Source organism: Marinobacterium ramblicola (genome assembly GCF_019084545.1).
Taxonomy (GTDB): Bacteria; Pseudomonadota; Gammaproteobacteria; order Pseudomonadales; family Balneatricaceae; genus Marinobacterium_D; species Marinobacterium_D ramblicola.
In genome coordinates this window covers 1-57,671 of sequence record NZ_JAHREP010000021.1, presented here as the reverse complement: position 1 = coordinate 57,671, position 57,671 = coordinate 1, and the positions used below count along the sequence as shown (strand labels likewise).

At 57.5% G+C, this 57,671-nt stretch carries 48 protein-coding genes (1 of these 48 running past the window's edge); 27 read left to right on the top strand and 21 right to left on the bottom strand.

Annotated elements, in window-relative coordinates; genetic code table 11:
• A protein-coding gene (locus KQ940_RS16025; protein ID WP_217414771.1) for a BatD family protein crosses the window boundary here: on the bottom strand, window positions 1-867 show its 5' portion. The gene continues 801 nt to the left of window position 1, outside the view; only the first 867 of its 1,668 coding nucleotides appear in the window; its start codon is at window positions 865-867; the stop codon falls past the left edge of the window.
• 142 nt (window positions 868-1,009) lie between these two features.
• On the opposite strand from KQ940_RS16025, the gene KQ940_RS16020 reads away from it, so the two are divergent.
• Both KQ940_RS16020 and KQ940_RS16015 read left to right on the top strand, forming a co-directional pair.
• The gene (locus KQ940_RS16020; protein ID WP_217414770.1) at window positions 1,010-1,228 is read left to right on the top strand and encodes a DUF2835 domain-containing protein; all 219 of its coding nucleotides are present in this window, start codon (window positions 1,010-1,012) and stop codon (window positions 1,226-1,228) included.
• An 80-nt stretch (window positions 1,229-1,308) separates the two neighbouring features.
• On the top strand, window positions 1,309-2,343 hold the full coding sequence (locus KQ940_RS16015) for a quinone-dependent dihydroorotate dehydrogenase (RefSeq protein ID WP_217414769.1): 1,035 nt from the start codon (window positions 1,309-1,311) through the stop codon (window positions 2,341-2,343).
• A 73-nt stretch (window positions 2,344-2,416) separates the two neighbouring features.
• Here the strand turns inward: KQ940_RS16015 and rmf are convergent, their stop codons facing one another.
• Window positions 2,417-2,623, bottom strand: coding sequence for a ribosome modulation factor (gene rmf / locus KQ940_RS16010; RefSeq protein ID WP_081849848.1), 207 nt, complete (start codon window positions 2,621-2,623; stop codon window positions 2,417-2,419).
• Between the two features lie 310 nt (window positions 2,624-2,933).
• On the opposite strand from rmf, the gene rlmKL reads away from it, so the two are divergent.
• Complete coding sequence (gene rlmKL, locus KQ940_RS16005; RefSeq protein ID WP_217414768.1) at window positions 2,934-5,072, top strand: bifunctional 23S rRNA (guanine(2069)-N(7))-methyltransferase RlmK/23S rRNA (guanine(2445)-N(2))-methyltransferase RlmL; 2,139 nt, start codon at window positions 2,934-2,936, stop codon at window positions 5,070-5,072.
• 243 nt (window positions 5,073-5,315) lie between these two features.
• Window positions 5,316-6,533 (top strand): ammonium transporter, encoded by a 1,218-nt coding sequence (locus KQ940_RS16000; protein WP_217414767.1) that lies wholly within the window; start codon window positions 5,316-5,318, stop codon window positions 6,531-6,533.
• A gap of 154 nt (window positions 6,534-6,687) precedes the next feature.
• Here the strand turns inward: KQ940_RS16000 and KQ940_RS15995 are convergent, their stop codons facing one another.
• The gene (locus KQ940_RS15995) at window positions 6,688-7,170 is read right to left on the bottom strand and encodes an FKBP-type peptidyl-prolyl cis-trans isomerase (RefSeq protein ID WP_217414766.1); all 483 of its coding nucleotides are present in this window, start codon (window positions 7,168-7,170) and stop codon (window positions 6,688-6,690) included.
• Between the two features lie 351 nt (window positions 7,171-7,521).
• Between KQ940_RS15995 and KQ940_RS15990 the strand changes: the two genes are divergently transcribed.
• The 7 genes from KQ940_RS15990 (at window position 7,522) to KQ940_RS15960 (ending at window position 15,645) form a co-directional block, all read left to right on the top strand.
• Window positions 7,522-8,064 (top strand): glutathione peroxidase, encoded by a 543-nt coding sequence (locus KQ940_RS15990; protein ID WP_217414764.1) that lies wholly within the window; start codon window positions 7,522-7,524, stop codon window positions 8,062-8,064.
• Window positions 8,061-9,035 (top strand): NAD(P)/FAD-dependent oxidoreductase, encoded by a 975-nt coding sequence (locus KQ940_RS15985; RefSeq protein ID WP_217414762.1) that lies wholly within the window; start codon window positions 8,061-8,063, stop codon window positions 9,033-9,035. Before KQ940_RS15990 ends, KQ940_RS15985 begins: the two co-directional genes overlap by 4 nt.
• 54 nt (window positions 9,036-9,089) lie before the next feature.
• A complete protein-coding gene (locus KQ940_RS15980) occupies window positions 9,090-10,022 on the top strand; it encodes an AAA family ATPase (RefSeq protein WP_246590128.1) in 933 nt (310 codons plus the stop codon).
• On the top strand, window positions 10,009-11,016 hold the full coding sequence (locus KQ940_RS15975; protein WP_217414761.1) for a DUF58 domain-containing protein: 1,008 nt from the start codon (window positions 10,009-10,011) through the stop codon (window positions 11,014-11,016). The genes KQ940_RS15980 and KQ940_RS15975 overlap by 14 nt, the downstream gene beginning before the upstream one ends.
• Window positions 10,989-12,992, top strand: a complete 2,004-nt coding sequence (locus tag KQ940_RS15970) for a transglutaminase TgpA family protein (RefSeq protein ID WP_217414760.1) — start codon at window positions 10,989-10,991, stop codon at window positions 12,990-12,992. The genes KQ940_RS15975 and KQ940_RS15970 overlap by 28 nt, the downstream gene beginning before the upstream one ends.
• Window positions 12,993-13,691: a M48 family metallopeptidase gene (locus KQ940_RS15965; protein ID WP_217414759.1), complete on the top strand. Its 699-nt coding sequence runs from the start codon at window positions 12,993-12,995 to the stop codon at window positions 13,689-13,691.
• Between the two features lie 118 nt (window positions 13,692-13,809).
• Complete coding sequence (locus KQ940_RS15960; protein ID WP_246590127.1) at window positions 13,810-15,645, top strand: methyl-accepting chemotaxis protein; 1,836 nt, start codon at window positions 13,810-13,812, stop codon at window positions 15,643-15,645.
• Between the two features lie 55 nt (window positions 15,646-15,700).
• On the opposite strand, the gene KQ940_RS15955 is transcribed toward KQ940_RS15960, so the two are convergent.
• From KQ940_RS15955 to ptsP, 4 genes are all read right to left on the bottom strand, one after another.
• Window positions 15,701-16,501: a response regulator gene (locus tag KQ940_RS15955; protein ID WP_217414758.1), complete on the bottom strand. Its 801-nt coding sequence runs from the start codon at window positions 16,499-16,501 to the stop codon at window positions 15,701-15,703.
• Window positions 16,502-16,904: 403 nt separating this feature from the next.
• Entirely contained in the window at window positions 16,905-18,887 is a 1,983-nt protein-coding gene (locus KQ940_RS15950; protein WP_217414757.1) for a flavohemoglobin expression-modulating QEGLA motif protein, read from the bottom strand.
• Window positions 18,871-19,908, bottom strand: a complete 1,038-nt coding sequence (gene gshB, locus KQ940_RS15945; protein ID WP_217414756.1) for a glutathione synthase — start codon at window positions 19,906-19,908, stop codon at window positions 18,871-18,873. Before gshB ends, KQ940_RS15950 begins: the two co-directional genes overlap by 17 nt.
• A gap of 271 nt (window positions 19,909-20,179) precedes the next feature.
• Window positions 20,180-22,474 (bottom strand): phosphoenolpyruvate--protein phosphotransferase, encoded by a 2,295-nt coding sequence (ptsP, locus tag KQ940_RS15940; RefSeq protein ID WP_217414754.1) that lies wholly within the window; start codon window positions 22,472-22,474, stop codon window positions 20,180-20,182.
• A 198-nt stretch (window positions 22,475-22,672) separates the two neighbouring features.
• Between ptsP and KQ940_RS15935 the strand changes: the two genes are divergently transcribed.
• Together KQ940_RS15935 and KQ940_RS15930 are read left to right on the top strand one after the other, a co-directional pair.
• Window positions 22,673-25,210 (top strand): EAL domain-containing protein, encoded by a 2,538-nt coding sequence (locus tag KQ940_RS15935; RefSeq protein WP_217414752.1) that lies wholly within the window; start codon window positions 22,673-22,675, stop codon window positions 25,208-25,210.
• A complete protein-coding gene (locus KQ940_RS15930; protein WP_217414751.1) occupies window positions 25,207-25,437 on the top strand; it encodes a hypothetical protein in 231 nt (76 codons plus the stop codon). Before KQ940_RS15935 ends, KQ940_RS15930 begins: the two co-directional genes overlap by 4 nt.
• 274 nt (window positions 25,438-25,711) lie before the next feature.
• Here KQ940_RS15930 and KQ940_RS15925 read toward each other — a convergent pair whose 3' ends face one another.
• The 3 genes from KQ940_RS15925 to KQ940_RS15915 form a co-directional block, all read right to left on the bottom strand.
• The gene (locus tag KQ940_RS15925; protein ID WP_217414750.1) at window positions 25,712-25,855 is read right to left on the bottom strand and encodes a hypothetical protein; all 144 of its coding nucleotides are present in this window, start codon (window positions 25,853-25,855) and stop codon (window positions 25,712-25,714) included.
• A 117-nt stretch (window positions 25,856-25,972) separates the two neighbouring features.
• Entirely contained in the window at window positions 25,973-26,233 is a 261-nt protein-coding gene (locus KQ940_RS15920; protein ID WP_217414749.1) for a GrxA family glutaredoxin, read from the bottom strand.
• A gap of 100 nt (window positions 26,234-26,333) precedes the next feature.
• Entirely contained in the window at window positions 26,334-26,900 is a 567-nt protein-coding gene (locus KQ940_RS15915) for a TIGR04211 family SH3 domain-containing protein (RefSeq protein ID WP_217414748.1), read from the bottom strand.
• A 326-nt stretch (window positions 26,901-27,226) separates the two neighbouring features.
• Between KQ940_RS15915 and KQ940_RS15910 the strand changes: the two genes are divergently transcribed.
• Entirely contained in the window at window positions 27,227-28,033 is an 807-nt protein-coding gene (locus KQ940_RS15910; RefSeq protein ID WP_217414747.1) for a mechanosensitive ion channel family protein, read from the top strand.
• Between the two features lie 139 nt (window positions 28,034-28,172).
• On the opposite strand, the gene yidD is transcribed toward KQ940_RS15910, so the two are convergent.
• The 3 genes from yidD to KQ940_RS15895 form a co-directional block, all read right to left on the bottom strand.
• Window positions 28,173-28,463 carry a membrane protein insertion efficiency factor YidD gene (yidD, locus tag KQ940_RS15905; RefSeq protein ID WP_217414745.1) on the bottom strand — a complete coding sequence of 97 codons (291 nt, stop codon included), beginning with the start codon at window positions 28,461-28,463 and terminating at the stop codon, window positions 28,173-28,175.
• Window positions 28,464-28,553: 90 nt separating this feature from the next.
• On the bottom strand, window positions 28,554-30,107 hold the full coding sequence (mqo, locus tag KQ940_RS15900) for a malate dehydrogenase (quinone) (RefSeq protein ID WP_343222670.1): 1,554 nt from the start codon (window positions 30,105-30,107) through the stop codon (window positions 28,554-28,556).
• Window positions 30,108-30,573: 466 nt separating this feature from the next.
• Window positions 30,574-31,962, bottom strand: coding sequence for a PhoH family protein (locus tag KQ940_RS15895; RefSeq protein ID WP_217414743.1), 1,389 nt, complete (start codon window positions 31,960-31,962; stop codon window positions 30,574-30,576).
• A gap of 210 nt (window positions 31,963-32,172) precedes the next feature.
• Between KQ940_RS15895 and ppnN the strand changes: the two genes are divergently transcribed.
• The 8 genes from ppnN to KQ940_RS15855 all read left to right on the top strand — a co-directional run bounded on the left by ppnN (window position 32,173) and on the right by KQ940_RS15855 (window position 44,769).
• Complete coding sequence (gene ppnN / locus KQ940_RS15890; RefSeq protein ID WP_217414742.1) at window positions 32,173-33,567, top strand: nucleotide 5'-monophosphate nucleosidase PpnN; 1,395 nt, start codon at window positions 32,173-32,175, stop codon at window positions 33,565-33,567.
• A gap of 383 nt (window positions 33,568-33,950) precedes the next feature.
• Entirely contained in the window at window positions 33,951-34,802 is an 852-nt protein-coding gene (locus tag KQ940_RS15885) for a M23 family metallopeptidase (RefSeq protein WP_343222668.1), read from the top strand.
• On the top strand, window positions 34,751-35,242 hold the full coding sequence (locus tag KQ940_RS15880) for a bactofilin family protein (RefSeq protein WP_217414740.1): 492 nt from the start codon (window positions 34,751-34,753) through the stop codon (window positions 35,240-35,242). Before KQ940_RS15885 ends, KQ940_RS15880 begins: the two co-directional genes overlap by 52 nt.
• A gap of 30 nt (window positions 35,243-35,272) precedes the next feature.
• A complete protein-coding gene (locus KQ940_RS15875; RefSeq protein ID WP_217414738.1) occupies window positions 35,273-36,076 on the top strand; it encodes a class II glutamine amidotransferase in 804 nt (267 codons plus the stop codon).
• A complete protein-coding gene (locus KQ940_RS15870) occupies window positions 36,076-37,713 on the top strand; it encodes an AMP-binding protein (protein WP_217414737.1) in 1,638 nt (545 codons plus the stop codon). Before KQ940_RS15875 ends, KQ940_RS15870 begins: the two co-directional genes overlap by 1 nt.
• A gap of 70 nt (window positions 37,714-37,783) precedes the next feature.
• The gene (gene hrpA / locus KQ940_RS15865; protein WP_246590126.1) at window positions 37,784-41,710 is read left to right on the top strand and encodes an ATP-dependent RNA helicase HrpA; all 3,927 of its coding nucleotides are present in this window, start codon (window positions 37,784-37,786) and stop codon (window positions 41,708-41,710) included.
• A gap of 413 nt (window positions 41,711-42,123) precedes the next feature.
• The gene (locus tag KQ940_RS15860) at window positions 42,124-43,050 is read left to right on the top strand and encodes a porin (protein WP_217414736.1); all 927 of its coding nucleotides are present in this window, start codon (window positions 42,124-42,126) and stop codon (window positions 43,048-43,050) included.
• 240 nt (window positions 43,051-43,290) lie between these two features.
• Window positions 43,291-44,769, top strand: a complete 1,479-nt coding sequence (locus KQ940_RS15855) for a protein adenylyltransferase SelO (RefSeq protein ID WP_217414735.1) — start codon at window positions 43,291-43,293, stop codon at window positions 44,767-44,769.
• Between the two features lie 34 nt (window positions 44,770-44,803).
• On the opposite strand, the gene aroQ is transcribed toward KQ940_RS15855, so the two are convergent.
• From aroQ to KQ940_RS15835, 4 genes are all read right to left on the bottom strand, one after another.
• On the bottom strand, window positions 44,804-45,229 hold the full coding sequence (gene aroQ, locus KQ940_RS15850) for a type II 3-dehydroquinate dehydratase (RefSeq protein WP_217414734.1): 426 nt from the start codon (window positions 45,227-45,229) through the stop codon (window positions 44,804-44,806).
• 21 nt (window positions 45,230-45,250) lie between these two features.
• Complete coding sequence (locus tag KQ940_RS15845) at window positions 45,251-46,519, bottom strand: TRAP transporter large permease (protein ID WP_217414733.1); 1,269 nt, start codon at window positions 46,517-46,519, stop codon at window positions 45,251-45,253.
• A gap of 1 nt (window position 46,520) precedes the next feature.
• Entirely contained in the window at window positions 46,521-46,994 is a 474-nt protein-coding gene (locus KQ940_RS15840; RefSeq protein WP_217414731.1) for a TRAP transporter small permease, read from the bottom strand.
• A gap of 69 nt (window positions 46,995-47,063) precedes the next feature.
• A complete protein-coding gene (locus tag KQ940_RS15835; protein ID WP_217414729.1) occupies window positions 47,064-48,089 on the bottom strand; it encodes a DctP family TRAP transporter solute-binding subunit in 1,026 nt (341 codons plus the stop codon).
• Between the two features lie 385 nt (window positions 48,090-48,474).
• Here KQ940_RS15835 and KQ940_RS15830 point away from each other — a divergent pair, with 385 nt between their 5' ends.
• Together KQ940_RS15830 and KQ940_RS15825 are read left to right on the top strand one after the other, a co-directional pair.
• Window positions 48,475-49,326 (top strand): shikimate dehydrogenase family protein, encoded by an 852-nt coding sequence (locus KQ940_RS15830; protein WP_217414727.1) that lies wholly within the window; start codon window positions 48,475-48,477, stop codon window positions 49,324-49,326.
• Window positions 49,327-49,549: 223 nt separating this feature from the next.
• Window positions 49,550-50,218, top strand: a complete 669-nt coding sequence (locus KQ940_RS15825) for a GntR family transcriptional regulator (protein ID WP_217414726.1) — start codon at window positions 49,550-49,552, stop codon at window positions 50,216-50,218.
• A gap of 69 nt (window positions 50,219-50,287) precedes the next feature.
• Here the strand turns inward: KQ940_RS15825 and KQ940_RS15820 are convergent, their stop codons facing one another.
• On the bottom strand, window positions 50,288-51,220 hold the full coding sequence (locus KQ940_RS15820; protein ID WP_217414725.1) for an AEC family transporter: 933 nt from the start codon (window positions 51,218-51,220) through the stop codon (window positions 50,288-50,290).
• A 345-nt stretch (window positions 51,221-51,565) separates the two neighbouring features.
• Between KQ940_RS15820 and KQ940_RS15815 the strand changes: the two genes are divergently transcribed.
• Together KQ940_RS15815 and KQ940_RS15810 are read left to right on the top strand one after the other, a co-directional pair.
• Window positions 51,566-53,416 carry a bifunctional sugar phosphate isomerase/epimerase/4-hydroxyphenylpyruvate dioxygenase family protein gene (locus KQ940_RS15815; protein ID WP_217414724.1) on the top strand — a complete coding sequence of 617 codons (1,851 nt, stop codon included), beginning with the start codon at window positions 51,566-51,568 and terminating at the stop codon, window positions 53,414-53,416.
• 176 nt (window positions 53,417-53,592) lie between these two features.
• A complete protein-coding gene (locus KQ940_RS15810) occupies window positions 53,593-53,955 on the top strand; it encodes a RidA family protein (protein WP_217414723.1) in 363 nt (120 codons plus the stop codon).
• Between the two features lie 19 nt (window positions 53,956-53,974).
• Here the strand turns inward: KQ940_RS15810 and KQ940_RS15805 are convergent, their stop codons facing one another.
• Together KQ940_RS15805 and KQ940_RS15800 are read right to left on the bottom strand one after the other, a co-directional pair.
• Window positions 53,975-54,814 (bottom strand): sugar phosphate isomerase/epimerase family protein, encoded by an 840-nt coding sequence (locus KQ940_RS15805; protein ID WP_217414722.1) that lies wholly within the window; start codon window positions 54,812-54,814, stop codon window positions 53,975-53,977.
• A gap of 21 nt (window positions 54,815-54,835) precedes the next feature.
• The gene (locus KQ940_RS15800) at window positions 54,836-55,651 is read right to left on the bottom strand and encodes a hypothetical protein (protein ID WP_217414721.1); all 816 of its coding nucleotides are present in this window, start codon (window positions 55,649-55,651) and stop codon (window positions 54,836-54,838) included.
• Between the two features lie 238 nt (window positions 55,652-55,889).
• Here KQ940_RS15800 and KQ940_RS15795 point away from each other — a divergent pair, with 238 nt between their 5' ends.
• Complete coding sequence (locus tag KQ940_RS15795) at window positions 55,890-56,570, top strand: GntR family transcriptional regulator (RefSeq protein ID WP_217414719.1); 681 nt, start codon at window positions 55,890-55,892, stop codon at window positions 56,568-56,570.
• Between the two features lie 26 nt (window positions 56,571-56,596).
• Here the strand turns inward: KQ940_RS15795 and KQ940_RS15790 are convergent, their stop codons facing one another.
• Entirely contained in the window at window positions 56,597-57,400 is an 804-nt protein-coding gene (locus KQ940_RS15790) for an IclR family transcriptional regulator (RefSeq protein WP_217414717.1), read from the bottom strand.
• Window positions 57,401-57,671: the final 271 nt, after the last annotated feature.

The window sequence follows — 57,671 nt, the reverse complement described above, 5'->3', positions numbered from 1 at the left end:
CTTCTCGGCGGGGATTCCGGTGACGGTCAGCGTCAGCTCCCGGGTAAACCTGTCACCGGGCTTTAGATCCTGCGGCGGGTTCCAGCTCTCCTCCAGTGATAACCGTTCGGCAGGCAGCCAGATACCCAGTGTGCTCTTGTATGACGGCTCCAGCACCTCGACCTCCAGCGTCTCGCCCTGCAGCTCAACCAGGTCTTGTTCCGGCGTGCCGGCGAGCTCCAGCCGGGGGCCATCGATGATCAGCGGTCCGGCCTGATCGGGAAAGATCGCATACTGTTGCTCGGTGACCAGGTAGGGTTCGCCCCTGTATTCGCCTTCATAACGACGTCGCTCGCCCAGTTCCCGAACATCGCTGCCGCCGGCGTGGGGGGGGTAAAAGCGGATATTGTCGGGTAGCGGGTTGCGGTGATAAAGCCGGGAGGTGTAGAGCAGTTGGCCATCGACATAAACCTCTCGGCTGTCGACCCGGCTGTCGAAGAACGCCACTGCGCCGGGCTGCCCGCCCAGAACCGGACTCACATCACTGACCTCCACCCGAAGGGCATTGGTGGGCTGGCCGGCCAGCGTCAGGCTGGGTATGTCGATGCTGCCGGCGGTGCGAGGACGCAGTGTGATCTGCCAGCGCGTACGGACCGCACGGCCGCTGCTGCTATGGGTTGAGATCAGTGTGCGTTTGCTGCCCAGGATGCGGAAACTCTGATGTAGCGGAGCGAAATCGGGCCGATCTTCAGTGCGTGAGTCAACCTCGAGTGTCAGTGTGAGGTTGTCGAGGGCGGTGATGCTTGTCCGGTCCAGAGTCGCCTGCGCCTCCGCTTGAGCGGTTGTTGCAGTTACCAGCAGTAACAACGCAGCTAGAGTTTGTCGCATTCAGTAATCCGGACCGTATAGACTTCATCATAGACGATGATCCAACTCATTATCAGCTAAGGTAAAATTCATCGCAACCGCGTAGCGAAAAGGAATTGTCGCAGCAGGCTTGGGGGAAGGGGGAACGGGATGGCAGTAGAAAATGAATGAGCTGATTGTCGATCTGAATATCAGTGCGGAGCAATATCTGCGGCTTTACCGGGGGGAGGTGGAAAGTGTTGTCGCACGTACGCTCGATGGCAGGACCGTGCGTTTTCCCGCCAATGCTCTGCGCGGCTACATCACCCGAAACGGCATAACGGGGCGTTTCCGCATCCGGTACGGCAGCGACGGCAAGCTGGTCGATATCCAGCGGCTGTGAGGTCTTTCTGCATCAAGGTGCTATTGCCGCTAGGGATCGTTATAATGCGCCATCACATTTTCAGCGCCTGAAGAGGAAACATGCTGTACGACCTTGCTCGCACGCTAATGTTCAGACTCGACCCGGAGGTCGCGCACAATGTCGCACTGTCCGGCCTGTCGATGGGGGCTTCGCTGGGACTGGATCGCATGATCAAGTCTCACGACCTGTCGATGCCCGTTGAAGTGATGGGGATCCGCTTCCCCAATCCGGTTGGGTTGGCGGCTGGCCTGGACAAGAACGGTTCTGCGGTCGATGGTCTAGCCGCGCTGGGTTTCGGCTTTATCGAGGTGGGCACCGTGACGCCACGGCCTCAGCCCGGTAATCCGAAACCGCGTCTGTTCCGCATTCCAGAGCACCGTGCCATCATCAACCGCATGGGGTTCAACAACGACGGCGTCGACCAGTTGCTGGTCAATCTCGAGCGCAGCCGTTTTAAGGGCGTGCTCGGCATTAATATCGGCAAGAATAAGGACACGCCGAACAACAAGGCCAACGACGATTACCTGCTCTGTCTGCGCAAAGTCTATGACCGCGCCAGCTACATCACGGTGAATGTCTCCTCGCCCAATACTCCGGGGCTGCGTACGCTGCAGTTTGGCGAGTCTTTGAACAGCCTGCTCGACGCGCTGAAAACGGAGCAGGCACGGCTGGCCCGCATCTATGGCCGTTATGTCCCGATCGCGGTCAAAATCGCCCCGGATATGGATGCGCAGGAGCTGGCGCTGGTAGCCGGATCGCTGAAAACCTACGAGATGGATGGGGTAATTGCCACCAATACGACACTGTCTCGGGAGGGGATCGAAGATTCTCCGCTATCCCAGGAGGCCGGCGGTCTTAGCGGTGAGCCGGTACGCAGTCGAGCCAATGAGGCGATTCGCACCCTTGCTGCTGAGCTTGGCGGCGCGCTGCCTATCATCGGTGTCGGCGGTATCTGCGAGGGGTTCGACGCGGCTGAAAAGCTGGAAGCAGGTGCCAGCCTGGTGCAGATCTACACCGGTTTTATCTACCGCGGACCGCGGTTGATCAGGGAAGCGCTTGAGGAGATTTCGATGCTGCACAGCGCTAAGCGCTGAGCAGCATCGGGGCTGAACTTGCCGGGTAATGCTGGCGGATGAATAGCCCCGTAGGAAGATATAGATCAATAGGTTAATGTAATGATGGATTAGCCTGAATTGCAGAAACGCCGGACATTCCACTCCAGTGTGCCTCACGTCCTTCACGCCAACCGCTCATCCAGTGACTTCTCAGTTCCGTTGCCTGGACAGGGCATTCACTCTGGGACTTGCCACAGAGACCGGCCTGGAATCCACGGTTGAACAGAGTTGAGGTACGATCTCGTTTCTGTTTTTTCATAGTGCGCCTCGCATTGTTCTATTCTTCGAAAAAACGCCGTGACTCTTTTCGCGGCGCCTGACGCCTTGAAAGGATCATCTCGATCGATTCAGATTCCATTCATATCGAATTTTGGTTTCGGGGCGTAATTTAAAAAAACTATATCGCTCATATGAGTAATAGGGATTTGTACGACGCATATGCAAAAAACTAATCTTTTCATGAGCTTGTAATTCTATTGCAACGAAAAAAAGGGCCGTGAAAATTTTTCACCTCTGCCCTGGGAACATCTTGAGCTGAATCAATGTCGAGCCGGAGCCAAACAACTGCCATGAAATTTTTCGTTACCTGTCCCAAGGGAATTGAACAGCTGCTGGAGCAGGAGCTGCAGGTGCTGGGAGCGGACAGTACCAAGCAGACCGTGGCTGGCGTCTACTTTGAAGGCGATCTGGCGCTTGCCTACAGGGTTTGCCTTTGGTCACGTCTGGCCAACCGGGTGCTGCTGCAACTGGCGGAGGGCGAAGCGGCATCGGCCGATCAGCTCTATCAGTTGGTGCAGAGCGTCGACTGGCTGGAGCATCTGCGCTCTAGCGGCACCTTTTGCGTTGATTTCAGCGGCAAGAGCGAAGCGATCAACAACACCCATTTTGGTGCTTTGAAGGTCAAGGATGCGGTTGTCGATCAGATTCGCAATGCCACAGGAAAGCGTCCGACTGTGGAACGGGTCCAGCCCGACCTGCGGATCAATGCGCATCTGGCCAAGGGGCGGGTGAGTCTGGCGGTGGATCTCTCCGGTGAAAGTCTGCACCGTCGCGGCTATCGACGTCAGGCCGGGGCGGCGCCGATGAAGGAGAATCTGGCGGCAGCGGTATTGGTGCGAGCCGGCTGGCCCGAGTTGCAGGGGGAGCTGACCCAGGTACTCGATCCGATGTGCGGCTCGGGTACGCTGCTGATCGAAGCGGCATTGATGGCGGCGGATATTGCGCCGGGGTTGTTTCGGCGTCAGTTTGGTTTCTCCTTCTGGTTGGGGCATCAGGCGTCATTGTGGCAGGCGCTGGTTGATGAGGCGGAGCAGCGCCGCGCACAGGGGCTGGAGCGATGCCGCGTACGTTTTATCGGTTTTGATGCGGATGCTCAGGTTCTGGCTCGGGCTACCCAAAACGCGCGCCAGGCCGGGGTCGAACATCTGCTGAGTCTGCAGCAGGGGGAGCTCGCAAGACTGAAACGGCCGGATGGGGCAGATGCGGGGCTGGTGGTGACCAACCCCCCCTATGGTGAACGTCTGGGCGAAGAGTCCGAACTGATGTTTCTCTACCAGCTGTTTGGACAGCTGCTGCGCAAGCACTTTGCCGGTTGGCGGGTTGCTGTGTTCACCGGTAATCCCGAGTTGTGCAAGGTGATGAAGCTGCGGGCGGATAAGCAGTACCGCATGTTCAACGGCAGCATCCCCAGCCAGTTACTGCTGTTCCAGGTGCACGAGAAAGAACCTCATGAGGGTGGCGCTGCGGAGCAACCGCTCTCCTCTCAGGCACAGATGTTCGAGAACCGCCTGCGCAAGAATCTCAAGCAGCTGATGCGCTGGCGTAAACGTGACGGGATCAGCTGCTTCCGCGTCTACGATGCCGATATTCCCGAGTACGCGGTGGCGGTCGATTACTACGATCCGATGGTGATGGTGCAGGAGTATGCACCGCCAGCCAGCGTCGATCGGGTCAAGGCGTTCGACCGGGTGCAGGAGGTGGTGAGGGTCGTGCAGCAGGTGTTCGAGCTGACGCCGGAGCAGGTGGTGCTGAAACAGCGCAAACGTCAGCAGGGGAGTGATCAGTACACCCGGCATAACGAAACCGGTCACTTCTATACGGTGGTCGAGCATGGCGTGCGGCTGAGGGTCAACCTGCACGACTACCTGGATTCTGGGCTGTTTCTCGATCATCGCCCGGTTCGACGCATGATCCAGCAGCTCGCTGCCGACAAGGATGTGCTCAACCTGTTTTGTTACACCGCGTCGGCTACTTGCCATGCCGTCGTCGGTGGTGCGCGAAGCTCCACCAGTGTGGATATGTCGGCTACCTATCTGGAGTGGGCGCGGCGTAATCTTGATCTCAACGGCGCCGATCCATCGAAACACCTGCTGGTGCAGGAGGACTGTTTCAAGTGGCTGGCCAAGCCGCACCGGCAGCGCTACGACCTGATCTTCATGGATCCACCGACCTTCTCCAACTCCAAGCGGATGCATGATGTACTGGATGTGCAGCGCGACCACGTGCGCTTGATCAGCGATGCAATGCAGCTGCTGCGTCCCGATGGCCTGCTGATCTTCTCCAACAACTACCGCCGATTCAGTCTCGATTATGAGGCGTTGTCGAGGTTTGATATTCGCGATATATCGGCTAAAACCCTGGATCCCGACTTCAAGCGTAACGCCCGCATCCACACGGTATTCGAGGTTCGTCACCGCACATTCGACTGATTGCATTCGCGAGGTGCACCAGATTGTGGCATAAATATTGCCTTATTTGGTGCGCCGATCTTTTGGAGTGTCCCTCAATGGTGCGATTTGCAGTTTATTGGACGATATTGGGCCAATAAATTGGGAATCTGGACTGTTTCACCCGCTTCGGCAATATAAAGCAGAAAAATAACGCACATTAATGGTGCATTTAACTTTCTATTGCGCACAAGTTTTGTGCAATTTGTTGAGGCAGGAGAGACTGTGGAAACAATAAACAGTGCAGTGGAAACCCTGATGCAGAGCGCCAATACCCTGTTCGTACTGATGGGGGCGATTATGGTGTTCGCCATGCATGCAGGCTTTGCGTTTCTTGAAGTGGGAACGGTCAGGCACAAGAACCAGGTGAACGCGCTGGTCAAGATCATGACCGATTTCGGCTTCTCGGCGCTGGCGTATTTCTTTGTCGGTTACTGGGTCGCCTACGGTGTCACCTTCTTTGATGATGCTGCCACGCTTGCACAGCAGAATGGCTATGACCTGGTCAAGTTCTTCTTCTTGATGACCTTTGCCGCAGCGATTCCGGCGATCGTCTCCGGTGGCATCGCGGAACGCGCCCGTTTCTGGCCGCTGCTGTGCTGTTCGGCGTTGTCGGTGGCACTGATCTACCCGTTCTTCGAGGGGATGATCTGGAATGGCAACTATGGTTTCCAGGCCTGGCTTGAGGCCGAGTTCGGTGCGCCGTTCCACGACTTCGCCGGTTCGGTCGTCGTGCATGCCGTCGGCGGCTGGATCGCGCTGGTGGCGGTCGTGCTGCTCGGCATACGTCGCGGACGTTACCGCGGTGGCAAGCTGGTTGCCTTTCCGCCATCCAATATCCCGTTTCTGGCGTTGGGGGCGTGGATCCTCTGTATCGGCTGGTTCGGTTTTAATGTGATGTCGGCGCAGACGCTGGACGGCATCTCCGGTCTGGTGGCGGTCAACAGCCTGATGGCGATGGTGGGCGGCATCGTGACTGCCACCGTTTTGGGCCGCAACGACCCGGGCTTTATCCATAACGGTCCGTTGGCAGGTCTGGTGGCGATCTGTGCCGGCTCCGACCTGGTGCACCCGATCGGTGCGTTGGTGATTGGCGGTATCGCGGGCGCGCTGTTCGTTTGGGTGTTCACCCAGGTGCAGAACCGCTGGAAGATTGATGACGTGCTGGGTGTCTGGCCGCTGCACGGTTTGTGTGGTGCATGGGGTGGCGTTGCGGCCGGGATCTTCGGCGGTGAGGGGTTTGGCGGCCTGGGTGGTGTCAGCCTGGTCTCCCAGTCGGTCGGCACCCTCGTCGGCATTCTGGTCGCCGTGGTCGGCGCACTGCTGGTCTATGGCGGCGTGAAACTGTTTGCCGGACTTCGCCTGAGTGAAGAGGAGGAGTTTAACGGTGCCGACCTCAGTATCCACCGTATCGAGGCGACCTCGGACGATCGTCAGAGCTGATCTCATCACCGGGTAAATGGCCGCTGCTGCACATCCATGTGCCTGCGGCCTAGCGTACTTCCTGTACATCAAAAAGCCCGCTCAGGTGAACCTGGGCGGGCTTTTTTAACTGCTGTCGCTGGACTTTCTGTCGTTGGACTTTTTGTTTCTGGACTTAGTGGTGATGACCGTCAGGGCCGTGAACGTGGCCGTGGGACAGCTCCTCTTCAGTCGCGGCGCGGACTTCGACGACTTCCACGTCGAAGCTCAGGGTCTGGCCCGCGAGCGGGTGGTTGCCATCCAGGGTGACGACATCCTCTTCCACGCTGACCACGGTGACCGGCTGCTGGCCCCAGGGGGTCTGCGCCATGAACTGCATCCCGGGCTCGATTACATCGATCCCTTCGAAGTTTGAGCGATCCACATCCTGAACCAGCTCCTCTTTTACCGGTCCGTATGCCTCTTCCGGCTCTACAGTCACGCTCAGCTTGTCGCCGACGACCTTGCCTGCGAGTGCATTTTCCAGGCCGGGAATGATGTTGCTGGCGCCATGCAGGTAAGCCAGCGGCTCCTGGCCCTCGGAGCTGTCCAGCTGTTCGCCGGCAGCGTTGGTCAAGCGGTAGTGGATAGATACAACGGCGTTCGCTGCAATCTGCATCGTGTTTCTCCTGCTGTTTAGGAGGTGCGTGACCGCACAGACAACCTGCTGGAGCGATGCCGTGGAACCGGCGTTAACCGGCAGGAGACATTTCACGCGGGGGATGACTGAGTGGTTGTGCAGTGCTCCCATAAAGGGTTCAGGCGCCATGCTAACCACCTCGGATGCGCTGTGCAACCTGCTCGACCTGAAACTCAGCCGGGGTGTCGCAAATGGCGCTGCGAGAGCATGAAAATGAAACCCCAGGGGGCGCACAATGTCATCTATAGATATAGATGGGACAGGGGCAGCGTCATGCGTTGGGGAAAGGGGGCGAAAAAGGCTGGTGGGTTGGTAACAGGAGTGGTGCTGATGTTGGGTTCTTTACCGGCAGGGGCCGCATGTCCCCCTGCATTGGATTTCACCGTACGCACCCTGGCCGATCAATCGGAGATCAAGCTCTGTGAGCAGTACGCGGGGCAGGTACTCCTGGTTGTGAATACGGCCAGCCGCTGCGCATTTACCAAACAGTACGACGGGCTGGAGGCGCTCTACGCTCGCTACCGCGAGCGCGGCTTTTCGGTATTGGGTTTTCCCTCTAACGATTTCGGTGGGCAGGAGCCGGGCAGCGAGGAGCAGATACAGGATTTCTGTAGAACCACCTATGGAGTCGAGTTCCCTATGTTCGGCAAGACGCATGTGCGCGGGGATCAGATAGACCCGCTCTGGCGCCACCTGGTCGAGGTCAGTGGTACGCGGCCGAAATGGAACTTCTACAAATATCTGATTGGGCGTGACGGGCGTATTATCAATACCTATTCGAGCATGACGTCACCGGATAGTAAGCGTTTGGTCAAGGATATCGAGAATGCCTTGGCTGAACCCATCGATGGGGATAAAGGGAGTTTGCAATGAGGATAAACAGCGTTGCGATTATCGGTAGCGGTATTGCAGGCATGCGTGCTGCTCAGTTGCTGAAAGCCGAGGGTTATGCAGTCAGTGTATTCGAGAAAAGCAGGGGTACCGGAGGGCGGATGGCCTCGGCAGTGCTGGGGGATGTCAGTGTGGACCTGGGCTGCGCCATGATCGATGCGGCTACGCCTGAGTTTGAGCATTGGCTGATTGAACAGGGGGCGCAGCTGTGGCATCCGCGCTGCGCCACACTGGCGTTTGGCGATCGGTCGGTTCGATCAGGCTGGGTGCCCGTGCCGAGGTCCAGCAGCCTGACGCGGCGGTTGGCGGATGGGGTTGAGTTGCGAACCGAGACCAGGGTCGCGGTGGTCTGGCCCGACCGAGAGGGGGTGCTGCTGCGCGATGATAAAGGTGAATCGCTCGGCCATTTCGATGCCGCGGTGGTTGCGACGCCCGCCCCCCAGGCGGCGATACTGCTGGATGCTATCCATCGATTTCGCCAGAAGGCGGAGCAGGTATCGACGGTTCCTGTTTGGACCCTGCTGATCTCGCTTGCCTCCCGCCCGGCGCGGCTCTCTGATATCGACTGGTTAGAGGGTGGCGATCCGCTCATTGGAAAGCTGGTGCGTGATAGCAGCAAGCCCGGGCGTGAGGGGGAGAATTGGGTGCTTCAGGCCACGGAGGAGTGGAGCCTGGCGAATCAGGATCAGGAGCCGTCTCGGGTAGCCCTCGAGTTGCAGGGGGCTTTTGACGCGGTTGTCGGCGAGGCGCAAGAGCCTATGCAGCAGAGGGTGCACCGTTGGCTTTATGCCCGGGCGGTGCCAGGCTCGGGCCGGGAGTTCGCGTTATGGGATGCGCAAAGCGGTATCGGCGCTTGTGGTGACTGGCTTTGCGGCGGCAGTGTCGAAGGGGCTTGGCGCAGTGCTAACGAGCTGGTGGCGAGGATTCTGGCATCGCGATCAAAGGTTGCCTGAAAACCAAATTTACGCCAATGTGGCGCAGGGATTTGGCCGGAACAAGGAGTTAGATTGTCTGACCCACTATTGAATGCGGTAGAGGATGCGCTGAACGCGCTGGAGCGCGTATTGCTGGGCAAGCGTCAGCAGCTGCGCCTGGCGCTGACCTGCCTGCTGTCGCAGGGCCATCTGTTGATCGAGGATCTGCCGGGGATGGGGAAAACCACCCTGGCCCACGGCCTTGCCCGTGTGCTCGGGCTCGAGGATCATCGAGTTCAGTTCACCTCGGACATGTTGCCGGCCGATATCATCGGGGTGTCGGTATTCGAACCGACGAGCGGAGAGTTCCGCTTCCACGCCGGTCCCGTCTTCTGCCAGCTACTGCTTGCCGATGAGATAAACCGCACCACGCCCAAGACCCAGAGTGCGTTGCTGGAGGCGATGGAGGAGGGGCAGGTGACGGTGGATGGGCACACCTACCGGCTGCCGAAACCGTTTTTTGTCATCGCCACGCAAAACCCGGCCACTCAGTATGGTACCTTTCCGTTACCCGAATCCCAGCTCGACCGCTTTCTGATGCGGATTTCGCTGGGATACCCGGCGCCGGAGGTGGAGCGTGAGCTCCTGCTTGGCGGGGACACCCGTTCCGGATTGAGTAAATTACCGCGTTGCCTGACGCCGAACGAGTTGGTCGAGGTGCAGCAGCGATGTGCCACTATTCATGCGTCGAGCAGTGTGATCGACTACCTGCAGCGGCTGGTGCAGTTTACCCGTGACTCGGAACTGTTCAGCTACGGCGTCTCACCGCGCGGAGCGTTGGCGCTGCTGCGCTGCGCGCGTACCTGGGCCTGGCTGGAGGGGCGCGCCCACCTGGTCCCCGAGGATATTCAGCAGGTACTCGAACCGGTGATCGGACACCGTATCCGAACAGCGGAAGATATCGGCAGTCATGCCGGTACCCGGCTGGTTAACGAGTTGCTGGCGCAGGTCGATGTCCTGGGTTGAGGTGGCAGGGATCGTTCGACTCTCGCGCGTCTTGCGTAACTGGAGCTTGAAGCGTTTCCCGCGCCGCAGAACGGTACGATTGACGCAGAATCGCATCTATATTCTGCCCAGCGCCGCCGGCGTCGGGTTTATTTTCCTGCTGCTGATGCTGCTGCTTCTGGCAATCAACTACGAGAGTAACCTGGCCTATGGGCTGACGTTTATGCTGGTCAGTCTGTTCATCCTGTCGATTATCCAGACCTACGCTAATCTGGCAGGGCTGGAGGTGACCGCCCTGCGTGGACACACCTGTTATGCCGGAGAGCCCGCCGGGTTTACCCTGGAACTCAGGGCCGCCAAGGGGCGCGATCACGAGCAGCTGGTGCTGAGCTGGGATCGGGGCACCCCGCTGACGCTGGATCTGACCGATCAGCGGGTGGCGCAGGTCGAACTCGCCTGTCCGGCGCTTCGGCGAGGTTGGCTCGATCCGGGGCCGCTCAAGCTGGAGACCCATTTCCCGCTGGGGCTTTTCCGCGCCTGGACCTGGCTTGATACCGGACTGAGGGCGCTGGTCTATCCCAAACCCATCGCCTGCCGCGTGCCGGATAGTGGCGGCGGGGAGGGCGCTATGGATGCACGTCGGACCAGGGCGCTGGGGTTTGAGGACTTTAATGGTTTTTCACGCTACGAAAACGGCGTCTCCCTACATCAGGTCGCTTGGAAGGTCTATGCCCGCGGCCAGGGGCTGCATGTCAAACAGTACGCGGGGACAGCAAGCGATGAGGTTTGGCTGGACTGGGATCACTGGCTGGCGCTGAATGAGGAGGAGCGCCTGTCCGGGATCTGTTATTGGGCGCTGGAGTTCACCCAGCGTGAGCAGCCTTTCGGCGTGCGCCTGCCGGGAGTGAGCCTGATGCCGGCGTCGGGGGAGGCGCACCGGCTGCGTGTACTGCGTGCGCTGGCGTTGTTCGGGCAGGAGGCGTCGGCATGCGACAGATCAGCCGTGCGGCGGTGATATGGCAGTTGATCGCCTTTGCGGGAGTCGTCATCCCCCACGTCAGCTGGTTACCATTTTGGCTGGGCGGGCTCTGTCTCGTCACCCCTGCGGTCCGGTTGATGATTCATACCGGGCGTTGGCCGTTGCCGCACTGGTCGGTGAAACTGCTGCTGATCCTGGCGGTTGCCGCTGGGTTGCTGCTCAGCTTCAGCCGCGAAACCGGCATGAACGCCACCGTGGCGCTGCTGGTGGCGGGGTTGGCGTTGAAGATGATCGAGATCTACCACCGTCGTGATGCCCTGGTTCTGCTCTACGTCGCGCTTTTTGTCTGCGCGACGTCGTTTCTGTATCACCAGAGTATCGCCATGGCGCTGTACGCGCTGTTCAGCGTTGTGTTGGTTATTGCGGCGCTGAACAGTATTTATCAGGACCCTCAACGAACCGATCTGATCCGGCCGCTCAGGCGTTCGTTGCGCCTGGTTTCGCTGTCGATCCCCCTTATGCTGGTGCTGTTCGTCCTGTTCCCAAGGATTGGGCCTTTGTGGTCGGTCTCCATGAACCAGCAGCGCGCACTGTCCGGGCTGTCCGATACGATGGCGCCGGGTGATATCTCGCAGCTGACTAAATCGGCCGCACTGGCGTTCAGGGTCAGCTTCGACCGCGAGATACCGGAACCCGCCCAGCGTTACTGGCGCTCGCTGATCTATACCGAATTCGACGGTCGCAGCTGGCGGGTACCGGCCGAGTATGACAGGCGCAGCCCGGGAGGAGAATCCTTGCTTGAGGTGGAGCGTCTGCTCAGCTACGAAGTGATCTATGAGCCGACCAATCGGCACTGGTTGGTTGCACTGGATCAGCCCTTGTCTGCACCCCAGGGTATGCGTTTCAGCCCCGGGCATACGCTTTACTCCCTGCGCGCCGTGGACCGGCGCCAGAGCTACCGTCTGAGATCGGCGCTTGAGTATCGGCTGCAACCGATACTGAGCGGGCGCGATCATACGGCCTACACGCAACTGCCTGATGGAAGCAACAGGCGCGCGCGTGAACTTGCGCTGCAGCGGTGGCAGGAGGTTGATCAGGATCCGGAGCGATTCGTCGCACGCGTGCTTGCACAGTTCAACCGCGCTTTTACCTATACGCTGACACCGCCCCCATTGGGGCAGGATCCAATCGATGGTTTCCTGTTCGATAGCCGCCAGGGTTTCTGTGGCCATTATGCCGGAGCGCTGGCGTTTCTACTGCGCAGTGTCGGCATTCCTGCGAGGGTGGTCGGGGGATATCAGGGCGGGGAGTGGAACCCCTATGAGCGCTACATCACGGTGCGCCAATACGATGCGCACGCCTGGGTTGAATATTGGCTCGACGGCAGGGGCTGGGTGCGTGTCGACCCAACCGCGGCAGTATCGCCCGAGCGGGTAGTCGAGGCCGCCGATCAGGTGTTCGCCAGAGATCCTGCGTTTCTTGCCGATACACCACTGGCGCGCTGGCGTTTTGGCGGTAGTGGCTGGGTAGTCGATCTGCGTCGACAGATCGATGCGCTGAACTTCAATTGGCACCGCTGGGTGTTGAACTACCAGGGCCAGCAGATGGAGTTGCTGACGCGGTTGATGGGTCAGGTCAGCGTGCTGAAAATGGTGTTCGCATTGCTGCTGCCCTTCTCTCTGGTCATGCTGTTCATGGCCTGGACTCAACTCAAGGGGCGTCGCGCCAAACCCCGAGATCCGGTCGACCGAGCGTTGCAGCGATTGCTGTCGAGGCTCGCGCGGCTTGGCGTTCCGCGGTGTTCCGATGAGACTTTGCAAACGTATACGGCGCGGGTGGTTGCGGAGTATCCGGAGATGAGGTCTAGCATGGAGGTGTTGGCCAGGCTGGATGAGGCGGTACGTTATGCCGGCCAGAGTGCTCAAGCGCGGGATCTGCTGGCCGCTATAAATGATTGTTATCGCGCGCTACGAGCTGTTCGACCGGTTAGCGCTGAGAATGAGGTTAAATAGATGGCACCCGAGTTGCCTTTCAGCTATCAAGTCGTGCGTAGTCGTCGGCGTCGCACCGCATCGTTGGTGATCGATATGGGGTGCGTTGAGGTGAGAGTGCCGGCACTGGTTGACGCTCTCTGGGTCGACAATTGGGTGCGCAGTAAGGCTGACTGGATTGTGCCCAGGCTGGAGAGTCAGACACGAGCGCTTGAGCGCCATGCCATCGTCATCGAGCAGGGTGGGCGTTTTATTCTGGAGGGGGTGGACTTTACCCTGGGCTGGTGTCGAGGTGCCAAATCGGATGTGGCAGTCTCCGGTAGTCAAGTACAGCTGACACTGTCCAGTCGAATCCGCAAGGATGAGACCGATGCCGTCCGTGAGCTGCTCAAGCGGTGGATGGTTGGCGTGGCCGGACAGCGTTTGGTGGCACGCTGTCGAGAGCTCGGTGAGCAGTGCGGTTTGCAGCCGAGTGCGGTACAGGTTCGCGATTACCGCCGAAAATGGGGGCAGTGCAACGTGCGGGGCGAGATCTCGCTGAACTGGCGCCTGCTCCATCTGTCGCCTGAGCAACGAGACTATGTACTGATTCACGAGCTCTGCCACCTGAGGGAGATGAATCATGGGCGCAGATTCTGGGCGCTGGTTGCCCGTCATTGTCCTGACTATCGTCAATACAGGAGCGCGCTTTCGGCCGCTTACCCCTATTTGATATGGTGAATTAGACTTTTGGAGGGTTGTCGTTGGGCTAACTTAAGCGCGACCATCTCATTGGCGTAAAAAGGATAGGGAGTGTCCTCGAAAAAAGACGCTACTATAACTAGAAAATACTAGGCCGATGGATAACCATCCGGCACAAGAGATTGAGAAGGCGATGGGCGTATATACGGCGATAGAAAGAGCACTGTTCAATTCCCTGACCAAGAAGATCGTCGGCAATGTGTTATTTTTGCTGGCGCCTCACTTGGTGTTGGTGATTCTGGGGGTTGTCTACGCGGGTAAAATCAAGAACGCGCTCGATAAGTCGGGGATCGACCCGAAGCAGCTGGCGAGCTTGAGTGGATCGATCGATCATTTCTGGTTTTACGCACTGGCGACGATAAGCTTTGCACTGCTCGCAGGTATCGGCACCATCTTCTTCATGCGACACCTGTTCCTGCGCCCGATACGCGAAATCACCTCGGTGCTGAAGGCGATTAGCGAAAAGGATGGAGATATATCGGCCACTCTTCCCGATTACACCTATGACGAGATCTCGGAGATGGCACGGGCCTATAACGAGTTCTCGGAGAACCTGAAGCGGATTATCGCGGAAACCCGCCGCCGTTCGGTCAACGTTTCAGTCAGTGCCAAGCGGCTGCAGAAGGTCGTCATCGAAGCTCAGGGCTCCGCACATACTCAGGAAGAGCAGGCGCAGCTGGTATTCCAGTCCAGTAGCGAAGCGACGCAGGCGATCGACGAAATCGCCGGTACGACACTGAGGATCAACGAGCAGAACAGCACCAATATGGAGGAGGTGAGGTCCTCGAACCAGGAACTGCATAATGTGCTCGAGCAGATCGGTTCGATCCGCCAGCTGGCCGGCAATTTCCAGGAAACCGTGACCTCGCTGGGGCAAAACTCGGAAAATATCACCCGTATCCTGTCGATGGTGCAGGATTTCTCCGAGCAGACCAATCTGCTGGCATTGAATGCCTCGATAGAGGCGGCGCGTGCTGGTGATGCGGGCCGGGGGTTCTCGGTGGTCGCCGATGAGGTGCGTAATCTGTCGCAGAAGGTGAGCGAGGCGACGACCGAAATCGACACCAATATCGGCCAGATGGCGAAGCTGGTGGGGAACACCCGAGAGGCCGCGCGCGAGATTCTCGAGGGGATTGAAAATACCGAGAAGTTCATCGGTGACACCAGTGGGCAGTTCCAGCGTCTGGTGCACGACTTTGAGGAGGTGAACTCCCAGCTGGCCGGTATCAGTGCGGCGATCGATGAGCTTTCCTATACCAATAAGGAGTCACACGGTCATGTGGCACAGATTACGCAGCTTTCCGCTGGCATCAAGACCGAGATGGAGCAATCGTTGTCCTACTCCGAGCGTCTTGAGCACTCCACGGAGGAGACGCAGGAGTTGCTGTCGCGCTTTATCATCGGTTTCGGTGGCTTCGAAGATATGATTCTGACCGGTCGCAAGTGGGCGCAACAGACGACGGCCGCGCTGGAGCAGTTGCAGTCCCGGGGCTTGAACCTGTTCGATCATAACTATCGCCGCATCAACGAGGGGAGTCGGCCGGAGCAGTTCGAAGTGGGTTATACCCAGGCCTATGAGCAGATGATGCGCCCGTTGTTCGACAGCTTTATCCAGCAGCGCCCGGAATTTATCTATGCCATAGCGGTTGATCGCAACGGTTATGCGGCGGCGCATCACACCAAGGTGTCGCGGCCTATTTCAGGAAACTTTGAGGTCGATAATCTGCAGTGTCGTAACAAGCGTATCTTTGCCGGTAATCGTGCCGAGAAGCGCCGGGCGAGCCATACCGCGCCCTTCCTGATGCAGACCTTTATCCGTGATACCGGAGAGGTGCTGAACGACCTGTCGATTCCGCTCTATCTGAACGGGCAGCATTGGGGAGCACTGATCATGGGCTTCGACCCTCAGCACCTGCTTGATGAGACGAAGTGAGTGCTCTTGAGCGAGCGCTGGATGCAACAGCCACCCTGAGGGTGGCTGTTGTGTTTTAGATATCCCGGTCAGCAACCAGCTGCTGAATCAGCTGCTTGACCATGTCGTAGGAGAGTGGCTTGCTGCACAGTGCCGACACGCCGGCGCTTTGGATTGCGGCCAGCCGACTGCTGTTCTGCTCGGAGGTGATCATCATCACCGGTACGGTGGGTTGCGCGCTGTGATTGCGGATATGATCCACCAGCTCCAAGCCGTCGATATTGGGCATGTTGTAGTCCGATATGACCAGGTCAAACGACTGCTCTGCCAGATACTGTAACGCCTCTGCACCATCCTGCGCCTCGACGATATTCTGGATGCCGGCCGCGGTCAGTACCTGATGCACGAACTTGCGTGACAGGGTGCTGTCATCCACCAGCAACACACGCATATCATCGAACAGATCATCATCCTCCTCCTCCTGCTGCCGGTCGTTGATGTAGTGCATGGTGCTTTGCAGGGCACGCATCAGATCGTTACGACTGAACGGCTTGGGCAGTATGGCGATGGCGCCCGCCTGGCGTATGGGTTCAAGATAGCGGTAGTGCGTTTCGGTCGAGACCAGCAGGAAGGTAATGTCTGCCAACTCCGGGTTTTCGCGCATCTTCGTGACCAGCTCGGTGCCGGTCATGTCGGGCAGGTGCATCGATGACATCACGATATCGGGCTTGACCGTTTGCATACGCTCCAGGGCCGGTTCGGCAGACTCAAAGTCTTCGATGTCATGGATCCCCAGCTGGCGCAGACTATCGATAATGATATGGCGTTGCACTCTGGATGGTTCGATAACCTGTACCAGTAGATCGTCGATGTTCATACTTGATCGTTCTTTTGCAGATTCGTAGCCATGCCGCACTGGAGCGCAGCTTTGTTGCCATTCTAGCACGCTTGTCGAGCCTGTCGTCCCCGTCGAGGCAAATGTAGGCTGATTAAACAGGGCTTTAACTGGATTGGATCGAAAAAAGAGTGGTCGAAAACAGCGTATGGCAGCGTGTTCAGTTAACTGTTCAGCTTCTGTTCATATTGGGTGCGCTCAACTGATAGTCCGCTCCAGATTGGGTGTGCCGGAGCATCTCTGTCCGTGAGCGTTAATGGAAAGGCAGCAGTCCAACGCGTGCCCATACCATGTACCTTGCATCCCTTCCCAAGTTCAACGCGAAATACGTTATAAAGGTCGCCCAGGCGACCTTTTTCTTTGGCTGGGTTTTGTGCCCGTTCACTTAGCGAATGCTACGCACCAGGTAGTCGATCTCCGGGTGACTCGCTACCGGGGTTTCCAAGGCGGGCGCGCGATGTTCTGGCGGGTGGAGCAGGCCGCGGGCCAGTAACTCCTGGAGGAGGGGCAGGTAGCCAAATCCGGTTTTGCCGATCAGCAGTGCCGAAATGTCGCCCTGTTGGTAGAGCCGTAACGCTTCGCGAAAACCGCTAAGGTAGAGATGGTCCTTGGTAAAACCGCCACCGCGATGTACGCGTGCGCTGATACTGAACGCCTCGTCCGAGCTGCAGCCATAATCCTCCGTCAGCGTGCGCCAGGTGCGGCGAAAGTCATTGTGGTGGAGCATCTGGTGTACAGCGATCACGCGTAATGCCAGCGTCTTCAGCCGGCCGAGAGTTAGATGGCCGCAGAGGTATTCGCTCAGTATTGCCAGCCCCTCCTGCGCATGGGTGTTGCCGGGAAGGCCGAGGCTGAATATCTGCAGCGGCTGACGGCGTGCATTCAATGTTGTCACCATGTGGATGCCCAGTTCATGGTGAGCCAGGGCCTGCATCTCCGACTCCGTTACCCGGGCATCGCGTCTCACCAGCAGCGCATTGCGTCCACTGGACACCATCGCGGCGGCCAGTATCCGGTCAGAGAGTTCCGTGCGGCAGTTCAAGCCCCACTGGTTTGCACGCTGACTGAAAAATTTCAGCATCTGTTCGGCGCTGCAGCTTTTCTGCTGCTGCTCCTGGTGACGTTCGGCGGCGTGCAGCAGGAACCGGGCATTGGCCAGATCGATGTCGTCCGGCTCGCCGTAGTAGCGTAAGGAGTTGTACAGAAAACGCTCGCTACCGATGCTGACCAGCAGATCGATGCGCTGAGCCAGGGCGTCGATCGCTTCACGATACAGCTGGCGCAGGGCGGGATCGCGTATTGTGTCGACCGGTAAGCGGTAGAGCTTCTCCCGATGGGCAAAGGGATCGATCCGCAGTGGGCGATAGCGAAACTCCGGGGCGTAACCTCCGTTGCTGCGTTGGAAACGTCGCTGTTCTGCGCCCAGATTGATCGGGTTGATGTAGAGCAGGGTCTCCAGGCCGCGGGCAAGCTTCTTCAAGGCGCGATCGATCTTCAGCACCTCGGTCGGCAGGCGGTCGGGGAGCAGGTCGTGAATATGGACCGGTCGTCCGGAGTGCTGGTGTGCATGGTGGGCAGCGGTGGTGAGCAGCGCTTCGTGCAGGGCGCTGGCCAGTGCGTCCGTCAGTATGGGGTAGACGGCACCACTTTTCGGCTCACGAAAGATCGGCGAAATCACCAGGCTGAGCACGCGGGTGTTGGCGTGGCGTCTTTCGATATCGTTGGCCAGCTGATGGCTCTCCACGTTGTCAGGCCCACTGCTGACACTGGTGGTGAGTTGGGGCAGCTTTATGCGCGCCAGTTGCTTCAGAAGCTCGTCGACGAGTGACTGTTTGCCATCATGCACCCCTGTTTCCGTCGGTATATGAAACAGCCCTGCAGACTGGTGGTTCAGGGTATGGCTGTGCAGGTCAACCAGCAGACAGGCATCGCCTTTACTCTCCAGCTGGTCGATCAGGGCGTCGAGGATTCGGTAGAAACGGCGGTAACTGCGTTCGGCACGTTCACGCATGCGCCTGGTGGGGAGACGCTGCCAGATGGCGCCGGCATCGCTTTGTTCCGGTAAGCAGTGGCTGAGCGGCTGATTCAGATCGCAGGCGAGGCGCGACTCTTCCTGTATGATGGAGATAGGCATCAGTTCGGCGAGATGCTCGCAGCCGCGCTCCTCCAGTGCCTGACGCTGTTCGTCGTTAACGGCAAGGCGCTCGCCATAGTCATCAGGTAGCACTGTTCCCGCGTGCAGTACACAGGCGACCACCGGCAGGTAGTGATCGATACGGATCCGCAGGCCGGCACCGCGCACCCGTGCATGCACGGGGCGGCGCTGGCCGATCAGTTCCAGCAGGCGGGCTTCAGTGAGCGTTTGCATCGTCTATCGCCTGGCGGAAGGCGTTCTTCTGCCGCTCGACGAGCGCTTTGGCTTCGACCACATTTTCGACGAAATCCAGTACTTGACGCTGCAGCCGCACGCGATTCAGCTTGTTGATGCGGACGATACCGCCCGGTGCCATGACGTTAACCTCGATCAACTTGCCGTTGATGACGTCGAGCCCGGTAAAGTACAGGCCGTCGCGCACCAGCTTGGGCCCGATTGCGCGGCACAGCTCTTTGTCCTCGCGGGTCAGTGTGTGTTTGACCACACGTCCGCCGGCGTGAACGTTGGAGCGCACATCGTTTTCATCCGGGATGCGGCGCATGGCGCCGATCGGCTCGCCATTGAGCATCAGGATGCGCACGTCACCGTTCTCGGCGCCTTCGACAAACTCCTGAAGGATCACATAGTTGCTGCTGCTACCCGAGCCGACATAGAAGTCGAGAAGCGAACGGAAACTCTGTCGAGCGCTCTTCTCAACCACGATTACACCCTTGCCACCGAAGCCGTTCAGCGGTTTCAGGATCATGCGATCTCCCGGTGACTCCTGCAGCACTTTCTCCAGGTAATCCCGGTTCTTCGAGACATGGGTTGTCGGCATGTATTTGGCCGCGGGACCGGTGAAGGCGGCGGTGTAAAGTTTGTTGTTGGCGATGCGCATGCCGTTGATGTCGTTCATGATGAAGACATCGTCCTGCACCGAATCGAGGAAGTTGAGGATGATCGTATCCAGCGGCGGATTGAGCCGCACGATGATGACATCGAATCCGGCCAGCGGCAGGCGACTGCGACGAAACTCCGCATTGCGGTAGAAACTGGAAAAATTATCCGTTACGCGGCTTTTTTTAACGAACACATTGCAGAACGCGCTGGCCACGCTTTCGCGGATGGTCAGGCTCGCCGGTGAGGTAATGGCCACGGTATGACCGCGCAGCACCGCTTCATGCACCATGCGCAGCGTACTGTCGGTATCGGGTTTTACCTGTTCCCAGGGATACATCAGAAAGCAGATTTTCATACCATAATCCTGTCAGCGCGCAATCATCCGAGGTCGATGCTATCGGATTGTCGAGCGCAGATTTATGTGATCGATTCTAGTGTATTACACGAAATTGAAGGTGCGCTGCACAGGGTGGTAACAGCAGCAGGGGAGCGGCGCAATTGGACGGCAGATGCGCGTTTGCGGCAAGCAAAATATGCAGTTTTAAAATGAATTTTTTTCTTGTTCGGTGTTAGGTAGATGAATTGCTTGTGTCGCCAGGGCGGCACAGAGCCGCCCGTTCGGGTGATCAATGCGGTTGTTCAGTGCTCTCCGGCGGCTGGCGATGGTCAGAGGACCAGCCCAGACGTTCGAGCACCGGCGCAAACAGCGCTCTTATCTGAGTTTCGTCGGAGCAATCGTGTGCCCGCTCCAGCAGCGGTAGCAGGTCGGCCTTGCGTAACGAGCGGATCAGCAGTTTGATCTTCGGTATGTTGTAGGCGCTGAGGCTCAGGCAGTCGTAACCCAGGGCGACCAGCATCAGCACGGCCACCGGATCCGATGCCATTTCACCGCAAAGGGATACCGGCAGCTTGAGCTGCCTGCACTGGCCGACGATCTGTTCCAGTGCGACCAGCATGGCCGGATGCATGTTGTCGAACAGGTTCGATACCCTGGGGTTGTTGCGGTCAACCGCCAGCAGGTACTGGGTCAGATCGTTCGAGCCCACGGAAACGAAATCGATATAGGGCGCGAGCTTTGGTAGAAGCAGCATTGCCGAGGGGACCTCGATCATCATCCCTATTTCCGGTATGCCGACCTCTACGCCGTCCCGTTTCAATGCCTCTGCTGCCTTCTCCACCAGTTCTCGTACGGTCTTGATCTCATCGACGCGGCTGATCATCGGCACCAGCAGTTTGAGGTTGCCGTGCTCGGCATGCGCGCGCAGCATGGCGCGAATCTGGCTGACCAGCAGCTGAGTGTTGTCGAGCGTGAAACGTATGCCTCGCCAGCCAAGGTATGGGTTGCTCTCGTTGATCTCGAAATAGGGCAGCTGTTTGTCACCGCCAATGTCCAGCGTGCGCATCGAGACCGGTCGCGGTGCGTAGGCCTTCAGCACTTTGCTGTAGATCCGGTACTGCTCCTGCTCGGTCGGGAAGCTGTCATGGATCATGAACGGGATTTCCGAGCGGTACAGTCCAACCCCTTCGGCACCGCGCTGCAGACCCGGGGTCGCGTCAGCAAGCAGACCTGTGTTGGTCAGCAGTTTGATGCGCACGCCATCCAGCGTCTCCGCCGGCATATCCCGTAACCGGTCAAGATCACGCATGAAGCGCTGCTCCTGATCGATCATCCGCTTGTATTCGCTCATCAGTGCGGGGGGCGGATTGACCATGCACTCCGCCCGGTTACCGTCGACGATGACCCGCGCGCCGCGGAAGTGCTCCGGCTCGAAGCCTTCAACGCCCATAACCGCGGGGATACCCAAAGCATTGGCGACGATCGCGGTGTGTGAAAGGGTGGAGCCAGCCGTGCAGAGCAAACCGCGGATCCGCTGCTGCGGGAAGCTGGCAAGATCGGCGATGCTGATCAGGTCGCCGGCGAGGATCAGCTCCTCATCCGGAGCCTCGAGAACCTGCTGGTCGCGCGCCAGAATCTGGTTCAGGATGCGCTGCCCTATATTGCGTATATCTTCGCTACGCGCCTGCATGTAAGGGTCGCTGGACTGCTCGAACATCGAGGCCATCTCATCGACGGTTTGCTTCAGTGCCCAGTCTGCGGAGGCGCCGCCGTCGATCAGTCGCAATACGCCTTCACTGAGTTCCGGGCTTTGCAGCATCAGCTCGTAGACATGGAACAGCGCGCGAACATCTGCAGGCAGATGCTGACCGAGCTTCCCGGAGCCCGACTCAAGCTCTTCGCGCACCGCTTCGAGGGCATCGGCAAAATCGCTTTTCTGCTGCGCCGGGTTGCTGGTCATCGCTTGCTTGACGTCAGCGAGTGACAGGTGGGGGTGGATCAGCCAGAGGCGGCCCTGGCCGACCCCCGGTGCACCTTTGATGCCGGTATAGCGGCGATAGGGTGAGACCTCCTGAAGATTGGACATCCACTTACCATCTCGGTGCAGCTGGTAAAGGGTGCTGCCGAGCTGCGATGCGACGGTGATCAGAAAGGCTTCATCCTCGTCGCTGAACGGTTTGCGTTGATGACCCTGGATCACCAGAACGCCAACCAGTTTGCGCAAGTGCAGTAGAGGAACCCCGAGGAAGCGGTGATAGGGTTTCTCGTGGGTTTCGGGGATGTAGACAAAGCGATCGTCCGATGGCGCATCGGCCAGGTTGACGGCGCTCAGGGTGGCGGCAATATGGCCGACCAAGCCCTCGTTCATTGCCAGCCGCACCTTGCCGACGGCGGCGTCGGAGAGTCCCTGTGTCGAAGCCAGTATCAGCGCGTCCCGCTCCGGAGTGCACAGATAGATACTGCATACTTCGACCTCCAGCAGTTCTCGAAGACGTTGCACGATCGTTTCCATGATGGTCGCTGGGTCTTGAGTACGGGCGATCTGTTCGACCAGCGCCGTCAGTGTAGCGAGAGGATGAGGCATGTGTGTTAACTCCGAACGCGCGTTTCCCTGTCGTTAGATCATACAGTATTTAATTGAGGAAAATCGTCAGGGAAGAGGGATGTTGACAGTTTTTTGCAGCCGAGAAGGGGAGGGGAAATATCCTTATCCTGGCTAACGCCAGCTGTTACAATACGGTCATATTGTTAACCCCGCACAATGGACAGCGTTTCACCCTGCATGAACACAGATGTACTAATGAGCCATGGCATGTCGGTTGCGCAGATATGTCAAACCGATGTGGTCTGCTGCGATCCGGGCGATACTCTGGAATACGCGCTGGGGCTTATGTCCGAGCATCGTATCGGTTCAGTGCTGATTTGTGATGATGGCAAGCCGGTCGGCATGCTGACAACTCGTGAAGCGATGAGTTGTGGCATCAAGGCGGACGGACAGGGGCGTCAATTACCTGTTGCCGATGCGATGTCGACTCGGTTGCTGATCGTGGGTGCTGAAACCAGTGTCGATGAGGTGGGTGTCGAGCTGCTTGGACAGCGGCTGAAGCATGCAGTAGTGGTCGATTCCCAGGGGAAACTGATCGGTATCGCCAGCGAGAGCGATATTGTAAACAGCCAGGGCGTCGAGCACGATCTGTTTTTGCGCAGTGTGTCCGATATAGCCCCTTCTGGCGCGCTGGTATTGGATGCCTCTGCCCAGATGCACGAGGCGATAGCGCAGATACGCAACCATAACCAAAGCGCGGCACTGGTCCGCGATACGGAAGTGAACCGTATTCTGACCGAAACCGACGTGATTCGTATTTTGGCGTCGGGCGAGTCATTGAGTCGAACGCTGCAGGAGTTCAATCTGCCGGAATTGGTGTCGGTTAAGGCCGATACCAGCCTCTATATCGCCCGCAAGATCTTCCGTCGCCAGGGTTTTCGCCACTTGGGGCTGGAGGATGAACAGGGGCGGGTCACCCGACTGCTTTCCTACACCGATATCCTGCGCAGCGTAGAGCGGGACTACGTGTCGCGCCTGCGTCAGATGTTGTTGACCAACAGCGAGGCGCTGGAGCAGTCGATGCAGAACCTGCGTTTGATCGAGCGGGTCATCAATGCGTCGATGGAGGGAGTGGTCGTCACCGATGCGTCCGGTGCCATTCAGAGCGTCAACCCGGCATTTACTGCGATTACCGGCTATGACGCTCATGAGGTGATTGGGAAAAATCCCAAGATTCTGAGTTCCGGCCGACATGATCGCGCCTTCTACGATCGTATGTGGAGCACCCTGCGTCAGCATGGAGAGTGGCAGGGCGAGATCTGGAACCGAACGAAACGTGGCGAGGTATATCCAGAGTGGTTGAGCATCACCGCGATCACGGATGTCGAGGGGCGAGTTACTCAGTATGCGGCCATTTTTCATGATCTCACCGAGGTGAAGCGGTCTGAAGCGCGCATACAGCAGATGGCTCAGTTTGATGATCTCACCCGGCTGGCGAACAGACGTCTGTTCCAGGATCGGCTTGAGATGGCTACGCGCTATGCCAGGGACAGTGCGGGCAGTATTGCTGTGCTGGCGGTTGACCTGGATATGTTCAAGCGGATCAATGAGCGCTTCGGTCAGGAGTGTGGCGACGAGGTTCTGAAAACTATCGCCGATCGAATCGATGGAGCCTTGGGTGTAGGCGATACGGCTGGGCGGCCAGGCGGTGACGAATTCAACCTGATCCTGACCGACGTCTCCGAGGATGAGTTGCACGCCCGGATAGAGCATCTGTCCCGAATTATCTCGATGCCGGTGCTGGTGAGCGCGACAGAGGTGCGTATCACTGCCTGTATCGGTGCCGCGGTGTATCCGCTGGATGGGACGAGCGCAGGTGAACTGTTGAGTTCTGCGGAAGCGGCCCTCCACCAGTCCAAAGAGCTCGGGCATAACAAATACAGTTTCTTTTCGCAGGAGCTGCATCAGAAGCGCCGCTCCCGCTATATGATCGCCGCTCAGCTGCACCGTGCGTTGGAAAGGGGCGAGTTCTCGCTGGTATATCAGCCCAAGATCAGCCTGGAGACAGGCGCGGTGGTTGGTGTTGAGGCGTTGATCCGCTGGCATAACGCGGAGCTGGGTACGGTCCCTCCTGACCTCTTTATCCCGTTGGCGGAAGATACCGGGCTGATCAACGATATCGGTGACTGGGTGCTGAAAGAGGCCGTGGCACAGGTGCTGCGATGGTTGGATGCGGGATGTGCCGTGCCGGTTGCGATCAATATCTCGGCCCGACAATTTCAGAACGGTTCGATCTTGCAGCATATTGAGAGGGAGCTGGACCGGAGTGGTCTGGAGAGTCGATGGCTCAGTATTGAGCTGACCGAAACCAGCTTCATGGATAATGCTGAACAAACGGCTGAAACCTTGCTTGCATTGCGTGAGCGCGGGGTAGGGGTTTCGATCGATGATTTTGGTACCGGTTTCTCGAGCCTGAGCTATATCCGAACCATGTCGCTGGACCATCTAAAAATCGATCGCAGTTTTATCAATAGCATTACCGAATCGGAGCGGGATCGGCAACTGGTCAAGGCGATTATCGCCATGAGTCAGGCGTTGGGGCTCAGCGTGGTCGCAGAGGGTGTCGAAACATCCGAGCAGCTCGGACTGCTGCGGGAGCTTGGATGCGATCAGGCGCAGGGCTATCTGATCTGCCGCCCGAAAAGTGAAGAGGCGTTTGTGGAGTGGTTTGAGCAGTTCTCGGCCACTTCCCTGTTGAATTGGGTGAGTAAATGAAGAGCTATCTCTTTACGACCGAAAATGGCCGCGGGGGTGTCATGCTGTGTGATATCGACACACTTGAGGAGGCTGTGCCGTATCTACGCAAGCGTTTCGACAGGGTCGTGCGCGTTGAGCAGGGGCTTGAGCTCTGGACGCTGGAGGAGGGCTTTGGAGAGTTTCATCCACGTCCGGTGGAAGAGGTGCTGGCTAAAGTGAGCGGTGACGAGGGTAGTGGCTCATAGACTGGCTTCATCTGGTGACATTGCTGGATTTTTAATGCTATAGTATGCCCCCTTTTCACCACTGCCGGTAGCCAGGATGGCATGCTGAGTAGCGAGGTATGGTTAACGATATCTCGGCTAGCAAGTGAATTCGTTAAGGCCGCGAGCGTACTAGCGCTTGCGGCCTTTTTTTATGGTGTGACTCGTCCCGGGATGGTTGCGGGGCGGCATGTCGGCTAACTGTTGCGGAGATAGAACTCAGGCAACAGCCACCCCTGTTTCACAATTTGGGAGATTAACGGCGGCGTCGAGAACGATGCTCGTCGGAGCGGATGCGTATAGGGGCAACGTCTCTCTGTTGTTCGGTGAGCGCGTTGAATTGAGCCCATGTAAAAGCTGCTACGGCGACCATGGCCAATATAACCAGTGTTGTCAGCATCGGATCGTCTCCTTTCTGGGCTGGGCCGAGCCGTAATCAACCAATGCTCGGCTTTCGGTTCAGCTGGCAGTTCAGCCGGCAAGGCCCCGCTTTCGTATAACCTTGCCTGTACCGACCTTACTCGGTCTCTGCTGTCGCCGCCAGTGTCTTTTCGACAAAAGCGGCGAATTCAGTATACCCGCCGATGTATTCCTGACCACAGAAAATTTGCGGCACGGTCTCCACCGGCTTGCCGATGGTTTTTTCCAGATCGGCCTTGCTGATGCCCTCTACGTGGATGTCGATATAGCGGTACTCCAGCTCACGCTGCTCGCAGAGCTCCTTGGCGCGTCTACAGAAGCCGCATCCTTCGCGGCCGAAGATCGTAATACGTTGCATCAGCGTCTCCCTTGAGGTCAAAAAAATATGGCTTCATTTAAACGCCGGCCGATCATGTTGAACAATGATTATGATCTATGGAACTGATTGCCTGTCGCTATCAAAACCAGTCATTGCGCGGTTTGCGTCTTTTGGGCAGGTAGGGAATCAGCAGCCCTAACAGAACCCCGCCCAGCGCGACCAGGCCGCCATGGGTCAGCCAGCGGATCAGGTTGGACTGATCCATATTGGCTATCTGGGATTTGAGGGTGGAGATCTCCTTTTCCAGCTCAGATACCCTGGCCTGGCTCTGTTCGCTCTCCTGCAACCTGTTTTGCGCTGAGATTTGTAGCGTTTCGATCTCCTGCCTCTGCGCTTCGATGAGCTTGCTAGCTTCGGCAAGATCGGATTCCAGTTTGGGCATACGAATCAGGTTACTCGGACCGGCGTCAACCAGGGAGTCCGGCAGCCAGCCAACGCGTCCGCTTTCCGTCTTGATCTGAATATAGTCATTCTTTCGGTCGAGAATCACGACCGATTCGCCGCTGTTAACTCTGCCGTTGATACGATATTGATCGCTTGGGCCGCTGTTCATGAATACGTAAGCATCGTCCGCCACGTGCGCGGATTCCGCAGATGCCATTGCGCTGATAGGGCCCAGCAGGGCAAGAAGTAACACTTTTTTCATTCAACTGTCCGAAGGTATTGCCTGAAAGCCTGTTTAGGGAAATGCACCGTCGTCCGTTACGACCGATTTACAACAGTGACTGTACTTGTTTGGCTAAGTTCAAATTTGGATCGCTCCATACGGGGCGTTGTAAAGATCATGGATCGATGCATGGTAACACGCATGCGCTGTGGGGAGGGGCAGTGGTAGCGAATGTCTCGTTGTAATTGACTTTGCGCCCCCTGGCTCTCATGCTTTGCGTGTTGGTAAACGATAGGGTTAAGCCTGTGTAACCATAGGTAAATCATGCCTTTAGCGGCGTGAAACAAGGAATCGAGGAACTGTAGATGGAAAGCTTCTGGGATATCTATATTCTGCCTTGGGCTATCAATATAGCGCTGGCACTGGCGATATTCTTTGTCGGGCGCTGGCTTGCCAGGCACCTGGTAAATCTGGCCGGTCGCATGATGAGGCGTGCCGGTGTCGAAGAGATGTTGGTGAATTTCGTCTCATCGATCGTCAATGTGCTGCTGCTGCTGTTCATCATCGTGGCCGCGCTTGGGCAACTGGGTATCGATACCACATCGCTGATTGCATTGGTGGGTGCCGCAGGTCTGGCTATCGGCTTGTCGCTTCAGGATTCGTTGAAGAACTTCGCGGCGGGGGTGCTGTTGATCGTGTTCCGTCCCTTCCGCGAGGGTGACTTCGTCGAAGTGGCTGGTATCGCGGGTATCGTCGAGCACATCGCGATCTTCAATACCGTATTGCGTACCGGTGACAACCGCGAGGTGATCGTGCCCAACGGCGGAATCTATGCGGGGGTGATCACCAACTACTCCAAGCGTGAGACGCGCCGTGTCGATATGGTATTCGGCATCAGCTACGACGATGACCTGCGTAAGGCCAAGGAGATCCTGATGGATATTCTGACCTCCGACGAGCGCGTGCTGAGTGAGCCTGAACCGCTGGTTGCCGTTGCCGCACTGGCTGACAGCAGTGTTAATTTCAACGTGCGCCCCTGGGTTAAAACCGCCGATTACTGGGCGGTGTATTGGGATGTGACCGAGCAGGTCAAGCTGCGTTTCGACGAGGTCGGAATCACCATCCCCTATCCGCAGATGCAGGTACATACCAGCAGCGCGACAGAAGAGTAACTCTCTCCCTCCTGCTCCCTTTCCAGAGATGGCGGGGGAGCAGTTTTCAGCTCCAGCTTCTGTTCAGAATCCTGATTCCCGCTTGGCCTGGGGGCAGGCGTTCTATCCGCTCGTCCGATGTACAACCCTCGCAGTTCCGCTACTCGCGAGCCGTATGGTCACCGGGTTGGCTGGGCGTGTGGTCGCATCGCTTGCGAGGTTCCGGGACCGGATCGATGCCGCCTTCGCTGAACGGATGGCAGCGCAGGATCCGCTTCAATCCCAGCCAGCAACCGCGCAGTGGACCATGTGTCTCGATCGCCTCAAGGGAGTAGTGAGAGCAGCTTGGATAGAAGCGACAGTTACTGCCCAGCAGCGGGCTGATCAGATATTGATAAACCCTGATCGGAAATTTGAGTACTTGAATCAAGCCGCGGCGTAGCGCTGTCATTGCATCCCTCTCTGAGGTTACTGATGACAACATAGCGTGGAAGGTCACCCGCTGCCAATAGGTCGGCAGCGGGTGGGCAGACGGAGGGGGTTATGCAGATTGCCGAGTGTCGGCCTGCTGTACCTGTGCCTGCGTCTGCTTTTGCTCATGTAGCTGCAGCGTGCTCAGCGTATGGGCACGCACGCGCTTGAGCAGTTCCGGGTTGTCGTTGAGCGATTCGCCGTAGGAGGGGATCATCTCCTTCAGGCGTGCGGTCCAGTCACTGTGGCCGCCAATATTAATGAAGCACTTCTCGACGATGCTGATCATGGTGCCGACAGCGGTTGAGGCGCCCGGTGATGCCCCCAGCAGTGCCGCTATCGAGCCATCGGCTGCGGTGATCACCTCGGTGCCGAACTCGAGCTTGCCGCCCTTGTCGGCGTCCTTCTTGATAATCTGGACGCGCTGGCCGGCGTGCGACAGGGTCCAGTCCTCATCCTTGGCGTCCGGGAAGAAGTTGCGCAGGGCTTCGACGCGCGAGCCATGAGACTGCATCACTTCACTGATCAGGTAACGGGTCAGGTCCATGTTATGCATCGCCACCGACAGCATCGGCTTGATATTGCCCAGGCGAATGCTCAGCGGCAGATCCAGGAAGGATCCCTGCTTGAGAAACTTGGTGGTAAAGCCGGCAAAGGGACCGAACAGCAGCGCTCGCTGGCCATCAATGATGCGAGTGTCCAGATGGGGAACGGACATTGGCGGAGCACCGATCGGCGCCTTGCCGTATACCTTGGCCAGATGCCGTTCGACAATCTCCGGCTTCTTGCACACCAGCCACTGGCCGCTGACCGGAAAGCCACCATAGCCAGCGCCCTCTTCGATACCGGATTTTTGCAGCAGGGGCAGGGCTCCGCCACCCGCGCCGAGGAAGACGAACTTGCTGTTGACAGTCTCAGTGGTGCCGGCTTCGGTGTTCTTGAGCACCACGTTCCAGCTACCGTCACTCTGCTTGTCCAGATCTTTTACGATTCGGCTCAGCAGTAGGTCGAAGTTGGGTTGTGTGCCCAGGTATTTGGCCATTGCGCGGGCGAGTTCGCCGAAATTCACGTCTGAGCCGTAGCTGACACGGGTGGCCGCGACCTTCTCGGCCGGATCGCGGTTTTGCATCACCAGCGGCATCCATTCACGCAGCGCTGCGGGATCCTCACTGTACTCCATATCGGCAAACGCCGGGTGTGCCGAGAGTGTGGTGTGACGCTTGCGCAGGAATGCCACGTTATCTTCGCCCCAGACGAAACTCATATGTGGGGTTGGGTTAATGAACTGTCGAGGGGAGGGCAGTGCGTTCTGATTGACCAGGTAAGACCAGAACTGGAGGCTGACTTCGAACGCAGCGTTGATGTTGAACGCTTTGGTAGTATCGATACTGCCGTCAGGCTTCTGTGGTGTGTAGTTCAGTTCGCAGTAGGCGGCGTGTCCCGTGCCGGCGTTGTTCCATCCGTCTGAGCTTTCATGGGCCACATAGTCAAGACGCTCGACCATGCAGATCTTGAGCTCGGGATCGAGCTGTTTGAGCAGCATTCCCAGGGTGGTGCTCATCGCACCCGCCCCGACAAGCAATACGTCGACAGTTTTTGTAGTCATTTGAGTTCGCCAATTGATAATAAACAATGGGATACACCACGAACCCGGTAAAGGCTTTTGGCCTTTGCAACGGACTGACTGGATGCCATGTACCGCTGCTCGGGTATCGCCTTCCGAAACGATCGCCCGGGTTAACCAGCCGTCAGGATCGTTCGGGGAGGGGGTCGATAGATCGACCGCTCTAATCAGCCGCCCCTCACTTCAGTTCAGAGGAGTGTCTGAAACGAGAGTGCAGGGGGGATCTTCATTTTTTTGTAACCAGTTTATTGTTGCGGTGCATTATAGGCATTCGGCGCAGGAATAAAACCTGTGCGTTGAGTGTGAATCCAGCGCTGAAGCGCGGGGCACCGGTTGAGTGTCAGCTATTTCAAGGGATGCATGGCTATATACGACTTTCGTCGTTCTGACCAAAGTCTGAGGTGCACAGTGGGGTATTCCGCCTAACCCCGCCCGGGTCAGGGGCGGGGCTGCAGGCAGGTGGGGGTTAGAGCTGTTCTTCCGCGTACTCCGCCAGGCGGGAGCGGAAGATCCCTTCGAAGTGGATGCTGGCGGAGCCTTCGAATCCACGGAAACGTTCGACGATGTAGGTCAGGCCCGAGGTCAGGGCGGTCAGGTAGTTGGAGTCGATCTGTGCCAGGTTGCCCAAGCAGACCATCTTGGTGTTCTTGCCACAACGGGTCAGGATCGTCTTCAGCTGCTGTGGTGTCAGGTTCTGGGATTCGTCGATCAGTACGATGGCATTCTGAATGCTGCGGCCGCGGATGAAGTTCAGTGACTTGAACTGAATATTCGCCTTCTCTATCGCGTATTTGACGCTGCTCTGGGGACGCTCGTCGTGCTCATGCATCGCTTCCAGGTTGTCGTTGATCGAGCTGAGCCAGGGGGTCATCTTCTCCTCCTCGGTGCCGGGCAGGAAACCGATATCTTCGGCTACCGGCGGAGTGGAGCGGGTGACGATGATCTTGTTGTAGCGACGCTCCTCGATCACCATCTCCAGGGCGCAGGCCAGCGCGATCAGGGTTTTACCGGAGCCGGCGGCGCCGAGCAGGATGCTGAGGTCGATGTTGGGGTCAAGCAGCGCCTGCATGGCAAATGCCTGTTGCAGGTTGATCGGTTGAATGCCCCAGCAGCTCTGCTGCATCAGCCGTTCATAACCGAGGTCGAGCAAGGTGACCTTGTCCTCGCTGACGCTGATGGTGCGAGCGGCGAAGTCCTTGCTGTCATCGTAGATGAACTCGTTGGGGTAGGTCTCGGGCAGCAGGGCGCGGTCAACGCGGTGGTAGGTATTACCATCCTCCTGGTAGCTGTCGACCTGCTCCACACCCTCCCAGAAGGGCTTCTCCAGATGCACGTGGCCTGCCGGCAGCAGTTCGATATCGGATACCAGCTGATCGGTGCGATAGTCTTCAACCCGCTTGAGTCCGGCACCGAGCGCCTTCAGGCGCATATTGATATCCTTGGTGACCAGAACCACCTGACGATGCGGGTAGGTGGCCTGCAGATGCAGGGCGCAATTGATGATCTTGTTGTCCTTGTTGCGATCATCGGGCAGGAACCCCTGCCGACTGGTCAGCTCATGATCGGGAAAGATCGACAGGTGGCCAAGTTTGATGGGGCGATCCTTACCTTCAAGGCGGATCTGCACACCCTTGGTAATCTGGCTGGCATCCTTGGCGGTACTGATGATGTCGTCTATGGCTCTGATCGCGACACGAGCCTCGGCGGCGACGTTTTTCTTGCGGTCCTTGATATCGTCGAGCTCTTCCAGAACAGTCATCGGTATCGCGATATCCTGTTCTTTGAACTCATACAGACACTTGGGGTCGTGAAGCAGAACGTTAGTATCGAGGATATACAGCTTGGACGCAGTCATCGAGCGGTTCCTTCTGCGGAGGGCTATGAAACCAAAACTAATTCAATGGCTTCCCGTTTACAATTGTTGATTTTGCAAGTGCCTGTTTTTTAGTTGAATAGTAGCCAAAGTCGAAATGTCGGTTCATATTGAAGAGGCAGGTCCTTTCCCCGGAAAGGCGCTTTCCGGAGTTGCGGAGCTGTACGCATTAGCCTGCACAGGGAGGTCGTTATGATGACCGAAGCTTTTGTAAATGCCAGTGTCAAACCGCTGGACAGTCTCGACATGCTCTCGCCCTATGAGGTGGCCAAACTTCAGGATAAGAGCCAGGGAGGGTTGTACCGGCTGCTGCGCCAGTGTGCACTGGCGGTTTTGAACTGCGGTAGTGAGCTGGACAGCACGCGTACGGTGCTGGAGCGCTACCGTACCTTCGACATTCAGATCAGCCATAAACACCGTGGGGTGCAGTTGAATCTGATCAACGCCCCAGCCAGCGCATTTGTCGATGGCGAGTTGATTCAGGGTATCCGCGAGCATCTGTTCTCCGTCGTGCGCGACCTGCTGTATGTCGAAGATGAGTTCAGCAGCTGCTGCGATGGTCTGGAGCCATCGGCGATGGCCACCAATGTGGTGTTTCATCTTCTGCGCCACGCCAACGCGCTGCAGCCCCATGTAAAACCCAATCTGATGGTGTGCTGGGGCGGTCACTCGATTGCTCGCCATGAGTACGAGTACACCAAGAAGGTGGGGTATGAGCTGGGCCTGCGAGGCATGAATATCTGTACCGGATGCGGCCCGGGGGCGATGAAAGGGCCGATGAAGGGGGCAGCGATTGCGCATGCCAAACAGCGCATCAATGCGGCCCGTTACGTGGGCATCTCGGAACCCGGCATTATCGCGGCGGAATCGCCCAATCCGATCGTCAACGAATTGATCATCATGCCCGATATCGAGAAGCGTCTGGAGGCGTTTGTGCGGCTCGGTCACGGCATTGTGGTCTTTCCTGGCGGCGTGGGTACCGCCGAGGAGATCCTGTATATGCTGGGTATTTTGCTGCGCGAGGAGAACGGCAAGCTTCCATTCCCGTTCATCTTCACCGGCCCGGCGGGCAGCGAGGCGTACTTCGAGACCGTGGACAGGTTCATTGCGGAGACGCTGGGTGAGCGCGCCCGCGGCATGTACGAGATCATCATCGATGACCCTCACGGTGTTGCCGTGCGGGCCAGGGAGTCGCTCAAGGAGGTCACAGCCCATCGGCGTGCCACCGGCGAGGCGTTCCACTACAACTGGCAGCTCCATATCCCGCGGGCGCTGCAGCAGACGTTCGAGCCCACTCATGCCAATATGGCCGCACTTAACCTGTCGCGCAATCAGCCCGATTATGAGTTGGCCGCGCAGTTGAGGTGTGCCCTGTCCGGGATCGTGGCGGGTAACGTCAAGGAGCCGGGGATTCAGGCGATTGAGCAGTACGGGCCATTCGAGTTGCACGGCGAGCCGTCGGTGATGCAATCGCTTGACCGGCTGTTGAGCTCTTTTGTTGAGCAGCGCCGAATGAAGATCAATCACGAGGATTACAGGCCCTGCTTCCGTTTGGCACGTCCTGAGGGCAGCCAAACCGGAACCTGATCAGAGGGTTCGACCGGCCGCACCGGCGGCTGGTCGACATTCGCGATCTCAAATTTTACTTCTCCCGCCCACATATCCGTTGATCGCAAAAACTGAGGAAAGCAGCCCCGAAGGCACTGCTTCATCTGGTATAGCCGCACATGAATGTCGGGAAATGCACAGCATGCGTCTCCGCCGGCCCCTGAAGCCTGTCGCACATATAGAGAGGCGCCGTCTTGCCTGCTGGGGATAAATCACTATGACACAACTCTGGTAAGGCGTTATATTAGCCCGATTTTCTGGCAAACGGCGGGTGGTTGTTTTTGCGACGTAAGCTGGTAGTAACGCTGACGACCGTGCACGGATCGCGGCAATATACTCTGAATCAACTGGCGAAATATCTCGTGGCAGCCTTCTTGCTGATGGCCGCGCTGAGTTTTTTCGTCTCCAACCTGTTGCTGGTCAAAACGACGGATGAGCTGTTGGATCTCGAGGATACGCACCAACAGTTGGCCGATCAGTATGAGCTGATGCTGGGCACTCAGCAGCTCTACAGAACCGAGCTTGAATCCTTGGGGGACGCGCTGTCCCAGCTGTCGGTCGAGCGTGATCAGTTGGCGCAACAGAATCACCTGATGGGAACCGAGTTGGGCGATCTGGAGTCAATGCTGGGCATACTCGAGAGCGATTCGGAGATGACGGCGAAGGAGCGGGCCGAGGTGGCGAAGGCGGCCGCGCGTGAGCGCTTGTTCATGCTTTACGGGATACCGAACGGCGTGCCGATCCAAAGTGAACGGATTACCGACCGTTTTGGCATGCGGATGCACCCGATTCAGAAAAAACGGATTATGCATAGTGGTATCGACTTCAAGGCCTCGGTCGGTACGCCGGTATATGCCACGGCCGACGGTGTCGTAGAGTTCGCCGGATACAATAAGGGTGGCGGCTACGGCTATATGGTGCGGATCGACCACAATCTGGGCTTCAGGACCGTGTATGCCCACCTGCAGAAGGTGTTGGTCAAACCCAAGGCATTTGTACATAAGGGACAGCAGATCGGTCTTAGCGGCAATAGCGGCAATTCAACCGGGCCCCATCTGCATTACGAGGTTCGTCAACTCTATACGGCGCTCGATCCGGAGCCCTTCATGAAGTGGGGGCTGGATAACTTTGATTCAATCTTTACCGATGTCGAGGAGATCCCGTGGGAATCATTAAGCGCAATGTATCCGCTAAATCAAACCGCTCCTCAGTAACGATTATTGCTCAGGGAAACCGTTTTCACGGCGAAACCAGCGTTTCCGGAAAAATGCATGTCGATGGTGAGTTCGAGGGCAGCATAGACTCCAGTGACGATATCTCCATCGGCAAGTCGGGTCGCATCTGCGGCCGAATTCGCGCCCATGCCGTCAATGTCAGTGGTGAGCTCGAAGGCGAACTGATCTGCGATTCGCTGCATATCGAACGTGGTGGGCGCGTAGTGGCGAATGTGTATTGCTCTACACTATCCATAGATCCAGATGGTCATTTCATCGGTGAACGCCATCTCCCCGGACAGCAACGCAGGCTGACGTGGGAGGCTGAGGCTCAGTATGTAGATTCGGAGCCGATGCAGGACGTTGATGAGTTGGTGATCGATCTGGAAACCGGGTTGATCGATTCTCTGCCGGACCGGATCACACTGTCGCGGAAATAGTGGGTCTGGTGATGACTAGGGAGGCAGACAATGTGTGAGCTACTCGGCATGAGTGCCAATGTGCCGACCGATATTTGTTTCAGCTTCGCAGGCCTGATTCGACGTGGTGGAGAAACCGGTCCACATCGTGATGGCTGGGGGATCGCTTTTTACGAGGGGCGGGGGTTGAGGGCTTTTCACGACCCGTTGCCCAGTGCCGACTCCCGGATTGCCGAACTGCTGATCGCCTACCCGATCAAGAGCCGTGTGGTGATAAGCCATATTCGACAGGCGAATGTCGGGGAGATCTGTCTTGCCAATACCCACCCGTTCAGCCGTGAGCTTTGGGGCGTGATGTGGTGTTTTGCGCATAACGGTCAGCTGGACCGGCAGCTGTTCGATTGGCCGCTGACCTATTATCGGCCGGCCGGCACTACCGATAGCGAGTACGCCTTCTGCTGGTTGTTGGACCAGATCCGTGCACGCTATCCCGACGCCCCTCCTCAGGATCCTTCGGCCCTGCTTGAACTGGTGCATGAATGCTGTGAAAAACTCCGTGGCCTCGGTGTATTCAACATGCTGCTGAGCGAGTCGACCCGGCTGTTTTGTTACTGCTCGACCAAGCTCTCCTGGATTACCCGCCGGGCACCCTTTGGCGAAGCCCATCTGCGCGACCGGGATATGTCGGTCGACTTCCATAAAGAAACAACACCGAACGATGTTGTAACGGTGATCGCGACCGAACCGTTGACCGATAATGAACAGTGGCAGAGGCTGGCGCCGGGGGCGATGGTGGTGTTTGTCGATGGGGAAGTGGAGCGGCAGCTGGACAGTCCGGATAGGGCCGGGCATTGATGCTGACAGGGTTGACCGAGTTTATCAGCAGTTTAAGTCAACATTACGGTGATAGGCCTGCGGTTGGCTCCCTGGGGCAGAGCCTTAGCTTCACCGATCTCGACATCCTGTCGCGCCGCTTTGCGTCCTGGGTGCAACATCATACCGATCTTAAGCCGGGCGATCGTATTGCGATCCAGTTGCCCAATTGTGCCCAGTATCCGGTGGTATTATTTGGTGCGCTGCGTGCCGGCCTGGTTGTTGTCAATATCAATCCTCTGCTTACTCCAGAAGAGCTGGAACGCCAGTTCAATGATGCAGAGGCGCGTGCGCTGATTATATGCGAGGCGTTTGCCTGGCGAGCGTCCCGCGTGCTTAAGCGTACTCCGATTGGTTGTGTGATAACGACCCATATTGCCGATCTACACCCTCGCTGGCGGCGCTGGACGATCAGCTCCTGCGTGCGGCTGCGACGAGGCGCGACTCCTCGCTACCGAATCAAGGGCAGCCGGCCCCTGCTGCGAATTCTCAAAGCGGAAAGCGGGCGAGTTTGGCAGCAGCCGGGCAGCGAGGAGCGAGAGCTGGCGCTGCTTCAGTACACCGGCGGCACCACCGGACCCGCCAAGGGAGTCATGCTGTCCCATGCGTCACTGCTGGCCAATATCGAGCAGATTCGCAGCAGGCTGAGTGAGGCGGGTATGGATATGCCCCAAGTGGTGATGCAGCCACTCCCGCTGTATCACCTATACTCGCTCACCCTGGTACTGGCGATGCTGTCGCAGGGGGGCTATATCGAGTTGATTCCGGATCCGCAGGACCTGAAACAGTTATCGCGGGCGTTCGAGAGGAGCAAACCCACGGTGTTTGCCGGGGTCAATCCACTGTTCATCTCGCTCTGTCAGCATGCAGAATTTACCCAGCTTGATTTCAGTACGCTGAAGTTGACCATTTCCGGCGGAATGGCGATGACAGAATCAGCGGCCAGGCGCTGGAACGAGGTGACCGGTTGTACCATCACCGAAGGCTATGGGCTGACCGAATGTTCGCCTGTCGTCAGTGTGGCCAGGCCGGGAGCAGGTCATCGGGGGCGTGTTGGTCAGCCCCTGCCGGGTACCGAGGTACGTATTGTCGGCGATTCCGGGGAGTTGATGCCGGTAGGCGAGAGCGGCGAGGTTCAGGTGCGCGGGCCGCAGATGATGCTGGGATACTGGCGGCAGGCAGAGGAAACGGCCAGAGTGCTCCGTGATGGCTGGCTGGCCACGGGCGATGTTGGACAGCTCGATGACAATGGCGAGCTGCGTATCATCGATCGACGCACGGATATGATCAAAACCTCAGGCTTCAGTGTGTATCCGAGCGAGTTGGAGAATGTGATCAGCGCTCATCCCGATATTTTGGAGTGTGCGGTGATCGGTTTGCCGGATGAGGAGTGCGGCGAAACGATCAAGGTTTATGTGGTGGCGAACAATCCGCGTCTGACCATGCGCGAGGTCCGAGAGTACTGCCGCGAGCGACTGACCTCCTACAAGGTGCCCCGCAGTGTCGAATTCTGCCGCGACTTGCCGCGCAGTTCGATCGGCAAAGTGCAGCGCCGCGAGCTGCGGGAGATCGCCTTGCGGGAGCTGCGTGACGTACAGCGGGAGCGCCGCTTCTCCTGAGGGTGTTCGCCTATTCTGCATCTGTTGCGGTAGAATCCCGCTCCTGTGAAATTCCAAGGTTTATCAGCTTTTGACTGCCTCTACCGTCTGCGACCCTATTGCCAAACTCAGCTCCAGCCTGGCCCAGTGCCGCATTGCCGATCGCTTCAGATTGAAGCGTCGGCTGGATGCCGCCCAGCGTGAAGGTGCCGAGCCCGACCTCATCTCCGCACTGGGTGATGATATCGCGGCCTCTATTGCGCTTGTCGAGTCCAGAAGGGCGCTGCCGACCGCGATCGACTACCCCGAACTGCCGGTTTCGGCTCGCCGTGACGAACTGCTTGAGGTGATCCGCGATAATCAGGTGGTGGTGATCGCCGGTGAGACCGGTTCGGGCAAGACCACCCAGATCCCCAAGCTCTGCCTTGAACTGGGCTTCGGTTGTCTTGGGATGATAGGACACACTCAGCCGCGGCGGCTTGCGGCACGTAACGTGGCGGCGCGTATCGCAGAGGAGCTGCATACACCGCTGGGCGGGCGGGTCGGTTACCAGGTGCGCTTTCACGATCAGGTATCGGACGACACCCAGATCAAGCTGATGACGGATGGTATTCTGCTCGCCGAAACCCAGCACGATCGCTTTCTCGAGCAGTACGAGGTGCTGATCATCGATGAGGCGCATGAACGTAGCCTCAATATCGATTTCCTGCTCGGCTATATCAAGCGGATTTTGCCGAAGCGTCCGGATCTCAAGCTGATCATCACCTCGGCCACCATCGATCTGGAGCGCTTCTCCGCTCATTTCGATAATGCCCCGGTGGTCGAGGTCTCCGGGCGTACCTATCCGGTGGATATCCTCTACCGTCCTCTGCACGAGATGGAGGATGAGGATGAGCAGGCACTGGATCTTCAGCAGGGTATTTTGGCGGCAATCGAGGAGCTGACCGAGATCGATCGGCAAAAGCGGGGTTCCGGTCCAGGCGACATACTGGTGTTTCTGCCGGGCGAGCGGGAGATCAGGGAGACGGCCGATCTGCTGCGCAAGGTACAACTGCGCGATACCGAGGTTATACCGCTCTACGCCCGCCTCTCCCTGAAAGAGCAGAATCGGGTGTTTTACGGCGCCCGCGGTGCGGGAAGACGGATCGTGCTCTCTACCAACGTCGCCGAGACCTCGCTCACGGTGCCAGGTATCCGTTATGTGGTCGATCCGGGGCTCGCACGCATCTCTCGCTACAGCTACCGCTCCAAGGTGCAGCGGCTGCCGGTCGAAGCGATCTCCCAGGCCAGCGCCAACCAGCGCGCCGGTCGTTGCGGTCGCGTCGCCCCCGGTACCTGCATTCGTCTCTACTCGGAGGAGGATTTCAATAACCGGCCGGAGTTTACCGATGCGGAGATCCGGCGTACCAACCTGGCCGCCGTTATTCTGCAGATGCTGCAGTTGCGGCTGGGGGATATCGCCGAGTTTCCTTTTGTCGATCCGCCCGACTCCCGCTTTATTACCGATGGTTTCAAGTTGCTGGAGGAGCTTGGTGCGGTCGATACCCGCCGCCAGCTTACCCCGGTAGGGCGGCAACTGGCGCGGTTGCCGGTGGATCCGCGTATTGCCCGTATGGTGATCGAGGCGGCCCAATACGATGCACTTAAAGAGGTGCTGATCATCGCCAGCGCCTTGAGCGTGCAGGACCCGCGGGAGCGCCCGCACGACAAGCGTCAGGCGGCAGACGAGAAACACAGGCTCTATGCCGATGAGTATTCGGATTTCATCACCCTGCTGAACCTGTGGAATCTATATGAAGAGCAGCGTGCCGAGTTAAGCCAGAATCAGCTGCGCAACTGGTGCCAAAAACACTTTATCTCCTTTATGCGGATGCGCGAGTGGCGTGATGTGCACCGCCAGCTCCACCTGAGCGTTAAAGAGCTCAAACTGCGAGAGAACGTCGAGCCAGCCGAGTATGCTCCGGTGCATCGCGCACTGCTGGCCGGCTTGCTCAGTCACATCGGCAATCTACTGGAAAAGGGGGAGTATCTTGGCGCGCGCAATCGCCGTTTCCGCATTTTTCCAGGCTCCGGACTATTCAAGAAAAGTCCGAAATGGGTGATGGCGGCCGAGATGATCGAGACCAGCAAGCTCTATGCGCATCAGGTGGCGAAGATCGAGCCCGAGTGGATCGAAGCCCCCGCCGGTCATCTGGTGAAGAGAAGTTGGTCCGAGCCGCACTGGGAGAAGAAGCGTGCGCAGGTGGTGGCCACCGAGCAGGTGACGCTCTATGGGCTCATCATCGTGCCCAAGCGGCGGGTGAACTATGGCGCTATCGACGTGAAGACCTCACACGAGATATTTATCCGTAGCGCGCTGGTCGAGGGGCAGTTCAATACATCCGCTGCATTTTTCAACCATAACCGCGCGCTGTTGGCAGATGTTGAAAATCTCGAGTCCAAGGCGCGTCGTCGTGATCTGCTGGTCGATGAGGAAACGCTGTATCGCTTTTACGAGGAGCAGTTCGAGAAGCTGGGCGGTACGCATATCGTCAACGGCACCGGATTCGAAAAGTGGTACAAACAGCAGCGTCGAGGTAACCCCGACCTGCTGAAGATGAGCGAAGCCGATATTCTCCAGCGCTCGGCGGAGCATGTCAGTGCGAGCCGCTACCCGGATACTTTGCGTCTGGATGGGGTGGAGCTGAAGCTCGATTACCGGTTCGATCCCGCATCCTCCAGGGATGGGGTGACACTTCAGTGTCCCCTGGCGCTGTTGAAGGCATTGCCGAGAAAACGGCTGGACTGGCTGGTGCCGGGGATGCTGGAGGATAAGGTTATCGCCATCCTCAAGGGGTTGCCGAAGCAGTTGCGCAAGCATTTCGTGCCGGTACCCGAGTATGCACGCGCATTCTGTGAGCAGGCGGTGTTTGCCGACGGCGACCTCTACGAAGCGCTTAGTCATCAACTGCTGAGAATGACCGGGGTGAAGGTGGCAGCGGATCAGCTCAGAGCTTCGGTGCTGGAGCCCCACCAACAACTGAATATTCATCTGATCGATGCTCAGCAGCAGAGCGTAGGGGAGGGGCGTGACTGGGAAACGCTCAATCAGCGTTACTCGGCCCAGGCCGAAGAGGCGATTCAGTCCGGCAGCAGTGATGACAGTTGGGGCCGGGAGCAGATTGTTCGTTGGGACTTCGGTGATCTTGAATCCAGTGTGCGAGTCAAGCAGGCGGGTGGAATAGAGGTCGAGGCCTGGCCCGGACTGCAAGACCAGGGTGAGAGCGTAGAGCTGAAACTATTTACCAGTGCCGACGAAGCCCAATATAGAAGTCGGCGTGCGGTTGCGCGTTTAATGCTGCTCAGCATTCCTGAAGTGGTTAAGTATGTTCGCCGCCAGCTGCCCGCGATGGATAAAATATTGCTCTTGGGTGGAAAGCGGTTTGACCGGAAACGCCTGGAGGATGAGATTCTGCTGAAGGCGATCTGGCGTGCCGCCGATCTCGGAGATGATTCCCTCGTCAGAACCCGGGCTGAATTTGAATCCGCCCTTGAGCGCGGACGAGCCAGTCTGGCAGACAGCGCCAACACGCTTTGTCGGTTTGTACTGACCTGTCATCAACGCCTCCACTCGATAGAGAAGCGTCTCAGCGGTCGGATCGATCTGAGCGCTGTCACTGTGCTGAACGATGTAAAGCAGCAGCTATCAGCATTGATGCATCCCAGCTACCTGTCGGAAACCCCAGATCTCTGGTTGGAACAATATCCCCGGTACCTGGAGGGGATCGAAATTCGTCTGGAGAGGTTTCAGCGAGAGCTGCGACAGCAGATCCTGTTGACCGAACAGTTACAGGTGTTGCAGCAGCAGTATGAAAAGCGCCGGGAGGAGGCAAAAGCCCAGGACGCGCTGACCGACGAGCTCAGAGAGTATCGCTGGTGGCTTGAGGAGTATCGGGTTTCGCTATTTGCACAGCAGCTTGGAACCCGTTTTTCTGTATCGGAAAAGCGACTCAGAAAACGTTTGGCAGAGTTGAGTTGATAATAGCGTTGAGAATTGGCTTGCGCATCGAGTGGTGAACATGGACGAAAGCCGCAATGAATTAACTCCGATTGCCCCGGACAAAAGGATGAGATTCAGGTATTACAAGGGGTTGCAAGGGCAAAGGGGCTATGTTGTAATGCGCACAATTTAGGTGTGCAGAGCGCAAACGAGCGCGCTGTGGCTCCTAAGGATTGAACAGATTTAAAAGAAGTACAGGAATTAGTTTCCGAAGTGCTCAGATCTTGTTCAGTAAAAATGTTTTAAAAACCGGTGTTTGGCTTAAATCAAAAAAGTTCATTCACCGGTTTGAAATATTTAAGAATTATAGTATTTTTCGTAGCTAGCACTCCGGTGTGCTAAGAAAAACTAGAATTCACTACTAGTAAGTTGAATGTTGAAGGGGAAATTTGATGAAAAAGTCACTGATCGCTCTGGCTGTCGCTGGCGCTCTGGCTGCTCCGATGGTAGCTCAGGCTGACGCTACTCTGTACGGCTCTCTGCGTGTGAAAATGGTTGACACCGATACTCAGGAAATGGATATCGCTGACAACTCTTCTCGTATCGGTATCAAGGGTTCTTCCGAACTGTTCTCTGGCGCCAAGGCGATCTACCAGTTCGAACAGGCTGTAAGCTCTGAAGCTGGTGCATGGGCCGGCGGTCGTCTGTCTTACATCGGTGCTACCGGCGATTTCGGTACTGCCCAGATTGGCCGTATGTGGACTCCGTACGCGCTGTGGACCGTGTTCACCACTGATATCGTCGACAACGGCACTTCCGGTTCTTCCGGCTACGTGATCGGCGCTCACCGTACTCCGGAAACCCTGGCTTACATCTCTCCGGATATGGGCGGTTTCCAGGTTGCGGGTGCGATCCTGACCACCGATACCGACACAAGCAGCGATTCTGAAGTTGCTAACAACGCTTCTGTTGACGTTGCTCACGTTGCTGCCAAGTTCGAAATGGCCGGCTTCATGGGCGCCGTTTCCTACCTGGGCTACGACGAAGATACCACTGTCAGCGGCGGCACTTACGACGACGTGACCTCTGTTGGTCTGTCTTACACCCTGGACGCTCTGTACGTTGGTGCTCGTTACGAAGATCGTGACCTGGTTGCCGGCGACGACGAGCAGGCTTGGGAACTGGCTGGTTCTTACAGCTTCGGTAACACCAAGCTGCTGGCTAACTACATCGACGACGATGCTAACGACGACGAGAAGTGGTCTGTTGAAGCTCAGCAGAAGCTCGGCAAGCAGGCTCGTGTATTCGCTGCTTACGTAGAGCACGGTGATGACTCTATCGGTAACGGCGTTGAGCTGGGCTACCGCGTAGACTTCTAAGTCTAAGTTCTTAACAGAACTTTAGAAAAAAGGCTCCTTCGGGAGCCTTTTTGCGTTGTGGAGTTTTACTTTTGATTCGGCGCTTGTGCGTTGCAAGTACCGTGTTGGCCTGATTTTTGTAGCCGGACTTATATAAATAGCCTCAGTGGGCGGTATTTTTATCAGCGCGCCAGACTTTAATGATAGTTGATAAAAATGCTAAGGTATTAGCTCCGGTAGACTTTTAGAAGTCAGGCAGTCATGGCAAAAGAACAGACAAGACGAACACTTGAGTCCCTTCAATTCGATAACAGCTATGCTCGTTTACCGCAGCAGTGGTATCAGCGTACGGAGCCAGCGCCGCTGAAGGGCGCACGTTTGGCCGGCTTCAACGCCGAAGTTGCGCAGTTGATCGATCTTGACCCCTGTAGCGTGACGCCGGAACAGCTGGTGTGCTATTTCAATGGCGAAAAGTCGTTACCCGGGGCCGAACCGCTGGCGATGAAATACACCGGCCATCAGTTCGGTTTCTACAATCCCGATCTCGGGGATGGTCGCGGACTGCTGTTGGGCGAGGTGGTCAACCATAAAGGGGAGCGTTGGGACCTGCATCTGAAAGGTGCCGGGCGCACCGCTTTTTCCCGTTTTGGCGATGGACGCGCGGTGCTGCGCTCCACCATCCGTGAATACTTGGCAGGCGAGGCGATGGCCGGGTTGGGAATCCCGACGACACGCGCGCTATGCCTGATCGCGAGCGAGCACTATACGCAGCGAAACGGCATGGAACCCTGTGCTTTGCTGGTGCGTGTAACCCCCTGCCATATCCGCTTTGGCCACTTCGAATATTTCTATTACAGCCGTCAGCATGACCAGCTTAAACTGCTGGCGGACTACAGTATCGATCGCTATTACCCCCAGTGCCGTGAAGCCGATAATCCCTATCTGGCACTCTTTCTGGAGGTACAGGAGCGCACAGCTGAGCTGGTGGCACTCTGGCAGAGTTACGATTTCGTCCACGGCGTATTGAATACCGATAATATGTCGATTCTGGGCGAGACCTTCGATTATGGCCCCTATACCTTTATGGATTGGCATGAACCGGACCATATCGCCAACAAGAATGATGACCAGGGACGCTACGCGTTCAAGCGTCAGCCGGAGATTGTGTTGTGGAACTTGAGCGCATTCGCCCAGGCGCTGGTTCCCCTCGTGCCGCAAGAGGCGTTGGAGCAGGCGCTGACCAGGTTTATGGGCCGTTTCAGATATCATGAGCTAAAGCGCATGCGAGCGCGGCTAGGGTTGCAGCAGGAAGATGAGGGTGATGCAGCGTTGGTTGTTGAATTGCGACGGCTGGCTGCGGCAAACCGGCTCGATCTTGCCCGCTTTTTTTACCATCTGTCGGAGCAGCCTGCCGAAGAGCTCCTGGCTTCTGAGTTGGGGCTGTGCGAGTCCGTGCCTGAGTTGTCCGAATGGCTGAAGACGTATTGGAGGCGCCTTGCGCTTGAGGTAGCCAGCCCTCCGATCAGGGAGGCGCAGATGCGTGCGGTCAATCCGCGTTATATTCTGCGCAACTACATGGCGGAAGAGGTGATTCGGGAGGCGCACGCAGGAAATTACGCGCCGTTGAACGACCTTCTGCCATTGCTGCGAGAGCCGGCAAAGGTAGATCCCAAACTGGATCGCTATGCGGGTATGCCGCCGGACTGGGCGGGGGCTATCTGTCTGACCTGCTCATCCTGATAGCCCCACCGCTTGAGGCGCGAGTGACGGTGACTTACTTGAAGTACTCCAGCGCCAGCTCGTAACCGAGGGTGCCGAAGCCGGCCATCACCGCTTCGGCACGTCCGGATACGAACGAATGGTGACGGAAGGCTTCGCGCTTGTGCACGTTGGAGATGTGCAGCTCGACCACCGGGTGGTCGAACGCGTTCAAGGCATCGAGAATCGCCACCGAGGTGTGCGTGTACGCAGCCGGGTTGATGATGATGCCGTCTGCTTTTTCCCGCGCCTCGTGGATCTTCTCCACCAGCGCGCCTTCGTAGTTGCTCTGAAAAAACTCGATCTCCAGGCCCAGAGTCGACGCCCTCTTGCGCATCCGCTCCTCGACATCGGCCAGGGTCTCATGCCCGTAGATCTCCGGCTGGCGTTTGCCCAGCAGATTCAGGTTGGGGCCATTCAATACGTAGATCAGTTTACTCAAGGTTCCTGCTCCTTCTGTTTATCAGAACCCGAACACGCGCGGTAGGAAGGTCACCGTTTGTGGGACGAAGGTGATGATTGCCAATACTACCAGTTCTACCAGGAACAGGGGGAGAATGCGGCGGGAGATGGCGCCGATGCCGACGTTGGCGATGGAGTTCGACACGAACAGGCAGATCCCCATCGGTGGCGTAATCAGGCCGATCATCAGGTTGAAGATCACCACGATGCCGAAATGCACCGGATCGATCCCCAGGCTCATCGCGATCGGATGCAGAATCGGCAACAGGATCAGCATCGCCGCGATACCCTCGAGGAACAGCCCGACCACCAGCAGGATTGCATTCACCATCAACAGGAACATCCAGGGGCTGGTGATCTCCGCCAGCACCATCGCGCTGACCTTCTGCGGCACCTGGGAAAAGGTCAGCATCCAGTTGGCCAGCGATACCACAGCGATGATGATAAGGATCACCGACGAGTCGCGCATGGCGGTGACGAAGATTCTCGGTAACTGACGGATCTTCAGGCTCTTCAGGATAAACATCCCCGCCAGCAGCGCATAGCCGCCGGCCAGTGCGGCTGCTTCTGTCGGGGTGACGATGCCGGTCAGGATCGAGCCGACGATGAAGATCGGCATGAACAGCGGTACCCAGGCGTCGATCAACGCCTTGAAGCGATCCTTCCACGGCAGCGGATCATGCTGCGCCTCGAAGTGCCCGGCAAAGGTGCGGACATAGATCGACAGGCCGATCGCCAGCAATATGCCGGGCGCCACGCCGGCCAGGAACAGTGCCGGTACCGATACCCCCGAGGTGATCAGCGCGTAGATAATGACGGGAATGCTGGGCGGAATCATTGGCCCGATCACCGATGAGGCGGCGGTCAGTGCGGCGGCGAAGTCACGGGGGTAGCCCCGTTTCTCCATCTCCGGAATAAAAATTCGCCCAAGCGCCGAGGTGTCGGCAACCGCAGAGCCGGACAGACCGGCAAAGATCACCGACGCCCAGATATTGACCTGGGCAAGGCCTGCGCGCATATGGCCGACACAGGCGTTGGCAAAGGTGATGATGCGGCTGGTGATGCCGCTCTCATTCATCAGCTCGCCGGCGAGCACGAACAGCGGGATCGCCAGGATCGCAAAGGAATCCAGGCCGGCAAAGATACGCTGGCTGATCAGGCTGAGCGGGAAGGGGGTCTCGGTCAGGTGCGCCAAAACCGCCAGCAGGATCGCGAAAGCGATCGGACTGCCGATGATCAGCAGCACCAGAAGAATCAAGAAACCGGTCATATTACACCTCGATGCCGTTCTGCTTCGCTTTGAAATGGGCCGGGAGCTGGAGCAGGGCTGCGATGACCAGGCAGATGCCGCCGATCACCATGGCGGATTGGAACACACTCATTGGCAGGCCGGTGCCCGGTGCGTCAATGCCGCCCCTTTTCAGTACGAACTGATAGCCCGACCAGGCCAGCACGACACCGGTACCCAGGGCGATCAGGTCCAGCGCCAGATTCAGCAGTCGTTTGATGAAAGCGGGCACGCCGTATTCGAGAAAACCAAACTTGATGTGAATATCGTCGAGGTAGCACAGCACCATGCCGAACATGGTGCCGTAGATCATGCCGTATTTGGCAACCTCTTCGCTCCACTGCAACGGAGCGTTAAAAAGGTAGCGCATGAGGCTGCTGGTCAACACGACGGCGAAGACCACAAACAGTGAGCTTCCGGTCGCCAGTGCCAGGAATTTCTTATAGAGAGGTTTCATCGAGGGCTACCCTGGGATAGGCATTGACGAAAAAGCACCGGGGAGAACTCCCCGGTGCGTAGTGCAGGGCTAGTTGCTGGAGGCTTCTTTCACTGCCGCCAGCGCTTTGTCGATCCAGCTCGGATCGATCTGGGTTTTCAACCACTCCAGCACCGGAGGCTGAGCCGCCGCCTGGAACTTGGCCTGCTGTTCAGCGGTCAGCGCCGTGATCTCCATACCGTTCTTGGCCAGCTCGCCCAGCCCCTGGGCTGAGTTCAGCTGCTGAATCGCACGACCGACAGTGGCGGCGACTTTGGCGGCGCGCGCCACGATCTCGCGGTCAGTCTGCGACAGGCCTTGATAGAGATCGTCGTTGATGACGAAGAAGTCGGTGCCATATACATGACCATCCAGTGTGATGTACTTCTGGATCTCGTAGAACTTGTTACCGGCGATCACGCTGACCGGGTTCTCCTGACCGTCGACGACACCGGTGGAGAGTGCGGACGGCACTTCCGGCCAGGCGATCGGGGTCGGTTTACCACCCATCGCTTTCACCATTTCGACGAACAGCGGCACTGTCATGACGCGGATCTTCAACCCCTCCAGATCCTTCGGCTCCGTGATCGGATGCTTGGAGTTGGTGAAGTTACGGAACCCTGTCTCGCCATAAGCCAGGGTGCGCAGCCCGGTCTTGCCAAGGCAGTGTTTGCTCAGGTCCTTACCGAACTGACCGTCCAGAACCTCCCAGGCGATGGGAGCGGAAGGGAACAGGTAGGGGGTATCGAGTACCGCTGCTTCAGGGCAGACCTTGCTGAATGCGCCGGATACGAAGGCCATGCTGAGGGTGCCGTCCTGTGCCGATTGAACCAGATCGGTTTCGCCTCCGAGCTGGCCATTGGGGTAGACATTGACTGCGATTCTGCCGCCGGACTCTGCCTCTACCAGCTCTTTGAATACCTTGGCCGCAGCGCCTTTCTTGGAGGTCTGCCATTCGGCCGGGTCGACGTGGCCGAGGGTAAGTGTCACATCCGCAGCAAATGTCTGAGCGGCGAACAGGCCGGCCGCGGCCGCAGTGGTCAGAGTTGCGCAGATTTTTCTTGTCGTCAGTTTCATGCTGTTTTCCTTTTTCAGGAGGACTGCCGGGAGCGACCGGGTCAGCGTTCCTGCTTGTTATTGTTGAGGTAACTGTCTACGTAACTGCAGGTCAACATCGCATTCAAAGCGGAGCCATAGCCTGTTGGCTGACTGCTTTGCGATTCATGGGAGGCTATCAGTAACGTTGATTAAGGTCAATAATAGTGGTTTATTAAAAAAATCTCCTATATTTATGTAATTGCCATATAATGATTGGAGGTTTGGCTTAGCGAGTGAGCGATCCCGTTCATCTGGTGAGAGCCTGCGCAACACACTTTATTGATCGTCGATGCGGGTCTATTACAAGAGAAGAGCAGCGCATCGATAGCACCGAGCGGGTGTAAACAAGATGGGAGAACGCAGAATGATAAAGCTTGGCTTGATCGGTCAGTCGATCGCCAAATCCCGTGCCCCCGCACTTCATATGCTGCTGGGTGAGATCTATGGTCGCCCGGTCAGCTATGAGTTGCATGAGCCGCGTGATGCGAGCCGCGAAGCTTTTGCAGAGACGCTTGCCAAATTGCGCTCTGAGGGCTATCGGGGCACTAACGTGACCTTTCCCTACAAACAGATCGCCGTGTCTTATGCTGACCGGGTCAACGACGCGGTACGTCTGGTTGGCTCCACCAATACGCTGTCGCTCGCTGACGAGGTCTGCGCTGCCAATACCGACTACACAGGGTTCATACGCGGTTACCGCAGTCGTTTGGGTGATACGCCGGCGGGGCGAGTGTTGCTGGTAGGTGCGGGTGGCGTCGGGCGCGCGGTCGCATTTGGCGTATTCGAGCTGGGCGCGTCCGAGGTGCTGGTGTTCGACCTTAATCAAACAGGTGCAAAAGACCTCTGCAACTCATTGAATGCCGTCGGCTTCAAAGCGTCACCGGTGAGTGCCGAGATGCTGGCCGACGCCGCACGCTCCGCTGATGGCCTGGTGAACTGTACCCCGGTTGGGCATTACAAGACGCCGGGTAATCCGCTTCCCCTGGAGCTTTTTGGTGGTCAGCGTTGGGCTTTCGATGCGGTCTATACCCCGCTGGATACCGAGTTTCTCACCGCCGCGCATAGCAAAGGGTTGCAGTTGGTTTCGGGATTTGATCTGTTTTTCTACCAGGGGATCGACGCGTTTGAGATCTTTACCGAGATGCAGGTGGAACCGGCTCAAGCGTTGGAGGCGTTCAAGCGCAAGTTCGATATCCATAGCGAGTTGATCGTGTAGCGTCTCTGTTGTTTCTGTTGTTTCTGTTGTTTCTGTTGTTTCTGTTGTTTCAGGTGTGGGGATCTATCGTGTCAGCATTCCCAAGCCACGACCTTCGTGATTGGCGTCGGTCTTTTCGGGCTGCCATGTGCAGCCCGCTTTTTATGGTTCATCCCATCAACGCGCTTTAATAGGGTGGTTGGTGTAAAATCGCCCTATAGATAAGCGGGTGTCGGAGTCCGATATGAATATCAGCGTGGATCGTAAACTTGTCGGGCAGTCGGCGTATGAACAGCTCCGCAACGACATCATGCAGGGCAAGCTGCAGCCTGGCCAGAAACTCAAGTTGAATCTGCTGCGCAGTGAGTATGGCGTTAGCGTCAACACGCTGCGCGAAACTCTGATGCGTCTGGTCTCGGACGGCTTTGTCGAGGTTGAAGGGCAGAAGGGGTTCAAGGTTAAACCGGTATCCGTCGCCGACCTTGAGGAGCTGGTTGAGCTGCGCATCACGCTGGAGACCCTGGGGCTGCGCAAGTCGTTCCAAAACAACAACGACAATATCGACTGGAAAGCCAAGTTGATCAGCGCTCATTACCGTCTCAGCTGCATGGAGAAGCTGATGATGGAGGATGAGACCGCTCATGTGCAGGAGTGGGAGAAGGCGGATCGCGATTTTCACATGGCGATTGTCTCCAATTCCGGCTCCAGACAGCTGATGCGCTACCATGCCTCGATCTTGGAGTTGTCGATGCGTTATCAGCTGCTGGCGCTGAGTAAACGTCCCTTCCGCGGCGAGGCGGCCGCCGGTGAGCACCGGGAACTGCTGGATGCGCTGCTTGCAGATGATGTGGAGGGCGCTGTAGCGATCCTGACCGACCATATCAACAAAGGCACGGAAATCCCCAATATCTGATTACCGTACAGTCATGTAGACGAAAAGGCCGGGTAGCAAATGTCTCCCGGCCTTTTTGCATGTTGTCGATCAGGTGGCGATACGCAAGAGGAGGGTTATGGTGACGAAGGAGAGTACCGTGGTAACCAACAGGATGCTGGCGCAGATGTTACGCATGCCGTAATTACTGCCGATGATCGGGAAGATGCTCATCATCGGCATCGCCGCGACCAGCAATACCGCCAGTTCCAGCCGCTGGTCGAAAGGGGGCCAGAGCCAGAGTACCAGGGCGATCAGTAGCGGATGGATCAGCAGTTTGCCTGTTACCACAGAACCGATACTCAGGATGTTGCCGCGCATCTGATTACCAACCAGTGAGGCACCGATCACGAACAGCGCCGTGGCGGCAGAGGTGCGGGCCAGCATATCGAGACTCTGATTGAGTGTTTCCGGTAGTTTCAACGATAGGGCGGATGCCAGCAGGCCGGCACAGATGGTAATGATCAGCGGATTGCGTACTACACGTGAGAACACTGATTTCCAGATAGCGAGCAGGCTGGAGCCGTTTTCGCGGCCGCCGTATTCGATGATCACCAGGGCGATCGGCAGGATGAATACGTTTTCTACCATGATCGCCATGGCGAATGCTTGCGTCAGCGGCGGATCGAATACCTGCAGCAGTATCGGAAAGCCGATAAAGGCACTATTCGGGATCGACATCCCCATCCCCTTGACCCCGCTCTCCACCAGCGAATTTTTCAGTACCAGCTTATGAAACCCTATCCCGAACAGGAGTGATAGCAGAGAGCCTATGCCATATACCGCGAGGTAGTTGGTCTCGATGACGACACCAAACTCCATACGCGAGATCGTGCTGAACATCAGCGCGGGTAGTGCGAAATAGAGCACATAGCGACCCAGTCCCGGGATCGCCTCCTGCGACATCAGACCGGTTTTAACCGCGGCATATCCGATCGCGATCAAGATAAAGATCGGGGCGGTTATCGACAAAACGGCGAGCATCGTATCTCTCCATGATAAGCGGGCTGTAGAAAGCCGGGTGCTGGTTTTGCAAATCGAACAGTGCCGTACGACGGGCAAGCATCGGCTGATGAGAGGGAGGACTATTCTTAACTTTTATTCAGACTCTGTGAAATAAGCTTTTCGCATGCGCATATTCATAATTCGCTTAATCTCTAGACTGTCATCCGTAACTAGATAGTATCTAATTACAGATGTCGGTTAAACGGCAAAAGTATAGGATATAAATCAAATTAAGGGGTAGTGGTTGGCGTTACGCCAAGGTGACTGCTCCTGGCATTACATATACTGAGTACAGCAATCGCGGCTGGATAGTAGGAGAAAATAATGAAGACAGCGCTCGCTACCGTCACTCTGTCGGGCTCGTTGCCGGCCAAGCTGGAAGCGGCCGCGGCCGCGGGTTTTCAGGGTATAGAGATCTTTGAGAACGATCTGACCCAGTTCGACGGATCGCCCGCCGATGTTCGCCGTATAGCGCAGGATCTGGGACTTGAAATCATCGCCCTGCAGCCCTTCCGTGACATGGAGGGGATGCCAGAGCCGTACCGTAGCCAGAAGTTGCGCTATATCCAACGCAAGTTCGAGCTGATGCATGAGCTCGGTACCGATCGCTTTCTGATGTGCAGCAACGTCTCACCCTATGCCAGCAACGACCGCAGCCAGTGCGCGGCGGACCTGCATGAGATCGCCGAGTTGGCGGCGAAAGAGGGGCTGCGGGTCGGTTACGAAGCTCTGGCCTGGGGGCGTCATATTGCCGACTACGAAGATGCCTGGGATCTGATAAAACGGGCAGACCATCCCAACTTGGGTATCAACCTGGATACCTTCCATATGTTCGCACGCGGTAATACGCTGGATTGTCTGCGTGACGAGATCCCGGTCGACAAGATCGCCCTGGTGCAGGTCGCCGATGCACCGATCATGCAGATGGATGTGTTGCAGTACAGCCGCCACTTCCGCTGCTTTCCCGGTCAGGGCGACCTGCCGGTAGTGGAGTTCGTGCAGTGTCTGAAGGAGAAGGGGTTCGATGACTACCTGTCGCACGAGATCTTCAACGACGAGTTTCGCTCCTCATCGCCAAAGGAGAAGGCGGTCGACGGCATGCGCTCGCTGATCTGGCTTGAGGAGCAGACCAGCAAGCAGCCTAACCTGCCTGAGCCCGAGATCGTCGACGTCGAGTTCGTCGAGTTTGCCATCGAGGGCGACAGCGGCGAAGAGCTGATCCAGCTATGCGAGAGTCTCGGTTTCCGTGAAACCCATCGCCATCGCTCGAAGAACGTCAGCCTGATGCGCCAAGGCGATATCAACCTGATTCTCAACCGCGAGCCGGAGAGCCTGGCGCACGAACATTATCAGTTGCATGGCGTGTCGGTGTGCGCACTGGCGTTGGCGACCAACGATCTGAAGGCTATGTTGGAGCGCGCTGACCGTTATCACCTGAAGCGTTTTGCCAATCAAGCGGGGCCCGGTGAGCTCAATATCCCGGCGCTGAGGGGGGTCGGCGATAGCCTGGTCTACTTCGTCGAACGTAGCGGAAAGTTCCGTTTCTTCGATATCGACTTTGTACCGGTCGGCGACAAGAGCACTGGATTGGGCTTGGCGCGCATCGACCATATCGGTCAATCGGTAGCCAATACCGATTTCCTGTCGACCTCCTTCTTCTACAAGTCGTTGTTCGATTTCACCATAGAACCGAGCCAGGATCTGCCGGATATCTACGGCCTGGTGGTTAGTCGGACTGCGGAGAGCCGCAATGGCAGGGTGCGTATACCGATCAATATGAGCGAGGCTCGGCAAACCTCCCCACAGCGCTTTATACAGCGATCCAAGGGGTCCGGGTTCCAGCAGATCGCCTTCGAGTGTGAGGATATCTTCACCGCGGCGGCGGGAGTCGGGGCAAATCGGGTGCTGCCGGTACCGGCCAACTACTACCGCGATATTGAAGCCAAGTTTGGCTTGGAGCCGGAACTGTTAGTGCGGTTGAAGCAGCATAACCTGCTCTACGACCGCAACGAGGAGGGGGGAGAGTTCTTCCATTTCTATACCGTGGAAACCCATGGTGTCTTTTTCGAGGTGGTGCAGCGCAAGGGCGGCTACAACCGCTATGGAGAGGCGAACGCCCATATCCGATTCGCTGCCCAGGCGCGCCAGAACGCACTGCAGGATGCACTGGAGTAGTCCTGATCGCGTCAGCAGACTGCAAGAGTTGACGCATCATGGGTTTCCCGTCGATCGCCTGGCAAAGCTGATCTCTGCCAGGCGGTTGTCGTCCGGTCTTTCGGTTTATACTGCGCAGCGGCCGGTCAAGTGAATCCCGGCGTCAAGTTTCACTTACTCTCAAGAGCGTTAACTGAATGAAGATCCACAGAATCAATCCAACCAGGCGGTGGTCCGATATCACCGTGTTCAACGGTATCGCCCACTTCGTAGAAGTGCCGGAGGCTGATCTTGCGGCGGGTATCGAGCGCCAGATTCAGCAGATCTTCGATCAGGCTGAGCAGTCGCTGGCGCGCATCGGCAGTGACAAGACACGGATCCTGTCGGCGACGATCTATATCACCGACTTTGCCAACCTGGCGGCGCTCAACGGGCAGTGGGACAACTGGTTCCCGGAAGGCACGGCGCCCAGTCGTGCCTGCGTCAAAGCAGAGCTGGCGAGCCCTGACTACCTCGTGGAGATCGCCTTTGTCGCGGCAGCAGGGGACGCGTACCAGTAAGCGGATCAGTTCGGCGTGGTTATCCGTTTAACCGCTCCAACAGCCACTCCCGCGCCTTGACCGCGTGCTGGATAGACTCGGCAGGTGGCGTAGACAGGTATTTGTCGTTGTAGACATCGAAGACGAAGTCGCCGGTGTAGCCCCTGTCCATACAGTATCTGACCAGCTGGCAGACGCCGACGCCATGGCTACCCTCGCCAGGGTAAAGGCGGTGGTGTCGGGCAATATCGATCTGATCCTCCACCAGCGGGACCGAGGTCATGGCGAAATCGGAAAGTTGAACCAGACTGATGGCTGACGCGGGGATATCATCCAGCCGCTCCGGACTGTGAGTCTGGGCCATCAACTGATAACTATCGATGACCAGGCCCAGATTTGCTGAGTCGGCACGCTGGATCAGCTCCATAGCTGCGGCATAGGTGTTGACACTGGGTGACCAGGATAGGGGTTTGAAACCTATGCGCACCCCCTTGGGCGTGGCCAGTGTGGCGAGGGCTCGCAGGTCGGACGCGATCTTGTCCATGTCATGCTTGACGTGTACCGATGTGGCCGGTGTCACGATCAACAGCCGACAACCCAGCTTATGCATCAGCTGGATATAGGATTTGGCCAACTCCATTTTATACGCCAGTATCCGACCGGAGTGGCCGCCGAAGTCTTTGATCTCCTGCAGGGCGCTGATCCGGACACCGCTCTGCTGGAGCCGGGAGACCGAGCCGGACACCCCATCGGGTGAGCCGGACAGATCCAGAGCGCCAAGTTCGACCGAGCTGAATCCTGCTGCTCTAATCGCCTCGAGTTTCTCCTCCAGCGTGCCGGTCAGGCTCAAGGTGCTGATAGCAAAATTGGGTGCTGTCATGGTATGCGTCTCCTGACCGGCTCAGCTGGCAATGTGAATTCGGATCGATAGGATATCGGAGGGCGATAGAACCTCGAATACCCCTTTCACCCCTTCGACCGCCTTAAGCTGGAGCCCCTGTTTGGCCAGGTGACGCTTAAGCTTCTCCAGGTCGGCAGTGGAAAACACCAGCGTATCGATCCGCTCGTCGACCAGATCAGGACGACCGCTGTCCTGAAGGCGAAGGAGGGTATGAGTATCGATGACGAGGCAGTCTGCCGCGTCTGACTGCAATCCAAACAGGTGGCGGAAGAAATCACGCCAGGGGGCCTGACGCTCAGGCTCCATCATCAGTCCCAGCTCTGTGAGCTCTTGTAGCAGGCCCGGATCTTCAGTTTCATCCGGAACTGCTTTGAAATCGATGTCATAGATGCTGATGCCTTCGGCATAACGGTCGATCAGATAGATCTGGGAACCGCCGATCGCTTCGATCGCCGGGATGTTGAGCTCCATGGCGCCTGCCGATGTGGCTGTCTCCCAGGCGCCGCGGGCAACCAGGTTTTGATAGGCGCTGCTGGCGTTGGGCGTACGCAAACCCAGCGCGCAGACTGCACTACCCTGACGTGTGGCGTAGTCGGCAGCAAAGCTACCCTCGGTAGAGTTGACCAGCAGATTGATCGTGCCCTGGCGAAAGAGCGTAACCTCCTTGCTGCGATGTTTTGCTTGTGCTCTGAAGCCCAGGGAAACAAGGAACGCCTCAACTGCTTCTCGATTACGGGTTGCTATCTCGACGAACTCCACACCTTCGAAAACAGGTGCATCCTGGCTGCTGCAACGCTCGAAATAGTGGTCAGGCATGAGGTGACTCCCTATGGATAACAGTGAGGCAGGCGTCCCTCAGTATAGGTGAGAGATTCCTCTATATAGTAGCTGCGGTACATTTTATATCCTATAAAAATATATAGGTAGTACCTAATATGGTAGATGATACTTGTTGGTGCTGATGTCGATAGCCGCATCTATGCTATGCTCTCAATTTCGGGGGGTCGCATCGTTATAGCGGCTTCCAGTCAGTTTCTGCATGAGATGGCGCAACATGAACGCTCCCGACAGCAACAGTACCTATCAGCAGCTCCGCAACGATATTCTCGACGGCTCCATCGAGCCCTCGAGCAAGCTCTCCATTGCCCAACTCAGCAGCCGTTACAGCTCCAGTGCCGCGCCGGTGCGCGAAGCGCTGTCGCGGTTGGCGGCCGAGGGATTGGTTATTCGCAAGGGGCAGCGCGGATACTGGGCGGCGCCGGTGTCCGTGGATGAGTTTGTCGATGTGGCGCGCTTGCGGGAGATGCTGGAGGTAGATGCCTTTCGGCAATCGATCCGACATGGCGATCTGGACTGGGAGGCCAATATTGCCGGCGCACGCCATCGTGAGCTGACCGTGCGGCGCAATGCCGAGGGGCACTACAGTGAGCATGCCGGAGAGCTGATTCGGGAGAATCGGCGCTTCCATATGGCGCTAATATCCGCATGTCCGTCGGTATGGCAGCTGCGATTCATATCGACGCTGTACGATCAGTCGGAGCGTTTCCGTCGTCTGTCACTGATCAGCCTGGCCGATACGACTCCGGGCGGAGATGAGCACGAGGTGATCATGGAAGCCGCGTTCCGGCGTGACGAGGAGGAGGCTTGCAGGCTGCTGAAGATGCATATTGAGCACTCCAACCAGCGTGTGATCGATACGCTGTTCCCTGAGCGGAGCTCGAGCGGCGCCCGCTGACGGGAAAAACACACTGTCGGGATCGATCAGCTGGCGCTGTGCAATGCAAGTGGCTCGAGATAGGCGATAAGGTCCGGCAGGGAGGAAAGTTTTTCCGCATACGCCAGCAGCTGGGGTAGGTGCTGCTCCATCCGATCTTCGGTCAAGCGTGCACTGGGGCCGCCGATACTGAGCACGGCGACAGCCGTGCCACTTGAGGGCGCCCTGACTACGGCGGTAATTGCGGACATCCCCGGTGACGACATATTGACCGCCTTGCCATAACCGCGCTGGCGTGCCAGTCGTACCTGCTCCAGCACTTCGCTGAAGCTGCCGGGGCAGTCCGGGCCGTGCAGTTCGGGCTCAATCGGGCCCTGGGCGGCGATCAGGCGAATCGCATCGTCGTCGCTGAACTGGGCCAGCCAGGCGAATCCGGTGGCGGTGCAGTAAAGCGCTGCTTCGTCACCCGATTCCGGATCGTAACGCAGGGCGCCGGTCGCTCCCTGCGCCTTTAGCATGAACACCGGGCGAGCGCGATCGATGACCGCCAGGCGTACCAGTTCATGACACTCCCTGGCCAACTGGTCGAGAAGAGGCTGGGCACTGTCGACCATACCGCAGTTGGCGAGCAGCTGAATTCCGGTATCGGCAAGGCGATAGGTCAAACGATACTGACCGCTATCTGCCCCCTGTTCCACGTAGCCCAGTTCGATCATTTCGCCGAGCATTCTGTGAGCACCGCTTTTCGGCATATTGGCACTGTCCGCCAGTGTTTGCAGGCTCAATCCCCTGGGACTCTCGGCCAGTAGCTCGATGATATGCAGTGCGCGTGGTAGCAAGCTGGCGGCCATTAGGGTTCTCTATACTCTTATACTTGGGCAGGTTTCAATTTGGAACAGGGTTCATATTGGAACCTCTTTTGCCAGGTGCTGCAAGTTGGCGTGGGGGCGTTGCGGATCCAGGGGCGTCGGAAAAGCCCCGGTCAGGAATGTGCTTCTGACCGGGGCAGGGCTTACTTGCTGGACTTGCGCTTGAACAGTTTCATCAGCGGCGTCTGGCTGACGAACACCAGGGTGATGATCGAGAACAGTACGATCGACAGCGGGCTGGCGAACAGGTTGC

Coding starts and splice junctions, on each gene's coding strand:
- KQ940_RS15935 (WP_217414752.1), top strand. CDS start 22,673: ATGAACACAGATGTACTAATGAGCCATGGCATGTCGGTTGCGCAGATA.
- KQ940_RS16015 (WP_217414769.1), top strand. CDS start 1,309: ATGCTGTACGACCTTGCTCGCACGCTAATGTTCAGACTCGACCCGGAG.
- KQ940_RS15835 (WP_217414729.1), bottom strand. CDS start 48,089: ATGAAACTGACGACAAGAAAAATCTGCGCAACTCTGACCACTGCGGCC.
- KQ940_RS15960 (WP_246590127.1), top strand. CDS start 13,810: ATGGATAACCATCCGGCACAAGAGATTGAGAAGGCGATGGGCGTATAT.
- KQ940_RS15815 (WP_217414724.1), top strand. CDS start 51,566: ATGAAGACAGCGCTCGCTACCGTCACTCTGTCGGGCTCGTTGCCGGCC.
- KQ940_RS16020 (WP_217414770.1), top strand. CDS start 1,010: ATGAATGAGCTGATTGTCGATCTGAATATCAGTGCGGAGCAATATCTG.
- KQ940_RS15970 (WP_217414760.1), top strand. CDS start 10,989: ATGCGACAGATCAGCCGTGCGGCGGTGATATGGCAGTTGATCGCCTTT.
- KQ940_RS15950 (WP_217414757.1), bottom strand. CDS start 18,887: ATGCAAACGCTCACTGAAGCCCGCCTGCTGGAACTGATCGGCCAGCGC.
- yidD (WP_217414745.1), bottom strand. CDS start 28,463: ATGACAGCGCTACGCCGCGGCTTGATTCAAGTACTCAAATTTCCGATC.
- KQ940_RS15985 (WP_217414762.1), top strand. CDS start 8,061: ATGAGGATAAACAGCGTTGCGATTATCGGTAGCGGTATTGCAGGCATG.
- KQ940_RS15955 (WP_217414758.1), bottom strand. CDS start 16,501: ATGAACATCGACGATCTACTGGTACAGGTTATCGAACCATCCAGAGTG.
- KQ940_RS15925 (WP_217414750.1), bottom strand. CDS start 25,855: ATGCTGACAACACTGGTTATATTGGCCATGGTCGCCGTAGCAGCTTTT.
- KQ940_RS15965 (WP_217414759.1), top strand. CDS start 12,993: ATGGCACCCGAGTTGCCTTTCAGCTATCAAGTCGTGCGTAGTCGTCGG.
- KQ940_RS15855 (WP_217414735.1), top strand. CDS start 43,291: ATGGCAAAAGAACAGACAAGACGAACACTTGAGTCCCTTCAATTCGAT.
- KQ940_RS15995 (WP_217414766.1), bottom strand. CDS start 7,170: ATGCAGATTGCAGCGAACGCCGTTGTATCTATCCACTACCGCTTGACC.
- KQ940_RS15860 (WP_217414736.1), top strand. CDS start 42,124: ATGAAAAAGTCACTGATCGCTCTGGCTGTCGCTGGCGCTCTGGCTGCT.
- KQ940_RS15810 (WP_217414723.1), top strand. CDS start 53,593: ATGAAGATCCACAGAATCAATCCAACCAGGCGGTGGTCCGATATCACC.
- KQ940_RS15910 (WP_217414747.1), top strand. CDS start 27,227: ATGGAAAGCTTCTGGGATATCTATATTCTGCCTTGGGCTATCAATATA.
- KQ940_RS15800 (WP_217414721.1), bottom strand. CDS start 55,651: ATGCCTGACCACTATTTCGAGCGTTGCAGCAGCCAGGATGCACCTGTT.
- KQ940_RS15820 (WP_217414725.1), bottom strand. CDS start 51,220: ATGCTCGCCGTTTTGTCGATAACCGCCCCGATCTTTATCTTGATCGCG.
- KQ940_RS15795 (WP_217414719.1), top strand. CDS start 55,890: ATGAACGCTCCCGACAGCAACAGTACCTATCAGCAGCTCCGCAACGAT.
- KQ940_RS15975 (WP_217414761.1), top strand. CDS start 10,009: ATGTCCTGGGTTGAGGTGGCAGGGATCGTTCGACTCTCGCGCGTCTTG.
- KQ940_RS15990 (WP_217414764.1), top strand. CDS start 7,522: ATGTTGGGTTCTTTACCGGCAGGGGCCGCATGTCCCCCTGCATTGGAT.
- KQ940_RS15920 (WP_217414749.1), bottom strand. CDS start 26,233: ATGCAACGTATTACGATCTTCGGCCGCGAAGGATGCGGCTTCTGTAGA.
- KQ940_RS15840 (WP_217414731.1), bottom strand. CDS start 46,994: ATGAAACCTCTCTATAAGAAATTCCTGGCACTGGCGACCGGAAGCTCA.
- KQ940_RS15845 (WP_217414733.1), bottom strand. CDS start 46,519: ATGACCGGTTTCTTGATTCTTCTGGTGCTGCTGATCATCGGCAGTCCG.
- KQ940_RS15825 (WP_217414726.1), top strand. CDS start 49,550: ATGAATATCAGCGTGGATCGTAAACTTGTCGGGCAGTCGGCGTATGAA.
- KQ940_RS15875 (WP_217414738.1), top strand. CDS start 35,273: ATGTGTGAGCTACTCGGCATGAGTGCCAATGTGCCGACCGATATTTGT.
- rmf (WP_081849848.1), bottom strand. CDS start 2,623: ATGAAAAAACAGAAACGAGATCGTACCTCAACTCTGTTCAACCGTGGA.
- KQ940_RS15830 (WP_217414727.1), top strand. CDS start 48,475: ATGATAAAGCTTGGCTTGATCGGTCAGTCGATCGCCAAATCCCGTGCC.
- KQ940_RS15915 (WP_217414748.1), bottom strand. CDS start 26,900: ATGAAAAAAGTGTTACTTCTTGCCCTGCTGGGCCCTATCAGCGCAATG.
- KQ940_RS15805 (WP_217414722.1), bottom strand. CDS start 54,814: ATGACAGCACCCAATTTTGCTATCAGCACCTTGAGCCTGACCGGCACG.
- gshB (WP_217414756.1), bottom strand. CDS start 19,908: ATGAAAATCTGCTTTCTGATGTATCCCTGGGAACAGGTAAAACCCGAT.
- rlmKL (WP_217414768.1), top strand. CDS start 2,934: ATGAAATTTTTCGTTACCTGTCCCAAGGGAATTGAACAGCTGCTGGAG.
- KQ940_RS15870 (WP_217414737.1), top strand. CDS start 36,076: ATGCTGACAGGGTTGACCGAGTTTATCAGCAGTTTAAGTCAACATTAC.
- ppnN (WP_217414742.1), top strand. CDS start 32,173: ATGATGACCGAAGCTTTTGTAAATGCCAGTGTCAAACCGCTGGACAGT.
- KQ940_RS15895 (WP_217414743.1), bottom strand. CDS start 31,962: ATGACTGCGTCCAAGCTGTATATCCTCGATACTAACGTTCTGCTTCAC.
- KQ940_RS15930 (WP_217414751.1), top strand. CDS start 25,207: ATGAAGAGCTATCTCTTTACGACCGAAAATGGCCGCGGGGGTGTCATG.
- KQ940_RS15790 (WP_217414717.1), bottom strand. CDS start 57,400: ATGGCCGCCAGCTTGCTACCACGCGCACTGCATATCATCGAGCTACTG.
- ptsP (WP_217414754.1), bottom strand. CDS start 22,474: ATGCCTCATCCTCTCGCTACACTGACGGCGCTGGTCGAACAGATCGCC.